Origin of the sequence: Streptomyces coacervatus (assembly GCF_029223485.1) — a bacterium.
Lineage (GTDB): Bacteria > Actinomycetota > Actinomycetes > Streptomycetales > Streptomycetaceae > Streptomyces > Streptomyces coacervatus.
This window is the reverse complement of record NZ_JARHTP010000026.1, coordinates 57,672-114,444: the sequence shown is the minus strand read 5'-3', so window position 1 is coordinate 114,444 and position 56,773 is coordinate 57,672. Positions and strand designations below refer to the sequence as shown.

The 56,773-nt window shown below is 67.8% G+C and carries 50 protein-coding genes, 5 tRNA genes, 1 other RNA gene and 1 pseudogene (1 of these 57 running past the window's edge); 31 read left to right on the top strand and 26 right to left on the bottom strand.

What is annotated here, in order from left to right; all coding sequences use genetic code 11:
- Window positions 1–1,175, top strand: the 3' portion of a protein-coding gene (locus P2Q00_RS44430; RefSeq protein WP_275780482.1) for a glycoside hydrolase family 36 protein. It extends 139 nt beyond the left edge of the window; 1,175 of the gene's 1,314 nt are visible here — the last part of the coding sequence; its start codon lies beyond the left edge, outside the window; the stop codon is at window positions 1,173–1,175.
- Window positions 1,172–3,181, top strand: a complete 2,010-nt coding sequence (locus P2Q00_RS44425) for a beta-galactosidase (protein WP_275780481.1) — start codon at window positions 1,172–1,174, stop codon at window positions 3,179–3,181. The genes P2Q00_RS44430 and P2Q00_RS44425 overlap by 4 nt, the downstream gene beginning before the upstream one ends.
- A 21-nt stretch (window positions 3,182–3,202) precedes the next feature.
- Here the strand turns inward: P2Q00_RS44425 and P2Q00_RS44420 are convergent, their stop codons facing one another.
- Window positions 3,203–3,628: a hypothetical protein gene (locus P2Q00_RS44420; RefSeq protein ID WP_275780480.1), complete on the bottom strand. Its 426-nt coding sequence runs from the start codon at window positions 3,626–3,628 to the stop codon at window positions 3,203–3,205.
- 425 nt (window positions 3,629–4,053) lie between these two features.
- Between P2Q00_RS44420 and P2Q00_RS44415 the strand changes: the two genes are divergently transcribed.
- The 9 genes from P2Q00_RS44415 (at window position 4,054) to P2Q00_RS44375 (ending at window position 14,659) form a co-directional block, all read left to right on the top strand.
- Entirely contained in the window at window positions 4,054–5,535 is a 1,482-nt protein-coding gene (locus P2Q00_RS44415; protein WP_275780478.1) for a xanthine dehydrogenase small subunit, read from the top strand.
- Window positions 5,532–7,994 (top strand): xanthine dehydrogenase molybdopterin binding subunit, encoded by a 2,463-nt coding sequence (gene xdhB / locus P2Q00_RS44410; RefSeq protein ID WP_275780477.1) that lies wholly within the window; start codon window positions 5,532–5,534, stop codon window positions 7,992–7,994. Before P2Q00_RS44415 ends, xdhB begins: the two co-directional genes overlap by 4 nt.
- A gap of 1 nt (window position 7,995) precedes the next feature.
- Window positions 7,996–8,805 (top strand): xanthine dehydrogenase accessory protein XdhC, encoded by an 810-nt coding sequence (xdhC, locus tag P2Q00_RS44405; RefSeq protein ID WP_275780476.1) that lies wholly within the window; start codon window positions 7,996–7,998, stop codon window positions 8,803–8,805.
- Between the two features lie 154 nt (window positions 8,806–8,959).
- The gene (locus P2Q00_RS44400) at window positions 8,960–9,463 is read left to right on the top strand and encodes a nucleoside deaminase (RefSeq protein WP_275780475.1); all 504 of its coding nucleotides are present in this window, start codon (window positions 8,960–8,962) and stop codon (window positions 9,461–9,463) included.
- A gap of 215 nt (window positions 9,464–9,678) precedes the next feature.
- Window positions 9,679–10,638, top strand: coding sequence for a cucumopine synthase-related protein (locus P2Q00_RS44395; protein WP_275780474.1), 960 nt, complete (start codon window positions 9,679–9,681; stop codon window positions 10,636–10,638).
- A gap of 11 nt (window positions 10,639–10,649) precedes the next feature.
- A complete protein-coding gene (locus P2Q00_RS44390; RefSeq protein WP_275780473.1) occupies window positions 10,650–11,702 on the top strand; it encodes an NAD(P)/FAD-dependent oxidoreductase in 1,053 nt (350 codons plus the stop codon).
- Between the two features lie 22 nt (window positions 11,703–11,724).
- Window positions 11,725–13,536 carry a carbamoyltransferase family protein gene (locus P2Q00_RS44385; protein WP_275780471.1) on the top strand — a complete coding sequence of 604 codons (1,812 nt, stop codon included), beginning with the start codon at window positions 11,725–11,727 and terminating at the stop codon, window positions 13,534–13,536.
- Window positions 13,537–13,553: 17 nt separating this feature from the next.
- On the top strand, window positions 13,554–14,036 hold the full coding sequence (locus P2Q00_RS44380; protein WP_275780470.1) for an SRPBCC family protein: 483 nt from the start codon (window positions 13,554–13,556) through the stop codon (window positions 14,034–14,036).
- Window positions 14,033–14,659 (top strand): histidine phosphatase family protein, encoded by a 627-nt coding sequence (locus P2Q00_RS44375; RefSeq protein ID WP_425579543.1) that lies wholly within the window; start codon window positions 14,033–14,035, stop codon window positions 14,657–14,659. Before P2Q00_RS44380 ends, P2Q00_RS44375 begins: the two co-directional genes overlap by 4 nt.
- Before the next feature lie 428 nt (window positions 14,660–15,087).
- Here P2Q00_RS44375 and P2Q00_RS44370 read toward each other — a convergent pair whose 3' ends face one another.
- The 3 genes from P2Q00_RS44370 to P2Q00_RS44360 form a co-directional block, all read right to left on the bottom strand.
- Window positions 15,088–16,077, bottom strand: coding sequence for a hypothetical protein (locus tag P2Q00_RS44370; protein WP_275780469.1), 990 nt, complete (start codon window positions 16,075–16,077; stop codon window positions 15,088–15,090).
- An 846-nt stretch (window positions 16,078–16,923) separates the two neighbouring features.
- A complete protein-coding gene (locus P2Q00_RS44365; protein ID WP_275780468.1) occupies window positions 16,924–17,295 on the bottom strand; it encodes a GntR family transcriptional regulator in 372 nt (123 codons plus the stop codon).
- Complete coding sequence (locus P2Q00_RS44360; RefSeq protein WP_275780467.1) at window positions 17,292–18,080, bottom strand: hypothetical protein; 789 nt, start codon at window positions 18,078–18,080, stop codon at window positions 17,292–17,294. Before P2Q00_RS44360 ends, P2Q00_RS44365 begins: the two co-directional genes overlap by 4 nt.
- Before the next feature lie 427 nt (window positions 18,081–18,507).
- Here P2Q00_RS44360 and P2Q00_RS44355 point away from each other — a divergent pair, with 427 nt between their 5' ends.
- The 4 genes from P2Q00_RS44355 (at window position 18,508) to P2Q00_RS44340 (ending at window position 21,207) form a co-directional block, all read left to right on the top strand.
- Window positions 18,508–18,765 (top strand): type II toxin-antitoxin system Phd/YefM family antitoxin, encoded by a 258-nt coding sequence (locus tag P2Q00_RS44355; RefSeq protein ID WP_275780535.1) that lies wholly within the window; start codon window positions 18,508–18,510, stop codon window positions 18,763–18,765.
- A 4-nt stretch (window positions 18,766–18,769) separates the two neighbouring features.
- Window positions 18,770–19,051 (top strand): type II toxin-antitoxin system RelE family toxin, encoded by a 282-nt coding sequence (locus P2Q00_RS44350; protein ID WP_275780466.1) that lies wholly within the window; start codon window positions 18,770–18,772, stop codon window positions 19,049–19,051.
- A 246-nt stretch (window positions 19,052–19,297) separates the two neighbouring features.
- Entirely contained in the window at window positions 19,298–19,897 is a 600-nt protein-coding gene (locus P2Q00_RS44345) for a zinc-binding dehydrogenase (protein WP_275780465.1), read from the top strand.
- A gap of 971 nt (window positions 19,898–20,868) precedes the next feature.
- Window positions 20,869–21,207, top strand: coding sequence for an Lsr2 dimerization domain-containing protein (locus tag P2Q00_RS44340; protein ID WP_275780464.1), 339 nt, complete (start codon window positions 20,869–20,871; stop codon window positions 21,205–21,207).
- A 54-nt stretch (window positions 21,208–21,261) separates the two neighbouring features.
- On the opposite strand, the gene P2Q00_RS44335 is transcribed toward P2Q00_RS44340, so the two are convergent.
- The 9 genes from P2Q00_RS44335 to P2Q00_RS44300 all read right to left on the bottom strand — a co-directional run bounded on the left by P2Q00_RS44335 (window position 21,262) and on the right by P2Q00_RS44300 (window position 28,597).
- Window positions 21,262–22,005 carry a helix-turn-helix domain-containing protein gene (locus P2Q00_RS44335; protein ID WP_338059414.1) on the bottom strand — a complete coding sequence of 248 codons (744 nt, stop codon included), beginning with the start codon at window positions 22,003–22,005 and terminating at the stop codon, window positions 21,262–21,264.
- Window positions 22,006–22,380: 375 nt separating this feature from the next.
- Window positions 22,381–23,058: a hypothetical protein gene (locus tag P2Q00_RS44330; RefSeq protein ID WP_275780463.1), complete on the bottom strand. Its 678-nt coding sequence runs from the start codon at window positions 23,056–23,058 to the stop codon at window positions 22,381–22,383.
- A 723-nt stretch (window positions 23,059–23,781) separates the two neighbouring features.
- The gene (locus P2Q00_RS44325) at window positions 23,782–24,843 is read right to left on the bottom strand and encodes an AAA family ATPase (protein WP_275780462.1); all 1,062 of its coding nucleotides are present in this window, start codon (window positions 24,841–24,843) and stop codon (window positions 23,782–23,784) included.
- A 203-nt stretch (window positions 24,844–25,046) separates the two neighbouring features.
- Window positions 25,047–25,193: a hypothetical protein gene (locus P2Q00_RS44320; RefSeq protein ID WP_275780461.1), complete on the bottom strand. Its 147-nt coding sequence runs from the start codon at window positions 25,191–25,193 to the stop codon at window positions 25,047–25,049.
- The gene (locus P2Q00_RS44315) at window positions 25,186–25,503 is read right to left on the bottom strand and encodes a hypothetical protein (RefSeq protein WP_275780460.1); all 318 of its coding nucleotides are present in this window, start codon (window positions 25,501–25,503) and stop codon (window positions 25,186–25,188) included. The genes P2Q00_RS44320 and P2Q00_RS44315 overlap by 8 nt, the downstream gene beginning before the upstream one ends.
- Before the next feature lie 18 nt (window positions 25,504–25,521).
- Entirely contained in the window at window positions 25,522–25,689 is a 168-nt protein-coding gene (locus P2Q00_RS51045) for a type II toxin-antitoxin system Phd/YefM family antitoxin (protein WP_369293698.1), read from the bottom strand.
- 59 nt (window positions 25,690–25,748) lie between these two features.
- The gene (locus tag P2Q00_RS44310; RefSeq protein WP_275780459.1) at window positions 25,749–26,327 is read right to left on the bottom strand and encodes a hypothetical protein; all 579 of its coding nucleotides are present in this window, start codon (window positions 26,325–26,327) and stop codon (window positions 25,749–25,751) included.
- Window positions 26,328–27,272: 945 nt separating this feature from the next.
- The gene (locus tag P2Q00_RS44305; protein ID WP_275780457.1) at window positions 27,273–28,373 is read right to left on the bottom strand and encodes a tyrosine-type recombinase/integrase; all 1,101 of its coding nucleotides are present in this window, start codon (window positions 28,371–28,373) and stop codon (window positions 27,273–27,275) included.
- Between the two features lie 136 nt (window positions 28,374–28,509).
- Window positions 28,510–28,597, bottom strand: a tRNA-Ser gene (locus P2Q00_RS44300).
- 73 nt (window positions 28,598–28,670) lie between these two features.
- On the opposite strand from P2Q00_RS44300, the gene ffs reads away from it, so the two are divergent.
- Both ffs and P2Q00_RS44290 read left to right on the top strand, forming a co-directional pair.
- Window positions 28,671–28,767, top strand: an RNA gene (ffs, locus tag P2Q00_RS44295) — signal recognition particle sRNA small type.
- Between the two features lie 80 nt (window positions 28,768–28,847).
- The gene (locus P2Q00_RS44290) at window positions 28,848–29,423 is read left to right on the top strand and encodes a hypothetical protein (RefSeq protein ID WP_275780455.1); all 576 of its coding nucleotides are present in this window, start codon (window positions 28,848–28,850) and stop codon (window positions 29,421–29,423) included.
- Between the two features lie 468 nt (window positions 29,424–29,891).
- On the opposite strand, the pseudogene P2Q00_RS51040 reads toward P2Q00_RS44290, so the two are convergent.
- Window positions 29,892–30,437 (bottom strand): annotated as a pseudogene (locus P2Q00_RS51040) (histidine phosphatase family protein); the annotation flags it as partial.
- Window positions 30,438–30,662: 225 nt separating this feature from the next.
- Between P2Q00_RS51040 and P2Q00_RS44285 the strand changes: the two are divergent.
- The 5 genes from P2Q00_RS44285 (at window position 30,663) to P2Q00_RS44265 (ending at window position 39,400) form a co-directional block, all read left to right on the top strand.
- Entirely contained in the window at window positions 30,663–32,963 is a 2,301-nt protein-coding gene (locus P2Q00_RS44285) for a DNA polymerase III subunit gamma and tau (RefSeq protein ID WP_275780454.1), read from the top strand.
- A 320-nt stretch (window positions 32,964–33,283) separates the two neighbouring features.
- Entirely contained in the window at window positions 33,284–34,537 is a 1,254-nt protein-coding gene (gene purD / locus P2Q00_RS44280) for a phosphoribosylamine--glycine ligase (RefSeq protein ID WP_275780453.1), read from the top strand.
- A gap of 384 nt (window positions 34,538–34,921) precedes the next feature.
- Window positions 34,922–36,730: a M48 family metalloprotease gene (locus tag P2Q00_RS44275; RefSeq protein WP_275780533.1), complete on the top strand. Its 1,809-nt coding sequence runs from the start codon at window positions 34,922–34,924 to the stop codon at window positions 36,728–36,730.
- 181 nt (window positions 36,731–36,911) lie between these two features.
- Window positions 36,912–38,414, top strand: a complete 1,503-nt coding sequence (locus P2Q00_RS44270; protein WP_275780452.1) for a N,N-dimethylformamidase beta subunit family domain-containing protein — start codon at window positions 36,912–36,914, stop codon at window positions 38,412–38,414.
- Between the two features lie 86 nt (window positions 38,415–38,500).
- A complete protein-coding gene (locus tag P2Q00_RS44265; RefSeq protein WP_275780451.1) occupies window positions 38,501–39,400 on the top strand; it encodes a phosphoribosylaminoimidazolesuccinocarboxamide synthase in 900 nt (299 codons plus the stop codon).
- Window positions 39,401–39,455: 55 nt separating this feature from the next.
- Here P2Q00_RS44265 and P2Q00_RS44260 read toward each other — a convergent pair.
- From P2Q00_RS44260 to P2Q00_RS44225, 8 genes are all read right to left on the bottom strand, one after another.
- Window positions 39,456–39,531 (bottom strand) — tRNA-Gly (locus P2Q00_RS44260).
- Between the two features lie 22 nt (window positions 39,532–39,553).
- Entirely contained in the window at window positions 39,554–40,168 is a 615-nt protein-coding gene (locus P2Q00_RS44255; RefSeq protein ID WP_275780450.1) for a response regulator transcription factor, read from the bottom strand.
- The gene (locus P2Q00_RS44250) at window positions 40,165–41,436 is read right to left on the bottom strand and encodes a sensor histidine kinase (protein WP_275780532.1); all 1,272 of its coding nucleotides are present in this window, start codon (window positions 41,434–41,436) and stop codon (window positions 40,165–40,167) included. Before P2Q00_RS44250 ends, P2Q00_RS44255 begins: the two co-directional genes overlap by 4 nt.
- Window positions 41,418–42,197, bottom strand: a complete 780-nt coding sequence (locus P2Q00_RS44245) for an ABC transporter permease (protein WP_275780449.1) — start codon at window positions 42,195–42,197, stop codon at window positions 41,418–41,420. The genes P2Q00_RS44250 and P2Q00_RS44245 overlap by 19 nt, the downstream gene beginning before the upstream one ends.
- Window positions 42,194–43,129 (bottom strand): ABC transporter ATP-binding protein, encoded by a 936-nt coding sequence (locus P2Q00_RS44240; RefSeq protein ID WP_275780448.1) that lies wholly within the window; start codon window positions 43,127–43,129, stop codon window positions 42,194–42,196. The genes P2Q00_RS44245 and P2Q00_RS44240 overlap by 4 nt, the downstream gene beginning before the upstream one ends.
- A gap of 130 nt (window positions 43,130–43,259) precedes the next feature.
- Window positions 43,260–43,332 (bottom strand) — tRNA-Gly (locus P2Q00_RS44235).
- Between the two features lie 81 nt (window positions 43,333–43,413).
- Window positions 43,414–43,485: transfer RNA gene (locus tag P2Q00_RS44230), tRNA-Gly, on the bottom strand.
- Window positions 43,486–43,609: 124 nt separating this feature from the next.
- Window positions 43,610–43,927, bottom strand: coding sequence for a histone-like nucleoid-structuring protein Lsr2 (locus tag P2Q00_RS44225; RefSeq protein ID WP_266682268.1), 318 nt, complete (start codon window positions 43,925–43,927; stop codon window positions 43,610–43,612).
- 385 nt (window positions 43,928–44,312) lie between these two features.
- Here P2Q00_RS44225 and purS point away from each other — a divergent pair, with 385 nt between their 5' ends.
- The 7 genes from purS to purM all read left to right on the top strand — a co-directional run bounded on the left by purS (window position 44,313) and on the right by purM (window position 51,958).
- Window positions 44,313–44,576, top strand: a complete 264-nt coding sequence (gene purS, locus P2Q00_RS44220; RefSeq protein ID WP_015659417.1) for a phosphoribosylformylglycinamidine synthase subunit PurS — start codon at window positions 44,313–44,315, stop codon at window positions 44,574–44,576.
- Window positions 44,573–45,253 (top strand): phosphoribosylformylglycinamidine synthase subunit PurQ, encoded by a 681-nt coding sequence (gene purQ / locus P2Q00_RS44215; protein WP_275780446.1) that lies wholly within the window; start codon window positions 44,573–44,575, stop codon window positions 45,251–45,253. The genes purS and purQ overlap by 4 nt, the downstream gene beginning before the upstream one ends.
- Window positions 45,250–47,508, top strand: a complete 2,259-nt coding sequence (gene purL, locus P2Q00_RS44210; protein ID WP_275780444.1) for a phosphoribosylformylglycinamidine synthase subunit PurL — start codon at window positions 45,250–45,252, stop codon at window positions 47,506–47,508. Before purQ ends, purL begins: the two co-directional genes overlap by 4 nt.
- A 72-nt stretch (window positions 47,509–47,580) precedes the next feature.
- Window positions 47,581–48,378 carry a maleylpyruvate isomerase family mycothiol-dependent enzyme gene (locus tag P2Q00_RS44205; protein WP_275780443.1) on the top strand — a complete coding sequence of 266 codons (798 nt, stop codon included), beginning with the start codon at window positions 47,581–47,583 and terminating at the stop codon, window positions 48,376–48,378.
- A 52-nt stretch (window positions 48,379–48,430) separates the two neighbouring features.
- The gene (locus tag P2Q00_RS44200) at window positions 48,431–49,240 is read left to right on the top strand and encodes an META domain-containing protein (protein ID WP_275780442.1); all 810 of its coding nucleotides are present in this window, start codon (window positions 48,431–48,433) and stop codon (window positions 49,238–49,240) included.
- A 61-nt stretch (window positions 49,241–49,301) separates the two neighbouring features.
- Window positions 49,302–50,831: an amidophosphoribosyltransferase gene (purF, locus tag P2Q00_RS44195; protein ID WP_275780441.1), complete on the top strand. Its 1,530-nt coding sequence runs from the start codon at window positions 49,302–49,304 to the stop codon at window positions 50,829–50,831.
- A gap of 59 nt (window positions 50,832–50,890) precedes the next feature.
- The gene (purM, locus tag P2Q00_RS44190; protein ID WP_275780440.1) at window positions 50,891–51,958 is read left to right on the top strand and encodes a phosphoribosylformylglycinamidine cyclo-ligase; all 1,068 of its coding nucleotides are present in this window, start codon (window positions 50,891–50,893) and stop codon (window positions 51,956–51,958) included.
- A gap of 76 nt (window positions 51,959–52,034) precedes the next feature.
- On the opposite strand, the gene P2Q00_RS44185 is transcribed toward purM, so the two are convergent.
- Both P2Q00_RS44185 and P2Q00_RS44180 read right to left on the bottom strand, forming a co-directional pair.
- On the bottom strand, window positions 52,035–52,295 hold the full coding sequence (locus P2Q00_RS44185; protein ID WP_266517140.1) for a DUF3073 domain-containing protein: 261 nt from the start codon (window positions 52,293–52,295) through the stop codon (window positions 52,035–52,037).
- 290 nt (window positions 52,296–52,585) lie between these two features.
- Complete coding sequence (locus P2Q00_RS44180; protein WP_275780438.1) at window positions 52,586–53,689, bottom strand: Leu/Phe/Val dehydrogenase; 1,104 nt, start codon at window positions 53,687–53,689, stop codon at window positions 52,586–52,588.
- Window positions 53,690–53,912: 223 nt separating this feature from the next.
- Between P2Q00_RS44180 and P2Q00_RS44175 the strand changes: the two genes are divergently transcribed.
- Both P2Q00_RS44175 and bldC read left to right on the top strand, forming a co-directional pair.
- Entirely contained in the window at window positions 53,913–54,755 is an 843-nt protein-coding gene (locus tag P2Q00_RS44175) for a DUF8083 family protein (RefSeq protein ID WP_275780437.1), read from the top strand.
- 565 nt (window positions 54,756–55,320) lie between these two features.
- On the top strand, window positions 55,321–55,527 hold the full coding sequence (gene bldC / locus P2Q00_RS44170) for a developmental transcriptional regulator BldC (RefSeq protein ID WP_003949541.1): 207 nt from the start codon (window positions 55,321–55,323) through the stop codon (window positions 55,525–55,527).
- A gap of 493 nt (window positions 55,528–56,020) precedes the next feature.
- Here the strand turns inward: bldC and P2Q00_RS44165 are convergent, their stop codons facing one another.
- Both P2Q00_RS44165 and P2Q00_RS44160 read right to left on the bottom strand, forming a co-directional pair.
- Window positions 56,021–56,212: a DUF6274 family protein gene (locus tag P2Q00_RS44165; protein ID WP_275780435.1), complete on the bottom strand. Its 192-nt coding sequence runs from the start codon at window positions 56,210–56,212 to the stop codon at window positions 56,021–56,023.
- A 441-nt stretch (window positions 56,213–56,653) separates the two neighbouring features.
- Window positions 56,654–56,728, bottom strand: a tRNA-Asp gene (locus tag P2Q00_RS44160).
- Window positions 56,729–56,773: the final 45 nt, after the last annotated feature.

Below are 56,773 nucleotides of genomic sequence, written 5' to 3'. Positions count from 1 at the left end.
ACTGGGCGACCGTCTGCTACCGCCCGGGCGTCACCGTCCCCGAAGGGACCTTCCAGGGGGAGGGTCTGCTGGCCCTCGACCCGGGCGACGGCTCACCGGTCCGGCTGTGGGCGGCAGCCGACCCGACCTGTGAGGTCCCGTCGATCCGTCTCACCGTGACGGACGACCGGGCGGAGATCGGCGCGAACGGCCCGGTGAAGGAGTGGACCGGCACGGACATCCAGTCGGTGCTGGCCGACTGGGCCTCCGGACTCGGCGTCGGGACCCCGCGCCCGGCCCCGACCGTCTGGTGCTCCTGGTACGAGTACTTCACCGCCGTCACCGAGGACGACATCCACGAGAACCTCCGTGCGATGGACACCCTCGACCTGCCCGTCGACGTCGTCCAGATCGACGACGGCTACCAGAAGGCCCTCGGCGACTGGCTCACCCTCTCGGGCCGCTTCCGCTCCCGCCAGGGCATCGCGGACGCCATCCGGGCCCGCGGCCGCAGGGCGGGCATCTGGACGGCCCCCTTCCTGGTCGACCCGGCGAGCGACCTGGCCACCGAGCACCCCGACTGGCTGGTCCGCGACACCGCCGGCGGCTTCACCCACGCGGGCCGCAACTGGGGCCACGACCTGCGCGTCCTGGACACGACCCACCCCGAGGCGGCGGCGTATCTGACCGACGTCTTCCGCACGCTCCGTAGCGAGGGCTACGACTACTTCAAGGTCGACTTCCTGTACGCGGGCGCGCTGGAAGGCGTACGGCACGAGCCGGTGGACGCGCTGACCGCGTACCGCTCGGGGATCGAGCTGATCCGCGAGGCCATCGGCCCGGACGCGTACCTCCTGGGCTGCGGCGCGCCCATCCTCCCCTCCATCGGCCTGTTCGACGCGATGCGGGTGAGCCCCGACACGGCCCCGCACCGCCGCCCCGAGGCCGACGACTACAGCCAACCCGGCCAGGACCCGGCCGAGTTCACCGGCGCCGGACGCCAGTGGCAGCACGGCCGCCTCTGGGTCAACGACCCCGACTGCCTCATGGCCCGCCCGGCCGTGGAGACGCGGGAGCGCTGGGCCGCACACGTGGAGGCGACCGGCGGCCTGATGGCGTCCAGCGACCGCCTTCTGTCCCTGGACGAATGGGGCGTGGCCACAACTCGCCGCCTGCTCTCGGGAGTCGACCGATGACCGCCCGCCCCCTGAACGTCCCGGGCATCGCCTACGGCGGCGACTACAACCCCGAGCAGTGGCCCGAGGAGGTCTGGGCCGAGGACATGCGTCTGATGGCCGAGGCCGGGGTCACCATGGTCAGCGTCAACATCTTCTCCTGGGCGCTCCTCGAACCGTCCGAGGGCGAGTACGACTTCTCACGCCTCGACCGCATCCTCGACATGCTCTACGCCCACGGAATCGCCGCCGACCTGGCGACCCCGACGGCGGCCCCGCCGGCCTGGTTCTTCGGCCGGCACCCGGAGGCGCTGCCGCTGGACAAGGACGGCCGGCGACTGTCGTACGGCAGTCGCCAGACGTTCTGCCCTTCGAGCCCCGCCTACCGCGAGGCGGCTCTGCGCATGGTCGGGGAGCTGGCCCGGCGCTACTCCGGCCACCCGGCGGTCGTGATGTGGCACGTCCACAACGAGTACGCCTGCCACAACGCGGAGTGCTACTGCGACACCAGCGCGGAGGCGTTCCGCACCTGGCTGCGCGACCGCTACGACAGCCTGGACGCGCTCAACCACGCCTGGGGCACCACCTTCTGGAGCCAGTGGTACTACGACTGGGACCAGATCCTGCCCCCGCGCGCGACCGGCGCGGTCCCCAACCCCACCCACCAGCTGGACTGGCGCCGCTTCTGCAGCGACGCGCTGCTGTCCCTGTACGAGGCGGAGCGGGCCGTCCTGGGGGCGGCAGCCCCCGAGACCCCCGCCACCACCAACTTCATGGTGATGTACAACTTCGACGCCCTCGACTACTGGCGCTGGGCCCCGCAGCTGGACATCGTCTCCAACGACCACTACCTCCAGTCCGCCGACCCGGAGTCGCAGATCGACATCGCCCTCAGCGGCGACCTGGTCCGCTCACTCGCGGGCGGGCCCTGGCTCCTGATGGAGCACTCGACGGGTGCGGTGAACTGGCAGCCGGTCAACAGGGCGAAGACGGCAGGGGAGTTGCGCCGCAACGCCCTCGGCCATGTCGCGCGCGGCGCCGACGGCATCGCGTACTTCCAGTGGCGGGCGGCGAAGGCGGGCGCCGAGCAGTGGCACTCGGCGATGCTGCCGCACGCGGGCACCGACAGTCAGATCTGGCGGGACGTGGTCCAACTGGGCGCGGATCTACGGGCGTTGGCCGAGGTGCGCGGCAGCACGACTCCCGCCGAAGTGGCGGTGGTCTGGGACTGGAACGCCCGCTGGGCGATGGAACTGCCTTCGCAGCCGAGCGGCGAACTGCACTTCCAGGACCTGGTCCGCGCCTGGTACGAGCCGTTGTGGCGCGCGGGCATCGCGGTGGACTTCGTACGCCCGGACGCGGACCTGTCGCCGTACCGCTTGGTCCTTGTCCCTTCTCTCTACCTGGTCGACGATGAGGGTGCCGCGAACCTGACCTCCTTCGCCGAGCAGGGCGGCACACTCGCCGTCGGCTTCCACAGCGGGATGGTGGACGCCAACTGCCATGTCCGGCTGGGCGGTTACCCGGGTGCGTTCCGGGATGCCCTGGGTGTGCGGACGGACGAACTGTTCCCGCTGCTCCCGGGGGAGACGGTGGGACTGAGCGGCGGCGGTACGGGCGTCCTGTGGTCGGAACGGGTACGGCTGGCGGGCGCGGAGGCGGTGACGTCGTACACGGACGGCCCGCTGACCGGAGTGCCGGCGGTGACGCGCAACTCCCATGGCACGGGCGCCGCTTGGTACGTGGCCACCCAGCCGGACCCCGACACCCTCGCCGGCCTCCTCGCCCGGATCTGCGCCGAGGCGGGCGTCGCGCCGGTGCGCACGGCTCCGGAGGGTGTGGAGGTCGCGGTGCGGCGGGGCACGCAGGCCGACTATCTCTTCCTGATCAACCACGGCGGAGCGGACGCGGAGATCCCCGTGCCGCCGTCCGGAGCCGTCGAACTCCTCACCGGAAAGCCGGTCGCCGGGTCGGTGACGGTTCCGGCGGGCGGGGTCGCCGTCGTACGGGAGCCGCGCGGGGAGTGAGTCGGGGCGGTGCTCCTGGCATCAGCTGGAGCAGAGGCCGTCCTGCGGACAGAACATGACCCACACGCTGTTGTAGCCGGACACCACGGTCAATGAAGCCGGGTCGGGGCCGATGTTGACGTAGGAACCCGGGTCGGCTGTGGCGGTGAAGGTGACCGTCGTTCCGACCGGGAAACTCGCGGAGCATGTGCCGGTCGGGTTCGGCTGCTCGCCGCCGGCGTACGGGTCCCCCGATATCGCCCCCTGGTGGCAGTTGATCCCGGCCGGCGAGCTGGTGAGGGTTCCGCCGCCCCATCCGTCGCTGACCCACGCGTACACCTGGCCCTGCTGGGTCTGGGCGGGCTCGGCGGCCTGGGCCGGGGCGGCGGTGGCGAGCGCGGCCGCGGTGCTGAGCAGGGCGGCGGCCACGACCGCACGCCAGGCACTGGGGTATGAGTTGTTGATCATCGGAGGCTCCGGTAATTGCTGGGTCCGATACCTCCATGCTGACCCGGTCCGGGGCACGGCGCATCTCGCCACAGGCCGGAACACCCCTTGACCTCGGTGGCCCCGGCCACTATTTTGCGGTAGACGTCGACCCATAACCACCGAAAGGAGGCGACCAGCGGATGAACACCAGCTCTGATCTCGGTCGCCTCGCCCAGCGCACTGTCTGGGTTCCGGGTCGGATCGCGCACGGCTGCTGAGAACGCCGTTCTGATGTGCCCTTTCGTGGCACATTCCGGGTTTCCCGTCACCACTTTTCCGGCACATCGCTGTTGCGTGCCGTTTTGCGCCCGTTCCTCTCACCCGGCGCGCCTGAACACAGAAAGCTGCCTGAAATTGGCGAACATCATGAATCGACCGATCACGCACCGGAACGAAGGCCTGTCATGACAGAGGCGCGGATCACGGTCAACGGGAAAGCAACTCCGATTTCACCGGCTGCGCCCCACACCACAGTGCTGGATTTTCTGCGCGAGCGTGGCCTCACCGGTACCAAGGAGGGCTGCGCCGAGGGTGAATGCGGCGCCTGTTCGGTCCTGGTGGCCCGTCCCGGGGTGAACAAGCCCACCGACTGGGTGGCGGTCAACGCCTGCCTGGTCCCGGCCGCGGCGCTCGACGGCCAGGAGATCATCACCTCCGAAGGCATCGCCACCGTCGGTGAACCCGGCCAGCCGCCCGCCCTGCACCCGGTGCAGGAGGAGATGGCGGTCCGCGGCGGCTCCCAGTGCGGTTACTGCACGCCGGGTTTCATCTGCAGCATGGCTGCCGAGTACTACCGGCCCGACCGCTGCGCGCACGCGGAATCGGACCCGGACTCGCACCAGGCCGACAGCACCGACCACGAGCACGGTCCGAACGGCTTCGACCTGCACGCGCTGAGCGGAAACCTGTGTCGCTGTACCGGCTATCGCCCGATCCGCGATGCCGCGTTCGCCGTCGGCGAGCCGGCCGAGGAGGACCCGCTGGCGCAGCGTCGCGAGCAGGCCCCGCCCGCACCGGTCGCCACCGAATACGCCCGGGACGACAGCACGTTCCTGCGGAAGAGCACCCTGGCCGAGACGCTGCAGTTGCTGCGTGAGCGGCCCGACGCGGTCGTGGTCGCCGGCTCCACCGACTACGGCGTCGAGGTCAACATCCGCTCCCGCCGGGAGGGTTGCGTGGTCGCCATCGACCGGCTGCCCGAACTCCGGGAGCTGCGCGTCGAGTCCGACCACATCGAGATCGGGGCGGCGCTGACGCTCACCGAGATCGAACGCCGCCTCGACGGCAGCGTCCCGCTCCTTGCGGAGCTGTTCCCGCAGTTCGCCTCCCGGCTCATCCGCAACAGCGGGACCCTGGGCGGCAACCTGGGTACCGGCTCGCCCATCGGTGACAGCCCGCCGGTGCTGCTCGCCCTGGAGGCGTCGCTGGTGCTCGCCGACGTCGACGGTGAGCGTGTGGTCCCGCTGGCGGAGTACTTCACCGGCTACCGGCAGAGCGTGCGCCGTCCCGGCGAGCTGATCCGCGCGGTGCGCATCCCGCTGCCGCTGTCGCCGGTCGCGGCCTTCCACAAGATCGCCAAGCGGCGCTTCGACGACATCTCCAGCGTGGCGGTCGCTTTCGCGCTCGACATCGAGGACGGGATCGTCCGCAAGGCGCGGATCGGCCTGGGCGGCGTGGCCGCCACCCCGATCCGCGCCCTCCCCACCGAGGCGGCCCTGGAGGGCAAGCCGTGGACGGCGGAGACTGTTGAAGCGGCGGCCGGGGTGCTGCGGGGTGCGGGCACGCCGATGAGCGATCATCGCGCCAGCTCCCTCTACCGCAGCGCGATGCTCGGCCAGAGCCTGTTGAAGCTGTACGCGCAGACCACCGAGGCGGCGAAGTCATGAGTCATCTGTCCGAGCGTCCCGAGAAGCCCGTCGTCGGTGTCTCGATGCCGCACGAGAGTGCCTTCCTGCACGTCACCGGCACCGCGCTGTACACCGACGACCTGGTGCAGCGCACCAAGGACGTGCTGCACGCCTACCCGGTCCAGGTCATGAAGGCCCACGGCCGGATCACCGCGCTGCGCACCGAGCCCGCGCTCGCCGTGCCCGGCGTGGTCCGCGTGCTGACCGGCGCCGACGTGCCCGGTGTCAACGACGCCGGCATGAAGCACGACGAGCCGCTCTTCCCCGACGAGGTCATGTTCCACGGCCACGCGGTCGCCTGGGTGCTCGGTGAGACCCTGGAGGCGGCCCGGCTCGGTGCGGCGGCCGTCGAGGTGGAGCTCGACGAGCAGCCCGCGCTGATCACGCTGCAGGACGCGATGGCAGCGGAGAGCTACCACGGCGCCAGGCCGCTGATGGAGACCGGCGACATCGACGCCGGCTTCGCCGACTCCGCGCATGTGTTCACCGGCGAGTTCCAGTTCGCCGGTCAGGAGCACTTCTACCTGGAGACCCACGCGGCCCTCGCCCAGGTCGACGAGAACGGGCAGATCTTCATCCAGAGCAGCACCCAGCACCCCTCGGAGACCCAGGAGATCGTCTCCCATGTGCTCGGTGTGCCCGCTCACGAGGTGACCGTGCAGTGCCTGCGGATGGGCGGCGGCTTCGGCGGCAAGGAGATGCAGCCGCACGGGTTCGCGGCCGTCGCCGCGCTCGGCGCCAAGCTGACCGGCCGCCCGGTCCGGTTCCGGCTCAACCGGACGCAGGACCTGACGATGTCCGGCAAGCGGCACGGGTTCCATGCCTCGTGGAAGATCGGCTTCGACGCCGACGGCCGTATCCAGGCCCTCGACGCCACGCTGACCGCGGACGGCGGCTGGAGCCTGGACCTGTCCGAGCCGGTCCTCGCCCGGGCGCTGTGCCACATCGACAACACGTACTGGATCCCCAACGCGCGGGTCGCCGGCCGTATCGCCAAGACCAACACGGTCTCCAACACCGCCTTCCGCGGCTTCGGCGGACCCCAGGGCATGCTGGTGATCGAGGACATCCTGGGCCGCGTCGCGCCGCAGCTCGGCCTCGACCCCATGGAACTGCGCGAGCGCAACTTCTACCAGCCGGGCCAGGGCCAGACGACGCCGTACGGACAGCCGGTCACACAGGCCGACCGGATCTCCGCCGTCTGGCAGCAGGTGCAGGACGAAGCCGGCATCGCCGATCGGGGGCGCGAGATCGCGGCCTTCAACGCCGCGCACCCGCACACCAAGCGGGCCCTCGCGATCACCGGCATCAAGTTCGGTATCTCGTTCAACCTCACCGCCTTCAACCAGGGCGGCGCGCTGGTGCTGATCTACAAGGACGGCTCCGTCCTGATCAACCACGGCGGCACCGAGATGGGCCAGGGCCTGCACACCAAGATGATGCAGGTGGCCGCGACCACCCTGGGCATCCCGCTGCACAAGGTCCGCCTCGCCCCGACGCGTACCGACAAGGTGCCCAACACCTCGGCGACCGCGGCCAGTTCGGGCGCGGACCTCAACGGCGGGGCCATCAAGAACGCCTGCGAGCAGCTGCGCGGGCGGCTGCTGCAGGTGGCCGCCTCCCAGCTGGGTGCGAACGCCTCCGACGTACGCATCGTCCAGGGCGTAGCGCGCGCCCTGGGCAGCGACAAGGAGCTGGCCTGGGACGACCTGGTGCACACCGCGTACTTCCAGCGGGTGCAGCTGTCGGCGGCCGGCTTCTACCGGACCGAGGGGCTGCACTGGGACGCGAAGAGTTTCCGCGGCACGCCGTTCAAGTACTTCGCCTACGGCGCCGCGGCGACCGAGGTGGAGGTCGACGGCTTCACCGGTGCGTACCGCATCCGGCGCGTGGACATCGTGCACGACGTCGGCGAGAGCCTCTCCCCGATGATCGACATCGGTCAGGTCGAGGGCGGCTTCGTGCAGGGCGCGGGCTGGCTGACGTTGGAGGACCTGCGCTGGGACACCGGCGACGGGCCGCACCGCGGACGGCTGCAGACCCAGGCGGCGAGCACGTACAAGCTGCCGAGCTTCTCCGAGATGCCTCAGGAGTTCAACGTCACGCTGCTGGAGAACGCCACTGAGGAGGGCGCGGTCTACGGCTCCAAGGCCGTGGGTGAGCCTCCGCTGATGCTCGCGTTCTCGGTGCGGGAAGCGCTGCGGCAGGCCGCGGCCGCGTTCGGGCCGAGTGGGGTGAGTGTCGATCTGGCCTCGCCCGCGACGCCGGAGGCGGTGTACTGGGCGATCCAGGAGGCCCGCCAGGGCGATGCCTCCCTGAACGGTCACGCCGGCAACGGTCACGCCCGCGACGGGGTTGCCGCCAACGGCCACGCCGGAAACGGGCACGCCGCAAGCGGCGGGGTCCGAACCGACGCAGAAGCACTGAGCGGTGCCTGACATGACGTGGGTCGCCGCGGTCGCACGGTTGCGAGCGCGCCGGGAGCCCGGTGTGCTGGTGACCGTCGCGACCGTGCGCGGCCATGCCCCGCGTGACGCCGGCGCGAAACTCGTCGTGGGGCGGACCGAGACGTGGGGCTCGATCGGTGGCGGCAATGTCGAGGCCGTCGCGATCGACCGGGCCCGGGAGATGATCGCCGCCTCCAAGCCGGAGCCCGAGCTGATGGATTTCGCGCTGAACGACAAGGTGACCAACCAGCACGGCGTGCAGTGCTGCGGCGGCACGGTCCAGGTGCTGCTCGAACCGCTGCCGGTCGTACGGGCGGTGGCGATCTTCGGCGTCGGGCACGTCGGTCTTGAACTGGCGCGCATCCTCGCACGTCAGGACCTCGATCTCCATCTGATCGACAGCCGCTCCGACATCCTCACCAAGGAGCGGCTCGACGTGCTGGCGGACGCGGTGGCGCAGGTGCACACGCATCACACGCCGCTGCTTCCCGAGGAGGTCCTTGAGGAGCTGCCGCGCGGCACCCACGTCCTGATCATGACCCATGACCACGCCGAGGACGCCGCTCTGTGCGACGCCGCCCTGCGCACCACCCATCTCGGCTCCATCGGGCTGATCGGGTCGGCGGCCAAGTGGGTACGGTTCCGCAAGCGCCTCGCCACCGAGGGCGGTCACGACGAAGCCACCATCGACCGGATCAAGACCCCGATCGGGCTGGCCGACATCACCGGCAAGGAACCCGCGACCATCGCCGTGAGCGTCGCTGCCGACCTGCTGCGCACCTTCGAAACCGAAGAGAACTGACTCTCGACCGGATTCATGCGAATGTCCAAGAGTGGCCGGCCGGCCAGCCAACTCCTTCATGGTTTCGGTGACTGACCCTCGACGGGGCCCGGCGGGTGTACTTGCGAACGACGCCGATACGGGGAATCCCCACCGTGTGCAAAAAGGAGTGACCGTGACCGCGTACACCCAAGAAACGAGCATCCAGGAGATCGAGCGCGCCTGGATGGACGAGGCCATCGGCCTTGCCACCAACAGCGTGCAGAACGGCGGCGGGCCGTTCGGCGCACTGATCGCCAAGGACGGCGAGATCGTAGCGATCGGGAACAACAAGGTCACTTCGCACCTGGACCCCACGGCGCACGGCGAGGTGAGCGCGATCCGTGCCGCCTGCCAGAAGCTGGGCACCTTCTCGCTCGAGGGCTGCGTCCTGGTCACCTCGTGTGAGCCGTGCCCGATGTGTCTTTCCTCCGCGCTGTGGGCGCGAGTCGACCGGATCATCTTCGCCGCTGACCGGGATGACGCCGCGGTGGCCGGTTTCGACGACCGCAAGTTCTACGACCTGTTCGAGAAGAGGCCCGCGGAGCTGTGGCCGATGGCGATCGAGCGCGTGGACATGCCGAACCGTACGGCGCCGTTCGACGCGTGGCTGGCCAAGTCCGACCGCATCGACTACTGAAAAACCCGGTTCACCGAGGCCCCTGGGCTGCTGAACTCAGCGGCCCGGGGGCCTAGTTGGTTTTCGGCACCAGCCGACCTGAGCTGCGGTTCCGTAGAAACATACGAACTGTGGATCTTGGGCCGCTCGGAGTTTCATACGTTCAACGTCTGTCTGGAACAAGCCAGTTGGCGATGAACTCCTTGGACAAGCCGAACCAACGAACGGGGAAAGCCTTGTCCGAGAAGCTGCCTGGCCGTCAGATCGAGATCTCCTGGCCCGACCTCGGCATCACGGTCACCGCCGACCTTGACGACCGCAACCCGGCACTCGCCGACGCCCTGTGGGAGTCCTTGCCCTACCGGAGCCTCCAGGGACACGCCCTCATCGCGGGCGAACACCTCTACCACGTGGCGCCGATACCCACGCTGCTGCACACCCCCCACGCCACCCGTATCCCCGACCGGCGCGAGGCCCCCGACGGCACCGTGTTCTGCTCCGGACTGCAGCACCTGGGCATCAAGTACGGCACCCTGACCGAGCCGATGCCCGCCACCCCCGTAGGCCGGATTCGTGAGGCGGACATGCCCGCCCTGCTGGAAGCCGGGGCCGCGATCTGGGACGCCGTCTACTCCACGAAGAAGCAGATCGTCGCCGAAGTCCGCCGCGCGGGCGAGCCGGGCGGCCACCGCATCCCGATGCTCCACGCCACCAACACGGCCGCCAGCCACCTGATCGCCGACATCGTCGCCGAGACCGAGAAGATCTGGCTCACGCCCCCGGCCGAGCTGGACGACCTCCACCAGGGCATCATCCCCTCCCAGGCAGGCAACTTCGGCACCGTCCTGCCCACCCTGCTGTTCGTCAACGGCGAGACCCGGCCCCTGGGTTACGCGGCCTACGGCGGACTCGTCCGCGCCGCCGTCCAGGACATGCCCATGGACGCCCTCGTCCACATGACCCGCCTGCTGGTCGGCGTCCCCGCCGAGTTCCTGGGCTACTGCGGCCTGGAGAAGCTGTGGGCGTTCACCCAGCGCTTCCTCGATGTCCTCGACCGCCTCGACCGTGCCGACTTCTACGCCGTCACCAGCCAGATGGCCCTCTACATCAACTGCCTCGGCGGCTGGAACCTCCAGCTGTACCCGTGGGAGACCGGAGACCACCTGCGCCAGCAGGTCGCCACGGTCGGCGCGTAGCCATGCCCGGAATGACCTTGAGCGCCCTGCCTGCCCGCGCCGACGCCGTCGTCATCGGCGGGGGAGTGATCGGCACCTCAGCCGCCTACCACCTCGCCGAAGCCGGCGTGAACACCGTGCTGCTGGAACGCGGAAGCCTCGGCGGCGGGGCGTCCGCGCACACCGCGGGCATGGTCCGCACCTACTTCCCCGGCAACCCGGGCACCGGGCAGATGGCCGTGCGCAGCCTGAACGCCTATCACGACTTCGCCCGCCACACCGGGTCCCCCCTCGGTCTGAAGCGGCTCGGGTTCATGGCGCTGTTCACCGACGAACAGCAGATCGCCGATTTCGAAGCCGGTCATCAGGCCCAGCAGGCCGCCGGCGTCCAGGTCGGCCTGATCAGTGCCCGCGAAGCGGCCCGACTCAACCCGCTGATCAACGAGCGCGCCGTCCTGGCCGCCGCCTGGTCGCCCGAGGCGTACCACGTGGACGGCCTCGACATCGTCCGCGGTTACGCCGCCGCGGCCCGCAATCACGGAGCCCGCCTGTTCACCCACACACCCGTCACACGGATCGACGACGACAACACCGTCCACACCCCGCAGGGCAGCATCAAGGCGGGCAGCATCGTGTGCACGGCCGGGCCCTGGTCCGGCGAGGTGGCATCCATGGCGTCGGTCGACCTGCCGATGAGACCCCACGCGATCGAGATGCTGTTCACGGACATCCCGCCCGCCCCGCACCGCGAGCTGCCCATGACGCTGCACGCCACATCCGGCCTGCGGATCCGCTCATGGAAGGACCGCATCCTCCTCGCCATGGGCGCACCCAAGGACGCCGAAACACGCGAAGCCTGGCTCGGCCGCATCGCCGGCCATCTCGGCACCCTGTTCCCCGCCCTGGACGGCATCGGCCTGCACCGCGCGTGGAGCGGTGATTTCGACGCCAGCCCCACCAACACCGCCTTCATCGGCGAACACCCCACCCGCCGCTTCCTGTACGCGGCCGGATTCACCGGCGCGGGCCTGTGCCAGGCACCCGCGGCCGGGGAGAAGCTCCGCGACCTGCTGATCGCCAAGTAGCCACATAACAGCTAGGAATGCCGTGATTGTTCTTGGATGTAATGGTTTCAGCCGGGTGTCGGAGTTCTTCTCCGAACGCCTCGGCGCGACCGGCATCAACAAGCATTACCTCTTGGGTCACGACGCCGCCGCCGCACTGCTGATCGACGGCCGCCTGGTCGCCGCGGTGGAGGAAGAACGCCTCAACAGGGAGAAAAAGACCACCGACTTCCCCGTGAACGCGATCGACTGGTGCCTGAAGGAAGCCGGGATCACGTACGACGACGTAGACCTGTTCGCCTTCCCCTGGAACTGGTCCGCCCAGGTCCTGGAGGAGACCCTGGACGCCATCCGCGCCTCGTCGGCACCGCAGGACACGAAGACCGGCCTCATGGCCGACATGTCCGACCTGTACGACCAGGTCGTCAGCCCCGAAGCGATCCTCGCGGACTTCGAAGCCCGCACCGGACACCGCCCCGACCCGGCCAAGGTCCGCTTCGTTCCGCACCACCTGGCCCACGCCACGACCGGCTACTACCTGGCCGGCATGAAGGACGCGGCCTTCCTCGTGAGCGACGGCCGCGCCGAACGCTTCTCGACCCTGACGGGCGAGATCCGCGACGGCCGGATCACGGTCTTCGAAGACACCGTCACCGGCGCCCACTACTCCATGGGCACCCTGTTCTCGTCCATCACCCGCTTCCTCGGCTTCGTCCCCAACAACGACGAGTACAAGGTGATGGGCCTGGCCGGATACGCCACCCCGCCGACGCCGAACCCGTTCCTGGACAACCTTCTACGGCTGCACGGCGACGGCCGCTACAGCTTCACCAAGCCCCTCCAGACCGACAACCTGCACAGCCACGACGCCCTGTTCGAGGAGTACTTCGGACCCTTCGAGGACACCCTCGAATACACGTCCCGTGTCGCAGCGGCGGCGCAGCAGATGCTGAACGTCGCCACCGCCCACCAGGTCGGCCACCTGGAGAAGAGGACGGACCTGAACCGGCTGCTGTTCGAAGGCGGCGTCGCCCTGAACTGCCTGAACAACACCCCGCTGTTCGAAGGCTCCCGCTTCGAGGACATGCAGGTCAGCTTCGGCGCCTCCGACACCGGCATCACCATCGGAGCCGCGGCCCACGCCTGGCTCAACCACCCCGACACCGCCCCTGCGGACATCCGCGCCGCCGCCTCCGAACCCGTCACCCCCTATCTGGGCCCGGCCTACGACGAGGCCGCGATCGAGGAGGCCCTCCAGGCCTTCACCGGCCGCGTCGTCGTCTCACGCCTGGACGACGACGAGCTCATCGAGCAAGTGGCGAAGCTGCTGACGAAGAAGGTCGTCATCGGCTGGTTCGAAGGCCGCATCGAGCACGGGCCACGCGCACTGGGGCATCGCAGCATCCTCGCCAACCCCGGCTTCACCGACATCAAGGACATCATCAACACCCGGGTCAAGCACCGAGAACCCTTCCGCCCGTTCGCCCCCCTCGTCCTCGAGGAGCAGGCACCGAAGATCTTCGACATGGGCCGCAAGACCAGCTCGCCCTACATGACGTTCGTCTTCCCGGTCCGCGACGAGTACAGGGACCGCATCCCCGGCGCCGTACACGTGGACGGCACCTCCCGCATCCAGACCCTGACCGACGAGGCAACCCCACGGCTCACGGCGCTGCTGCGGAGGTTCACCGAACTCACCGACACCCCGTGCCTGATCAACACCTCGTTCAACGTCGCCGGCGAACCCATCGTCTGCACGCCCACCGACGCCCTGAACTGCTTCATGAGCACCGAGATCGACTACCTGATCCTCGGCAACCACGTCATCGCCAAGACCGATCGCGTCACCGACTAGAAGAAGGAGCACCTGCCGTGCCGACGATCCAGCGCAAGCACACCATGTACCACTCCACCATCCTCGACGCCGACCCGGACACCGTGTGGACGACCGTCCGCGACGCCATGCAGATCCTGGACATAGTGTCCCCGGGCGACCTGGACATCCACCGGGACGTCAGCTGGGTGGAGGGCGGCTCGGTCGACACCGTCCCGGCCCGCTACGACTTCAGGCTCACGCTCAACGGCCGCCTCGTCCAACAGGAGATCGCCGCCCGCGACGAGATCAACAAGACCCAGTCCTACCGGGCCATCGCCCCCACCAGCGGTGTCGCCAAGTACGAGGCCACCATCCGCGTACTCCCCATCACCAACGACCCGGCCCGCAGCTTCTTCGACTGGTCGCGGACCCTGGAGATCGCAGAGGACGCCGACCTGAACGTGGTCGAGGCCATCATCGACGTCATGGAGAAGCAGACCGACGCCGTACGGGACCACTTCGCGCAGACCGCGGAGTGAGTGACGCAACGACGCTCGTACTCCTACGGCACGGCGAAACCCTGCTCACCCCGGAGCGGCGGCTCTCCGGCAGCGGAGGATCCAACCCGGGCCTCTCCCCGGCCGGACGCCGCCAAGCCCAGGCGGCAGCACACGCCCTCGCCGACCGCGGCGACATCGCGGCGATCGTCACGTCACCGATGCGGCGCTGCCAGGAGACCGCCCATTCCGCGGCCGCGCGCCTCGGTCTGGGCGTCCGGGTCGACCGGGACCTGCGGGAAGCGGACTTCGGCGCCTGGGAAGGCCTGACCTTCACCGAAGTCCGCGAACGCTACCCGGACGACCTGGACGCATGGTTCGCCTCGCCCGAGAGTCCCCCGTCGGGCGCGGGCGAGGCCATGCAACAGGTCACCCGCCGGGCCGCCGCCGTACGAGACGGCCTCCTCGCCCAGTACCCCGGCGCCACGGTTCTGGTCGTCTCCCACGTCGGACCACTCAGAACCCTGATCCGCCTAGCTCTCCAAGCCCCACCACACAGCTTGTTCCACATGGAACTCGCAGCGGCCTCCCTGTCGACGGTGACGTACGCCGAGAACGGCACAGCCACGGTGCAGACCCTCAACGACACCCACCACTTGAACTGAACCGCACGCCGAAGGGCCCCACCGCAAACGGTGGGGCCCTTCGACATCGTGCCCGGCGCTTTCCAAAGGTTCGTCTGGGGGTACGGGGATGTGCGGGAGCGTTCTGACCTGCGGCGCAGCCGACTCAGGTGGAGCTTCTGAATGATGTCGTAAGCCGGGGAACGCAACCAGAACTGCAACCACTGCTGACCTACTTGCCGTATGTCGGCCCGTACCACTGGAGGGCTTGCCCGGTTCAAGGATGGTGCAGTTCCATGATCCGCGGGTGCCGCACGAAGACAGATCCCGGAGCATGCGCAGCCGCGGCGCGCCGCGCCGCGCTGCGCCTCGCCCCGGGCCGTGCCCGACGCGGAGACCCGGCAGTAGAAGATCTGTGTCAGGCACTGCCCTGGCTTGTCCGTCGAGCAATGAAATTATTCGTCGATTTTCTATTCTCCGCCGACATGAGAAGCTCCGTTCTCCACATCGTCGGGATGCACGATGGAATCCTGGATGTCCAGGATGAGCATAAGTGACTTGACCGAGACGACCCGGCTATTGCCAATCCAGAGTACTCTGAAGGGGAGGGAGCCTTTCCTGGCCATCCTTGATGCTTGGGATTCTGATAGGCCAATAGTATTGGCCGCCTCGCTGAAGCCAATATACTGCGGCAGGATGTCGGAAATTCGATAGTAAAGATTCTTCCCGTCCACCCAGGATCGCCCCACCTGCGCGGGAGTGATGCAGGGGGCATCTGCCTCATCACGGCGACCGCTGCGGAGTTTATCATGGAGGATCTTGGCATGGTCCATGGCTCCCATTCGTTGCAGTAGGGCTCCTGTGCGCTCGCCGCGAATTCTCTCGTTGGCATCCGGATCCTGCACCGTGCCGACGTCAATGATTGACGATGCGAGCAGCGTAGAATCTTCCTTCTGCACGGCATCGGCAATCAAATACTCCGCACTTGCCGCACACGTTTCCGAACTTCCGGCTTCCACCAGGCCGCGAGCGCCGGTGAACGCGCGAGTCATCATGGTATCCAGGAGTTTCTTGGAAGGCGTGCCACCTGTCATGGAAAACCATGCCTCCAGAGTGCCCTCTACCATGGCAGACCTGATGTCAGAGACCTCGTAATGCCATTTTCGCGCCAACTCTTTCGACCATCCCCCGAAGTATGGAGTCAGTAGATCCAACAGGATCATCAACCATTTCTCCCGCTCCTGATGGTTGCTTTCTCTTGCAAGAGTGCAGACCGACTCCCAGAGGCGCAAGCTAGCTACGGATTTCGATCGGCCAAGTCGAACTTTATCGCGCAACACCTGATATGTGGGGTGGCTCTTGATTGCACACACTTGAACATCGCCGACATGCGCACAGATGGGCTCCCCGCCGCTGTCACGCAGAACTTGTTCCGTGATGAGAGTGAAGACATCGCGCATGGTTTTCCTCTCGCGTCGCCAGATTGCGCCTATGAAAAATCATGAGGCGCGGCAGGTGCACTTCGGGGATTTCGGCTGGGATCCAGCCCCATCGAGTGAACTATGTTTGGCGGCACGACAATATGCGGGCTATAAGTAGCGGCAGTCGACAGGTGGCGTTCGGCCTGCGGTGGCAAAGCTAGGTCGGTCCACCGGAACCGGCTGCGGCCCCTGCTACGGGCACACGTCTGGCTGCTTCCTGCGCTGCGGTGAACACGGCGACAAGTTCCACGGCCCGTACTGCCGTGGCGCGGCTTGTCTCTCGGGAGTTCGGCGTGTCCTTTGTCTGGTTCGGCTTCCCGCTCTTCCAGTGGGCACCGGTACTCGGTGTCGAGGCCGGCACGTAGCCGGCCTTCGACGCTGATGTCGCGCTTGCCGAGGCACTGCTCGTGCAGGAGCTTGTGGCTGCCGCGGTGCCCAGCGAGGGCAGGTGACGCAGAGCGCTGTTGATGCTGCCGAGTGCCGCGTCGTTGTCCTGGCGCATGGGCAGACCTGGAGCCAGGCCGGAGTGGAGCTGAAGGCAGGTGTTGGACGGTGCTGAACGGGGGTGAATGCAACCAGAACTGCAACCGGGGAACCGTTTGTCGAGCCGAACGTTTCTGCCGCGCCTTCACCCCGACTGTCGGCCCTGGCCCTTCCTCAAGTGGCCTGACTGGTCAGGATCCGCGGACTGACCGATCAAGTGGACGGCCAATCTCGCGGGGTGTTGGTGCGTGCTGGACCGAGCTCAATCATCGGTCGACGCATCGGCGACGCTGAGGAGTGGGGTTTCTCGGTCTTCGGGCCGTTCCTCTCGGGCGAGTCGGTTCAGTCCAGTGCGGCTCGTACTGCGGCGAGGACGGCTGTCTCGTCGGCACCGGTCGCGCGGGCGGCAGCGACGTATTCGCGAGCGAGCTGGGTGAGCCGAGCGGTGTCGGGATGAGCGGCCCTGGGTACGGCAGCGACCCGGGTGCCGGCTCCGCGTTTGGTGCGGATGAGGGCCGCGGCCTCCAGCTCCTTGTAGGCGCGGGCCACGGTACCGGTGGCCAGGCCGAGGTCGGCGGCGAGCTGGCGGACGGTGGGGAGCCGTTCGTCCTCCGGGAGGTGTCCGCCGCCGATGAGCGCGGCAAGTTGGGCCCGTATCTGCTCGTACGGAGGGACCGGGCTGGTCGTGTCCACACGTACGGTCGGGCGGGTCATGGCTGCCTCCGGGGGACGGAGAGCGGGGCGGCAAGGACGAACACAGACCACGCGGCCGTGCAGCCGGCCGTCGCCGCGACCGGCAGCAGGGCCCAGCCGACGGCGTGGGGCGCGGGTCCGAGGCAGGAGAGCGAGCGCAGTGCACCTGATGCGAAGAACGCTGCGCCGGCGAGCGGAGCGGAAACCAATAGTCCCCACGCGGCCGTCACCGCGAGCGCCCGGTCTCGGCGCTGTTCTTCGTCGGCGGCGAGCAGCGCCGAGTCCCCGTCGGGGGCCGGTCGCCTCGTGATGCGGTACAGGGCGTAGCCGCAGGCGGTGCTGCCGACCCCGAGGGCGCCAAAGATCGGGGCGCTGTAGAAGAGGCCGGGCCAGGGGCCGTGTGACTCGGTCAGCCCGCCGCAGGCCGCGCTGAGTGAGCGGCTCGCCCGGCCCATGTCGTCCGCGGACGCGGTGATCGCGGCGGCCGTGAGCAGGGTGATGAGCACAGCGGCCTGGGTGGCCAGAAGTGTGGCGAAGCGGATCGGGAGGAAGTCGCGGATACGGCGCGGAGTGAGGCCCGCCTGGCGTACTGGCCCCTGTCGCTTGGGGATCAGGGCGTCTGCGGCCAGGACGCCCGCCACGGTGCAGATACCGAAGACCGGGATGGCGTGGAGGATTCCGAGCCCCAGGCGGTCGCTCTGGGCGATCCCCCAGGCCAGCGCGGTGCCGAGCACGAGACCGCCCCATCGGGCGAACGAAGCGGGGCGAGCGCGTCGGTGCGGGCCGGGCAAGGCGGTGTCGAGCATGGTGGTCCCCCGTCGTGGCGCCCTTGTATCAAATGTCGAGTACAAGATGGCGGACACCGCATCTTGTGTCAAGTTGGCGATACAAGATGCTGGACAGGCAGAGGGGGCGTCGGGGGGCGGGGGTATTGGGATGGTTGGGCCGACATCGCTCAGCATGCTCACTACGCCCTCCTGGCAGCCCTCGCTGAGGCGGTACCGCGCGGGCGCGTCCCCGCCGACGTGGCCGAGATTGCCAAGGCTCCCGACCGCGAACGGTGGGGCCTTGTCGACACGCTTTCCGAATGTTCGTCCGGGGGTTCGGTGAGATCGCCCTCTCTTGAAAGGGGCAGGGGTCCGGGTGGCGCACGTCGCGTGGCTCGGGATTGCCTCCATCATCTTCATGTACATCTGCTACATTCATGACATGAGTGAACCGGTGGTCGAATCCATGGCCGATGTCCGCAGTCACCTCGCTGACGTCATCGATCGCGCACGTCGGGAGGAAACCCCGACGATCATCACTCGGCGTGGCAAGCAGGAAGCCGTAGTGATCGACATCCAGGAATATCAGCGCCTGCGTGAGATCGCGGAGAATGCCGAAGAGGCGTGGCTCAACCAGCTGGCCGACGAAGCTGAGTCTGAGGGTACGGAGGGGTCGGTCTCGCTCGAAGAGATGGCCGCCTTGCTGCGCTCTCATCAGGGCTGACCTCATGGGGTACGTCACGCGCTTCGCGCCGCACGCCCAGCGGGACATGCTCAAGATCCCGCGCCCGGACGCCCTGCGCATTCTGTACCGCCTCGCCGAACTCCAGAAGGCGATGGACGTGGGGGACTCCACGTCGTTCGACGTCAAGGCCCTCCAGGGGCACAGCGCCCGCTGGCGGCTCAGGGTTGGCGACTATCGCGTCGTCTACACCGTTGAGGACGGTCAGCTGATTGTGTGGGTCTTGGCCGTCGGCAACCGCCGCGACATCTACCGCCAAGTTCCGTAGGCCCTCCGCAGTGCAGGTTGGCGCAGACTGCTCGTCGGAAGTCGCGGGGGTATGCGCCGGCCGGTTGCAGAAGATATGAGATTCGAACTCGTGAGGGGTTGCCTCCAACACGCTTTCCAAGTCTTCGTCCCGACGTTCGGTGGGGGGGCGGGCGTGTTCTGACCTGGCGCGGAGTGGGTGGTGGGCGCGCTCTTGGGCGGCGCTGGACGGGGGTGAATGAGACTAGAGCCGAGGGCAGGGTGCCCCGTGTTCTCCCTGGGCAGGGGCTGCATCTGGGCTCATGCGACGGGCCGATCAGGAGTCGGTGTCGCCCGGCTGCGCACAGTCGCGTCCCGCGGTGGGGGCAACGTCTTCGTCGTCGGCGCGAGCGGTGGAGTGGGCGTATACGCCGTGCAGATCGCCGCCGCCCTGGGCGCCGACGTCACCGCGATCGGTGGCAGAAACTCTGCGCCGCGGCTGAAGGAACTCGGCGCGACGACCGTCCACTCCTACCGCGACACGTCCTTCGAGGACCTGACCGGCATCTACGACATCGTCTTCGACCTCTCCGGGCGGCTGCGCTTTGGCCAGGTGACGAAGAAGCTGTCCCGGACGGGGACCTTCGTCAACGTCAATCCGCACAAGGACCCCGCGGGCATGATCGCGTCCCTGTTCAGCAGGAGGAAGGCGCCGTTCGTCTACGTCCCCCACTCCTCGGCCATGGCGCAGACCCGCATCCTGGACATGGTCGTCAACGGAGCGATCACACCCGTGGTGGAAGAGGCCTACGACATCGGCCAGTTCCGCACGGCCTTCACCGACCTGACCCGGAACGAGCGGTTCGGCAAGATCGTCATCTCCTACTGAGACATCGCTCCACCGCGATCCGGTTCTCGGAGGTCCAATCCCCTCCGATCGCGCCAACTGAGATCACAACACGCCGAAGGGCCCCACCGCGAACGGTGGGGCCCTTCGACATCGTGCCCGGTGAGGCACTGGCGGAGGATACGAGATTCGAACTCGTGAGGGGTTGCCCCCAACACGCTTTCCAATCAGTTCACCTAGAAGCTGCGACACACCCACTGTGACCAGGGACAACGCCCTAGTCAAGCGGTTCTCGTGAAGTCAAGGCGTCTTGTCTAGCCAGGCTCACCCCCGCTCCCTGGTGTCGGCTGGCCACGGTGCCAGCCGTACGGATCACCACTGCTCAGGTATCGAAGCCCTGTATGCCTCTGTGAGCGCCGTTCATGAAGTCCCTGGGGTGATGGTCCAGAGAGGGGGTGCGAGGCCGGTAGAGAGCTACACAGGGCCGTCAAGCTAGGTCAAGGACTGAGCGGGGGATGAGTGGCAGGCAGGCATGGGGAATGGTCGATGAGTGCCCAGCGTCGGTAATGAATGCACAGGTCTCGCCCTAGGTAATACACATTCACTCGGCTGGCCTGATCTCTCGCTTTCCTGCTGCATTCCTCCCCGCATTCCTGGGTGGACTCGACCGGGCATTGCCAGGCGAAATCCATACCGGGGCAGATAGGGAATCCGGACCGGGGGTTATTTAATGGCCGCTGGGAGGGAGGGAGTGAGACCCCTCAGAAATGTGCCATAGAACTTGACGTACAGGGACTCCTAGATGGGACCCATGACACCCCTAGTGGTACTTGACCGGAACCCTTGACGGCATACATGTCATAGTCCCTTACTCTCCGTACCGGGAAATAACTCAGGGCAAGCAACGCTTAGGTTGTGCTGGCCTTTGTTTCTTCGTGCTTAGAGCCTCTTGCAGCCCACTCCGACACGATGCCTGCTACCCTCACGGCAATCTAAGTTTAGAGGAGCGAAGCATGGCACGTAAGACAGTCATCATCTCTGACCTCTCGGGTGAGGAAGGGGCTGAAGAAGTCTCCTTCTCATGGGATGGTCAGGCATACACAATCGACCTTCTTGAGACTGAGAAGGGTGAGTTGGCCAAGCTCCTGGCCCCGTACCTTAAGGAGGAGTTCAAGGTGAAGGCCGGGACCATCAAGGCCACACCGAAGAAGAAGGATGCTGGTCTGGACGCTGCAACGGTTCGGGCGTGGGTTCTGGAGAACGGCGTCAAGGACCCCGATGGCAAGCCGTTGTCTGATCGTGGAAGGGTTCCCGAGTACTTCCGGGAGCAGTACAGGAAGGCTCACGCGTAAGAGTCGTTCTGCTTCTCCCCGCTGGACCGAGAAGGGCCGGGAAGTCCCCGGCCCCTATCCATGGTTCTGCTGCTCTACAGGAACACCCCTGGACCACAGTTCCTCTGCGTGCTCAGAGAATCGGGAGAACATCCCACCCTCACCCATGGAGCGGAGGTGGAGTAGCGGGGAGTCGTGGCCAACCAGCCTAGCCAGGTGGGGTGTAACCAGGGCTTCGCTGTCGAAACGGAATACCGACAGGGATACGTGGTTCACTGCGTCTTGAGCGGAGGAGAAGCGAGACTCAATACCCTCCACTCCCTCTAGCTTCTTCAGGCTCTCCAGGGTCATTCGAATGCGGGTGGATACCGTAAGGGCTACGTCCTCGATGGCTTCCCTCTGCCTTGTGACTTCTCCGTTGGGATCACCAGTCAGGAACCTGATGCGGCAACCCTCGTGTGCTTTCCTACGTAGGAGGCCGGAGAAGTCGGGGATAGTGGTCCACAGGAAGTAGTTCGTGTATCCGGAGAAGAACAGTTCCTCGGTGGAGTTCTCCGTCAGTTCTGACCAAACCGTTGAAGGACAGGCAGAACGGTATGGGTAGCTCTGAACAATCTCCCTGTCCCCGCCCGTCTTAATCCTTTCCTTCACTGCCTTGGGCCAGATCATTTCCTCGTCCACTCCCAGTGCTTTGCAGGCATCCTCACGATTCCTTGGGTGGGGGACTAGCTCAGAGTCATTGATCCACCGCTCTACCGTCTTCCCCGACACCCCCACCTTCAGGGCCAGCTTCCTCGGTGACAGACCAGCTGACTCCATAGCTGATCGTAGGGCAGTGTTCAAGGTCTCCCCCATGGACATCTAGGACGTCTTCAGAGGGTAGCCCTGGACGTCCCAACTGTCTTGAGTCCTGGCCAGATCCGACCTGTATGGGTAGCCACGATGCGGGCATGGCGGATGAGGCAAGAGTGAGGGCCAAGGTTCCGGCGCGAGTACCCCGGCTGACTGACAAGGTGATGAACACCTACGGGGCCTTCGTGGATCACGCTGTGAAGTGTGAGGAGTGCAGAGAGACAGGTGGGAGATGCGGGGAGGCAGAGGTTCTATGGGGTCACTATCGGGAAGCAAGGAAAGAGACCAGAACCTCTTAGAAGAGATGGAGTGATGAGGGGCCGGGGATGACCCGGCCCTTTCTCATGCAGTGAGGTCGAGTTCATCCTTCATCTTCCTGTACTGGGTGTAGACGTACGAGGGGCTGACTCCAATCTCCTCTGCCAGTACCCCTGCCTTCTTCCCCGCCAGGAATCCATCCCTGATTGCCTGCTGGTTAGTGGTGAGTGGAGTGGAGTCCTTCGCTACAGTCTTCTTCTTCGAGACTGCTCTAGTGACTGTGAACTCCTGCACCTGATCACTCAAGGAGAGTTCAATCTCATGGAACTTCCTCCGGTACACAGGAGCAACCTCAGCAGCACAGATCAGCACTACCGGGGCTATCGAGTGCACTGCCACACCAACCCAGTCACCGGAGGAAAGTGAACTCCAACAGTTCAAGAACAGTGATGCGACTCCTGTGATCCACCTGAAAGCGGTAGGCCAGTGACCGGAGTGGACTCCATGTCTACTGAGGATGGAATCAGCGGAGAGTGAGAGAACTAGAGCAGCATCAACGAGGAGAGGAAGGATCCATCCAGTCCATGCCCAGTGCGAGTGAGCAGAGACTAGAGGTGATCCCGTCATAAGCGAGAAGAGTATTGCTCCTGCTGCGATAGTCCACATCATCGAGTCGACTAGCCTTCTCGTTCTGATGATGGACTTGAGTTCACTTGTGGTCTCAGTCTGAATGGTGAGTTTGGAAGTCTCGGTCATCTTCATTGGTTGGTCTCCTAAGTAGTAACAAGTACGGGCTGGCGTCGTAGCCAGCCCTGAATGAGTGGCGGGGAGAGGAGAGGCTGAGGGCCATTGCCCGAAGACTCTCGATGGTCAGTGACAAGTGATGGGGACTCCGGCAAGAGCCTGCGTCCCTGAGGCGGGGGAAAGAATGGGTGAGGGAGGCTGAGGCCCTTGCCGAAGACTCCCGTACAGCGGGGAGGAATGAGTGGGAGGGAATCCCAGAACAGCCACCCTGTTACGGACTCCGCTAGACGCTTCGTCCTGAAGTGGGGAGGAAGTGAGGCGCAGGGCCGTAGCCCGGAGACTCACGTACAGCGATGGAAGACTCTGGGTGGCAATGAATCTCACCCTGTGAGTAGTTACCCACAACTACAGGAGTACGGGGCTCCTCCTCCGGTTGCCCGTCGTCGCCCATACCATTTCTCCCCGCCAACTGGTAGGTGCGCAGGCCCATGCCGGAGCACCGTACTGACGAAGGGTTCCGCTTGACGCTCCACCCTTCTTCCCCCGCCGAGGTTGTACGGAAGGACTTCGCTTGACGCTACGCCCTTCCTTCCCCGCCCTCTTCATCTCCCCGCCATCTAGCGCAGCGCAGGGCCATTGCCCGGAGCGGAGCGTTCCCATCGTTATTAGTTATGTGGGGAGGGGGATATATAAGGGGGAGGGGATAATTAATAACATCCCTGGCATCCCCCTCCCTGCGGCTCAGTCCTGTTGCTTCAGGCTCGGCCTACCGCTGGCATCCCACACCAGCATCGAGCCGAAGCCTTGGGAGCCGGACAGTGCAACCTTGTGAGTGTTCACCTTGGTTCCCTCGAACTTATCGGCCAGGGCGTTGGCCGCAGCAGTCTTCGATGGAGTCTTGGCCTGGCTCTTGTAGAACTCGACCACGAACTGAGCCATCTCCTTGTTGCGGTCGAGGGTGGCGGCGTCTCGCTTCTGCTTCTCCTGCTGCTGCGCCTTGTTCTCTCGTGAGCCCTTAGCCCTGCGTGCCTCGTACTCGCTCTCGGTGTACCGGTCCTCGATGGTGTATCGGGCGCCGACCCCAGCCTTCAGGTGGATGTACTGGTGTTCCTCGCTGGCGTTGTTCTCGATGAACAGCTTCACCTTTCCGCGACTCTGTTTGGTCACCGTGATGTGGGAACGAACCTTCTGCTTGAACAGGCTGGAGCCGAGTGCACCAGTGCCGCCACGTCCCTTCTCGGATTCATGGGCAACGATGAAGACGGCGATGCCAGACTTAACCAACAGTTCCAGCCCGTTGAAGTATCGGGTCACTCGCTCGTTGTCGTTGAACTCTCCAACCGACTGGGTGTAGGAGTCGATAACCACCAGGTTGAATCCGTTGGCCACCAGGGTCTTGTGCAGGGACTTCCACTTCCACTCGGCATCCATAACCGGAAGGTCGAAGGTTCGGAGATTGGGGGTCATGCCGACCGGGATGGCTGTACGGATTCGCTTGCCGTACTCCTTGTGCGGCTTATTGTCGGTGCCGAGGATTGCGACCTTCCAGTCTCGGTCTGCCATCTCGATCTCACCGAACACCTTCTCTCCGGTCTGAGAGCAAGCGATGATGTGGGAGACCATCCAGCTCTTACCGATGACGCTCTTACCCACAAGGGCTGTGGTCTCGGCGGATGCAATGTCTCGGATGATGAAGTCCTCCTCAGTGTCGGCGGCCTGCATCATCTCTCCCCACCCCCAGCTGTCTCCGCTCCAGTCGGGAATGTCTTCGGCCTGGTACTCCTCGTATCCGTACTCGCTCATGCTGATATCTCCATTCGGTGTGGTGTGCACGTCGGTGGGTCGTGTGATCCATAGCCCTCAGCCAATCGGTGTCGGTGTTCTTGGGAGGCTTGGTTCTGAATGCCTGAGCATCCATGGCAGGGGGCCGGTAATATCCGGCCCCTCACCAAGAACAATCAGTTGCTCGTCATTCTGAAAGGGCCAGCCGGCTCGGGGTTCCCATTTCAGTAGCTCAGGAATCTCTGAAGCTCGGCTATGTCGTCTCCACTCAAGGAATCCCAAGCGTTGTCCACCAAGACCTTCAGTAGTGGCAGGGCTTCACCGCCCTGCCCCAGGTACTCATCCCACAGTTCCGTGATCTGCTCAGTCACTCTCGTTCTCCTTCAGCTTCTCCAGTAGATAGGTAGCGTTGCCCTGCCCCATGTGGTCTAGCTTCTGGATATCGGCGGGGGTGAAGGTGCCACGCTCCATAGCGGTCAGCAGTACGGCGAGGAAGAACAGGGCTGACTTCCTAGCCCCTATCTCTCTTCCCCGTTCGATGTTTGCTGCTATCTCCTCCCTCAGGTCGTCGTCCCCGTTATGGAAGACCTTCCTGTCTGGAGTCACCCACACCTTCGGAGCCATCGTTTCCAGCACTGTGACAATGCTTGGGGTAAGTGTCTGCCTCTTGCGGTATGCCATGCGTTTCCTCCTCGCGTCTCAGTTGTCTTCCATGAGGTTGCGTGTAAGTCGGTCGTATCGCTCTGCCGAGATCATCACCACTGCGTCTCGTCCGTACTTGGTGATGCGAATGGTCTCTCCTCTTTCGGCCCGCTGCATTAGCTGGGACAGGACTCCCTTAGCTTCCTTACTTCCGATGCTTGCCATCGGTTCTCCTTGTTGTCTCGAATGGATGGGCCGGGCATGCCCCCGGCCCTACTGCTTAGTCACTCCCAGAAGGACTCAGCTTCAGACTTCTGAAGCTCGGCTATCTGCTCCACCACATCCCCGAACATCTCAGGGACAGGTGCGTCTTTTCGGTTGTGTCGGTATGCCATCCAGTCTTCGTATCCGTCGATGTCTACTCCGTCATCAGTGCCTAGCTCCTCAGCCCAACGCAGTAGAGCGGGGTCAGGATGAAACTCCTCCATCTGTCCGGGAATCTTGAGGCTGAACCACTTCTCATGGAACAGGTACTCCAGGGATTCACCGCCCTTGACGATTGCCAGCATCTGAACGGGAACTCCACCATTCTTGTCTCGGCTCAGCCTCTGGAATCGCTCTAGGTCACTCTTCTTAGTGGTGCCAATCTTGACCATGCCATTTGCCATGCGGACGACGTAGGTCCAACCTTCCGTGTGATGCGTGATGGCGCCGATAGCGTCCAGTTCAGCTATCACCTTCCTCGCCCGCTCCTTGCTCTTAGTGGCAAGCTGATAGCGGTGGTACTGGCACATGATGAGATGCACTCCGCCAATCTCGTACGGCTGGCCTTCCTGGGTGCACTCGGTGTCTACGCACTGCATTGGTTGGTCTCCTTAATGGTGGTGTGGGGGCCGGGTCATTCCCGGCCCTAGAAAGCCTTCAGTGGCTCTGTGGGGCCCCGTTGTAATGCTGGTGATGATCTGCATCCGCTCGGTCTCGCGCTGCCTTAGAGAGGCGTATAGACCCCTTCTCGGGCTTATTGCTGGTCCACCTGTAGTGGCTCACATCAATGTCGAGAGGCAGACCCATTCCTATGGGATGCTTGCACTTACCCCTGAGGTTGTAGTGGCTGCCCAGCTCTTCTCGGGTGATGAACTCCTGTCGGCATGACACGCACTTGTATGAGTGGTCTGGCTGCATTACGTAGTGGCGCTTGGACATAGCTATCTCCTTCGCGGTCAGTGGTGGTACGGCAGGGCCTAGTGCCCTGCCTGATAGGTGGGGACCTTTGGATAGACGAATCCCTCGGCGGGAAAGGTGGGGACCCCTGGGCAAAAAAAGAGGGTGCCGTCAGGGCCGGAGTATGGGTGGTGCCACGGCATGGGTGGTCAGTCGCGAAAACGAGTACCCGAGACTCGGTGTGGAACAAGAAGCCGGACAGCGTCAGGGGGTGTCAGATGTTTCCTGGAGTCCGGTGAACTTCTTCAGTTCCACATTCTATGTGGAGCGACTGACATCGCGGCGTTCGGTCCCGGGTCTTGGGTGTTGGTCCAGGTGTGAGCCAAAGAAGAGGGGCCCGGCACCATAGGCACCGAGCCCTTCAACCACACACCGACGGAGACCAGCCGTCTTGAGGGGGTCCGAGCAACCCTCCACCTATGGAGTAGGGTGACGGAAGAGCACCTTGTCAGGCAGGGATCCGAAAATGGGGCGAAGATCATCCTCAGGTATGACGGAAACTCTCACCCACCTACTTCCCAGGTATGAGAAAGGGCCCTCTGGCATCGCTGCCAGGGGCCCTCTCAAGCGGGGGAAGTGCGGCTAGGTCAGTACCGGTCCCCCAATGCGTGCACAGCGTCTACAGCCCTCTTGCTGGCCATGTCTGCCCCATACCGTCGGAGCATCGCCGGACTCTTCCATCCCCGCACAGCCATGATGTGTTCGCCCGAGACTCCTGCCGCTTTCAGGTCATCTGCCCATGTGTGGCAGAACGAATGCGGGGAGACTGCGGCAGGGTCATAACCAGCTTCCTCCGCCCACTTCTTCGTGAGCCGGTGCAGTCCGGCGTAGAGGAGCTTGCTCCTGTTCCTTGTGCCCAGCCACAGCCAATCCGTCTTGTCGGCCAGCTTGTGTGTAGCCCTGACCCGAAGCCATCGAGACAGAGCCTTCACTGTCTTCGGCTGGATAGGGATCACTCGGCCGTCCAGAGAGTTGCGGTCCATCTTGATCGGGACCACTACGAGAGTTCCCCCGGCAAGGTCTAGATCCTGAACCCTGAGATTGAGCAACTCATCAGACCTCAGACCCTCGGTGAGAACACGGATGATCGCGTGATCCCTCACTGTCTGGAAGTCGCGAACCTTGGGTGAGCCGTTGCCGGTTGCCTTCAGCATGTCCGACACGAAGTCAGTGCTGAGTGTCTTGGGCTTACCCATGGGTGGAGTGGCGTACCTCTGGAGCTTGGGATCCCTGTACGGGTCTGCTGTGTCGTACTCCTCGGAGAGGTAGGAGAACAACGCCCTGAGATTCCGCTGAACCGTGTTGGTCCCGCCTGTGTAACCGCCCTTGCCGTCCTGGCTCTTGGGTACGTCGTGGGTCTGGTAGTACCAGCGGAAGAACTTGTTCAGGGTGGCTGTGTCGACGGAGGAGAAGTCCCCTGCCGTCTTCTGTGCGGTGAGCCAGTGATGGAGCTGAGTGGCGGCGTACTTGTAGGCGTTGATCGTGCGCCGCTGGAATGGCCTGCCCTGCCTGTTGGTGGTGGTCGACAGGTGAAGCTCAAGCTCACTGATCTGTGCCAGCCGAGCATCCTCGGCACCCTTCACAGCTCTTACTACTCGGGGTGCGGGGAGAGATGGGGTGGAGGCAGGGTCAACCCCTGCCGTCCGCTGCTGTGTCCGGAGAGGGCTCTTCCTGGCTGCTGTGGTCACGGTGACTGACTCCTGTGTCCGTCCCGCTAGACAAGTGCCTGTCACCCAAGCGTCTTGCGTAGCGGGGTCTGCATGGTCAGTCGCAGCACCAACGAGAGAGGGGCCTAACCTGCTAAGTCGCAGGTCAGACCCCTTCTGGCGGAGGATACGAGATTCGAACTCGTGAGGGGTTGCCCCCAACACGCTTTCCAAGCGTGCGCCCTAGGCCTCTAGGCGAATCCTCCGCCGGAAACATTACATGACGTTGGAGGGTGCTAGCGAACTCGTTCGGGCGCCCGGCGATCGGGTAAGCTGGGCCTCAGCCCCTCACGCGGCGCTATCTGACTGAACTCCCCCAGGGCCGGAAGGCAGCAAGGGTAGGTCGGCTCTGGCGGGTGCGTGGGGGGTCTTGTGTTCCCCGGATGTCTCCGATCCCGCCGATCCCGCCGATGCCTGCGGTGCCTGCGGTGCCGCCGTGGGGGACAGCTCGCGGCTATGTGCCCGGAGGAAGATCCGCTCGTCGACGTAGACGGCCAGGAAGAAGACGAGTGCGACGCCCAGGCCGATGACCGAGGGGTGGTGGCCGGTCGTGGGGGCGAGGACCGCGGTCATCGCGAGCCACAGGAAGACGTTGGGCGTGTTCTGCGTGATGAACATGTCGCGGCCGAGGCCGGTGTCGTGCGGGCGCAGGCGGAGGAAGAGAGCCGTCAGCCCTCGGAGGGCTGTCAGGGCTGCGGCGGTGATGGTCGTCGTCAGCAGCAGGTGAGCGGCGAGCGCTGCCGTCAGGCCCGTCGGTGGGGTCAGTGCGAACGTGGCGAGGCCCGCCAGCGGGATCAGGGCGAGGCCGCCCAGCCAGTTCCAGTTGGTGCTGAGGGCGCCCGCGCGGATCGGGTCGCGCCGGCGCAGGGCTTGGGCGCCCGCGCCGGGCAGCACGAGGGCGGCGAGCAGTACGGCCGCGTAGGTGAGCAGCGCCGGTTCGAGGGTGGTGAGGGTGTGGGCCTGTGCCACGCCGCCCGGCAGCATCACCGGGAGCGCCAGACCCGCCAGCAGCAGCACCGGGAGGGCCAGTGAGGCGGCGACTGTGTGTCGTACGGCGAAGAAGTAGTCGCCTCCCCAGAGGAGCGAGAGGGTCGGGACCACGAGGGCCGGGGGGAGCAGGAGGAAGAGGCCGGCGAGTTCCAGGGGGAGGGAGTGGCCCGCCCAGAGGAGGGTCAGGCCCAGGGCGAGGCGGGGGAGGAGCAGGGGCCAGGCCGTGTGGAGGCTTGCCAGTGGGCGGCGCAGGGTGTGCGGGTTGACGCGCAGCATGGCGAAGAAGGAGCCGACCGAGAGCAGGGCAGTCAGGGTCAGGGTGAACACCCAGGCGGGCACGTGCACGCCCAGGGCGAGTTGGGCGGCCGTCCCCGCCCCGGCCGCTGCGGCGATAAGCAGCGGGAGGCGGATCTCGACGATCTCGCCGAGGTCGTTCAGCAGGCCGGCCGCTGCCGGGGCCGCGACCGCGCGGCGCAGGTCGTCCTCGGAGAGCGGGCGGGCGTTGGGGATCTTGAAGTCGCGGTACGACTCGGGGCGGGCGCCCGCGACGACCAGCGCGAACATCTCCACGATGTATTTGTGGGCGACGACGAGGACGGTACGTCCCGCCTGGGAGGCCGGGAGGAGCACGTCGTCGTAGTACGCGGCCACGCGCGCGTACATCTCGGTCCAGGTCTCGCCACCCGGTGGCCGTCCGGTCGGGGAGTGGAACGCCTCGGTGTAGCCGGCGAAGCCGATGGTCTTCTTCACCAGGCTCTTGTTACGACCGCTGTAGATGCCGAAGTCGCGTTCTATGAGGGCCTCGTCGACCGTGACCCGGTCGGGCGGCTCGGGCAGCCGGTCGATGATCGTTCCGGCGGTCTCCTGGGCGCGGCGGAGGGTGGACGTGTGCACTTCGTCGATGCGTATGCCGTTCGCCGCGAGGGCGGCGACCCGGTCGGCCGTCTGCTCGGCCTGGCGGCGTCCGAGCGTGGTGAGCGGGGCGTCCAGCCGTCCGGCGAACCGGTTCTGCTCGTTCGCCTGGGACTCGCCATGGCGAATGAAGTAGAGGGGCATGAGTGTCCTTGCGGGATGTGGGGGGTGTGGGGGGGATGTGGGGGTGTGGAGAGAGGGGCTGCAGGGGCACTGTGCGTTTGCTGTTGTATTTGAGCTTTCAACTTAATCATGAGGGGTGCTCGGTTTCTGTGAAACGGCCGTCAAGAGACGCTTAGGTTTCGTCCGGCGCTCGTCTCGGCATCCGGGCGGCCCGCGATGTCAGTGGGCGCCTATAACCTCGTATGCGTGTCGTCTCTCGCGCTGTACCGCCGCTATCGCCCGGAGTCGTTCGCCGAGGTCATCGGGCAGGAGCATGTAACCGACCCGCTGCAGCAGGCGCTGCGGAACAACCGGGTCAATCACGCGTACCTGTTCAGCGGGCCGCGCGGGTGCGGCAAGACGACGAGCGCGCGCATCCTGGCCCGCTGCCTGAACTGCGAACAGGGCCCCACGCCGACGCCCTGCGGCGAGTGCCAGTCGTGCCAGGACCTGGCGCGCAACGGCCCGGGATCGATCGACGTCATCGAGATCGACGCCGCTTCGCACGGTGGTGTGGACGACGCGCGTGAGCTGCGCGAGAAGGCCTTCTTCGGGCCCGCTGCCAGCCGGTACAAGATCTACATCATCGACGAGGCCCACATGGTCACGTCGGCCGGCTTCAACGCGCTGCTGAAGGTCGTTGAGGAGCCCCCGGAGCACCTCAAGTTCATCTTTGCGACCACCGAGCCCGAGAAGGTCATCGGGACCATTCGGTCACGGACGCATCACTATCCCTTCCGGCTCGTGCCGCCGGGCACGCTGCGCGAATACCTCGGCGAGGTGTGCGGCAAGGAGAACATCCCCGTCGAGGACGGCGTGCTGCCGCTGGTCGTGCGCGCGGGCGCGGGCTCCGTGCGTGACTCCATGTCCGTCATGGACCAGCTGCTCGCGGGAGCGAAGGAGGAGGGTGTGACGTATGCCATGGCGACGTCCCTTCTCGGCTACACCGACGGTTCGCTCCTGGACTCCGTCGTCGAGGCCTTCGCCACCGGTGACGGGGCCGCCGCCTTCGAGGTCGTCGACCGCATCATCGAGGGGGGCAACGACCCGCGCCGCTTCGTCGCCGACCTGTTGGAGCGACTGCGCGACCTGGTGATCCTGGCCGCCGTGCCGGACGCCGCGGAGAAGGGGCTCATCGACGCCCCGGCCGACGTCATCGAGCGCATGCAGGCCCAGGCGGGCACGTTCGGCGCCGCCGAGCTCAGCCGCGCCGCCGACCTGGTCAACGAGGGCCTGACCGAAATGCGCGGCGCCAACTCGCCCCGCCTCCAGCTTGAGTTGATCTGCGCACGCGTGCTGCTGCCTGCCGCGTACGGGGACGAGCGTTCGGTGATGGCCCGCCTCGACCGGATCGAGCGGGGCGTGAACTTCTCCGCGGGCGGCGGTGCGCCGGCCATGGGGTACGTGCCCGGGCCCGACGTGCATGGCGGAGCGGTGCCCTCGGCGGCGGGCGGGGAACCGGTTCCGCCCGGCCGCGGCCCGGCCGCGGCCCGGGCGGCGGTACGTGCATCGGGTGCACCGGCGGCCGGAGGGACGCCGTCCGCCGGTGCGGGCGCATGGCCGGCGGCAGGGGGCGTCGCCCCCGCCGAGCAGGGCGCTCCCGCACCCACGCAACCCCCGGCTCAGACACCTGCCGCCCCGGCGGCAGCCCCGTCCGAACCTCCCGCTCCCCCGGCACCTGCCCCCGCGGCAGCCCAGCAGCCCCAGTCGCCCCCGTCCGCTCCGGCCCCCGGCGCCTGGCCCACCGCGGCCCCCGCGGGCGGCGGCCGACGCCCCGGCGGCTGGCCCACGGCCACCCCCGCGGGCGCCGGACAACCCACGCCCCCACCCAGCGCACCGGCCCCGGCCCCGGCAGCCGCACCCCAGCCCGCCGCGCCCGCCACCGCCTACGCCCCCCCGAGCGGCGGCCTGGACCCCCGCATGCTCTGGCCGAACATCCTGGAGGCGGTCAAGAACCGCCGTCGCTTCACCTGGATCCTGCTCAGCCAGAACGCCCAGGTGGCCGGCTTCGACGGCACCACCCTGCAGCTCGGTTTCGTCAACGCGGGCGCCCGCGACAACTTCGCGAGCAGCGGCAGCGAGGACGTACTGCGCCAGGCACTGGCCGAGCAGTTCAGCGTGCAGTGGAAGATCGAAGCCATCGTCGACCCGTCCGGAGGCTCCGCCCCGCCGTCACCCCCCGCCCCCGGCGGCTTCGGCGGAGGCGCTGCCCCCGGCGGCTACGGCAGCACCGGCGGCTACAGCGGCGGCACGACAACGCAGCGCCCCGCGTCCCCCCCACCCCCCACCTCTCCCCCCCCCACCTCACCGCCCCCGACGGCCTCGGCCACCCCCACAGCCGCTCCCGCCCCCCAGCCGACGGCCCCGGAACCCCCGCCGCCGGTCGCCCCCGAGGACGACATCCCCGAGGACGACGACCCCGACCTCAACGAATCGGCCCTCTCCGGCCACGACCTGATCGTGCGGGAGCTGGGGGCGACGGTGGTGGAGGAGTTCTCGAACGAATAGGGGCGTCATGAACGGCCAGGGGCGTGATGAACCGCGAGGGGCGTCATGAACGCCTAGGGGCGTCATAAATGGCGAGGGGTGCCATAAATGACGAGGGACGTCATAAACAGCGAGGGGGCGTCGTCCACGCCGGTCACGGCATTTCAGCCCGTCCGGCGTTTGAGGACGAGGCCCCTTCAGGGCCGAAGCGGGGGTCTGGGGGCGCAGCCCCCAGGACCGGTGCCCAGGACCGGCACCCAGACCACCCCGCACGGCTTGGAGGAACGCACAGCAAACCCACCCCCCAACCTTCAGCAGGACCGCCAGCTAGGCTGACCCCCGTGAAGGTCCTCGTCATCGGTACCGGCGCCCGCGAACACGCCCTGTGCCGTTCCCTGTCCCTCGACCCCGACGTCACCGCGCTGCACTGCGCCCCCGGCAACGCCGGTATCGCCGAGGTCGCCGAGCTGCACCAGGTCGACGCGCTGGACGGCAGTGCCGTATCCGCGCTGGCCGAACAGCTCGGCGCCGACCTCGTGGTCGTAGGCCCGGAGGCACCCCTTGTCGCCGGGGTCGCCGACGCCGTGCGCGCGGCGGGTATCCCGGTCTTCGGCCCCGCCAAGGAGGCCGCACAGCTCGAGGGCTCCAAGGCCTTCGCGAAGGACGTCATGGCGGGAGCGGGGGTCCCCACCGCACGCTCGTACGTCTGCACCAACCCGGACGAGGTCGACGAGGCCCTCGATGCCTTCGGCGCCCCGTACGTCGTCAAGGACGACGGCCTCGCCGCGGGCAAGGGCGTCGTCGTCACCAGCGACATCGAGGCGGCGAAGGCGCACGCCAACTCCTGCGAGCGCGTCGTCATCGAGGAGTTCCTCGACGGCCCCGAGGTCTCCCTCTTCGCCATCACCGACGGCGAGACGGTCGTCCCGCTCCAGCCCGCCCAGGACTTCAAGCGCGCGCTCGACGGCGACGAGGGCCCCAACACCGGCGGGATGGGCGCGTACTCCCCGCTCCCGTGGGCCGACCCGAAGCTGGTGGAGGAGGTCCTGCAGACCGTCCTCCAGCCGACCGTCGACGAGATGCACCGCCGCGGCACCCCCTTCTCCGGCCTCCTCTACGCCGGTCTCGCGATCACATCGCGCGGCGTCCGCGTCATCGAGTTCAACGCCCGCTTCGGCGACCCAGAGACCCAGGTGGTCCTCGCCCGCCTGAAGACCCCGCTGGCCGGCGTCCTGCTCGCCGCCGCGAACGGCACCCTCGCCGACCTGGAGCCCCTGCGCTGGAGCGACGACGCCGCGGTCACCGTGGTCGTCGCCTCGCACAACTACCCCGGCACCCCCCGCACCGGCGACCCGATCACCGGCCTCGACGAGGTGGCCGCCCAGGACACCCCGCACGCCTATGTCCTGCACGCCGGCACCAGGCACGACGGCGATGCGGTGGTCAGCGCCGGCGGTCGCGTCCTGTCCGTCACGGCGTCCGGCAAGGACCTCACCGAGGCCCGCGAGCGCGCGTACCGGGCCGTCTCCCGCATCCACCTCGACGGCTCCCAGCACCGCACGGACATCGCGGCGAAGGCGGCGCAGAACGCCTGACCCGTCGTGCACAGGTACCACGACGTCGTCCACAGGTACCGCAACACGGCACCGACCAACCCCGCAGGCCCCGAATCCGTCTAAGGATGCGGGGCCTGCGGGGTTCATGGATCCGGAGCCTGATGGGTTCGGCACCGGGGGCCTGATCCTCGCTGTCCGTCATCCACCTCTCCCCAAAGCCATTCCATCGAGTGACCGATGCCCCATCCGGCTGACGTGGGCCGAGGCCCCAACTAGGGTGCGGCGCAAGCGGTCCGGCACTTGGCCCACCGGCATTGCGATGTCAGTGGCGGGTGCCACAGTGGGGGAGTGAGCAACGCCAGGACAGCCGCGCAGCCAGGACAGCTGGGGAGGGGGTGAGGTCCGGTCGTGACCGGTACCGGTATGGGTGTGGAGGCGGGCGCGCAGGCAGCGCGCTCGAGGGCCCTCGCCGTGCTGCGCATCCGCAGCAGGGCGTTGGCCGTGGCCCTGCTGCCCGCGGCGGTCGCCGTGGTGCTGCTGGCCGGCGCGTCCACGGACCATCTCGTGGGGGCCTTCTGGCGCGCGGCCCGCTGGGCCGTGACTCCCGTCGCCGTCCTCGTGCTGCTCGCCGCGGGCGCCATCGCCCTGGTCGTCGCCCGCGCCCGCCCGGCCGTGAGCCCGACGGTCCCGATAGCCGAAGAGTCGGCCCCGGACCTGTACCGGATGGTGCGCGACCTCGCCGACCGTCTCGATGTCCCCGCTCCCTCCGCGATAGCCCTCACCCCGGACTGCGACAGCTGGCTGGAAGACCGCACCCATCCGGCCCACGGCCCGCCCCCCGCGGCGGACCGCGACGAGATAGCGGGTGTGCGGGGCGCCCACCGGCGTACGGCCGCCGCACCGGTCCTCGTCATCGGCTCCCCCTTCCTGTGGTGGATGCGCGTCGGCGAACTGCGCGCGGTCCTCGCCCCGGTCGTCGCGGGTACGGGACCTTCGGCGCACCCGGACATAGCCGCGGCCCGCCGCTTCGTGCGGGGCCTGGACGCCGCGGTGGCCGTCGCTGCGACTCCCGGCCGCTGCCCCCTGACCCGCGCGGTGTGCGCGGGCGTCGGCTGGGTGGCCCGCCTGCTGCTGCGCAGCTGCCGGGAGCACGCGGCACAGATGGAGCGAGGGGTGGCGGCCGCGGCCTCCGAGCGTGCACAGGCTGTGGACTACGGGCTCAGAATCGTCGCCCAGGAACAGGTGGGCCTGGCCTACGCCGGCTGGGACCGCCTCCTGACCCGCGTCGCGCTGCCCGCCTGGCGGATGGGCCGCTGGCCCTCCCGGCTGGACGCGGGCGTCGTAGCAGCGCTGACCGAACTCTCCCGCCGCGACCGACTGGCCGAGGGCTTCGCCTCCCGCCTGGGCGAGCGCCCCGCCTGCGACCTGCTGGAAGAGCCCGGGACAGTGGACGAGGCGGCCTCCCTCCTCGCCGCCCGCCTCTTCCACGGCGGCCCCGCCGAGTCCGGCCCCGACTGGTCCCCGGTCGACTGGGAGGAGTACCCGGAAGAGGTCGTGGACCGCAAATGGCGCACCGACGCGGCCCGCCTCCACCGAGTCCTGGACACCCTGGGCGTAAGCCCCACCCCGGACCCCGCCACTCGGCCCGCCGACGGCCCCACCCTCTCCAGAATCCTCGACCACCTGTCGACCCCACCGCCCGAGCCACACGAACCGGCAGCCGCCGACGGCGAGGAACCCCCACAGGGGCCACCCGCACCCGGCGATGAAAGCATCACGGGCGGTGCGGGTGGGAACAAAACGGCCGAAGGCGAAGCCGAGGCCGAAGAACCCGAAAACGAAAACGAACGCACCGCCACCCTCGCCGCAGGCCTCACCGCAGAGCTCGCCCGCGAGGAAGCCACAGCCACCCCCGCAGAGCGAACCGCCCCCGAAACGGCCCTCTGGGACGACGCCACGCTCCCCCTCTTCCCGCTCCAACCCCCGCGCACGGCACGGGAGTTGCTCGCGGACCACGTCACCGCGATGGTCTGCTGCGCCGCCATGGACACCGCAGGCGCAACCCCCGGCCTCGACTGGCTCGACGGCCCGTCCCTCGTCGTCAACGGCGAACGGGCCACAGACCTGACCCCCCGCGTCCTCAGCCTCGTGGAGGACGGCGACCCGGCCCCCCTCCGGGCCTGGCTGCTCGAATCCGGCATACGTCCGGAGAAGCCCGTCCGGCTTGTGTGACAGGTTGACGGGTTGACGGTTCCGGAACCCCGCATTCCACTTTCGGCCAATTCGCAACGAATAGTGACCGCATGGGTGCGCAATGTGATGTGCTGGGATCGATCGGGCACATGGCAAGGGCTTACGGCACAAGCCAGGCAGGCGAGACGCGACCACGGGGGGTCGAGGGAGGGGAGCGACCATGGGGCAGGAGCAGATCCGCCGCTGGGAATCCGGAGCGCTTGCGCATGCCGTGACCGACCCCTTCGGCCAGGGCCCCGTCCCCTGGCTCCGCGGCAGCGAGACGTACTTCGACGACACCGGCCAGGTGGTCCCCTGGTATGTGGACGCACCCCAGCAGTCGCCCGCGGGCGACCCCTCGAACACCCCTCGCGTCCCGGCCCCGCGAGCCGCCGGCGGCCCCCGCTCCGCGGACGACGTCCGCCGTCAGATCAAGGGCTTCATCTCCACCGGCGCGGTCTCCCCCGGCGAGGCCGTCGACTTCCACATCACGGTGGACCCGCCCCAGGAATTCAGCGTGGACATCTACCGCATCGGCCACTACGGCGGCGACGGCGCGGCCAAGATCACCACCAGCCCCCGTCTCTCCGGCATCGTCCAGCCCCCACCGCTCGCCGCGGACCGCACGGTCTCCTGCCACCACTGGTGGCTCTCCTGGCGCCTGCAGATCCCGAGCTACTGGAGCATCGGCGCCTATGTCGCCGTACTCACCACCGTCGACGGCTACCGCTCCCACATCCCCTTCACGGTCCGCGACAACCACCCCGCGGACCTGCTCCTGCTCCTGCCCGACGTCACCTGGCAGGCGTACAACCTCTACCCGGAGGACGGCCGGACGGGCGCGAGCCTCTACCACGCCTGGGACGAACAGGGCCGTCTGCTCGGCGAGTCCGACGCCGCGACCACGGTCTCCTTCGACCGACCGTACGCCGGCGCAGGCCTCCCCCTGCACGTCGGCCACGCCTACGACTTCATCCGCTGGGCCGAGCGATACGGCTACGACCTCGCCTACGCCGACGCCCGCGACCTGCACGCCGGCCGCGTGGACCCCACCCGCTACCGCGGTCTGGTCTTCCCGGGGCACGACGAGTACTGGTCGGCCAACATGCGCCGCACCGTCGAACTCGCCCGGGAACACGGCACGTCTCTCGTCTTCCTCTCCGCCAACACCATGTACTGGCAGGTGGAGTTGGGCCCGTCCCCGTCCGGCGTCCCCGACCGCCTCCTGACCTGCCGCAAGCGCAGGGGTCCCGGCCGCCCCGTCCTCTGGCGGGAGATCGACCGCCCCGAGCAGCAACTGGTCGGCATCCAGTACGCGGGCAGGGTCCCCGACCCCCACCCCCTGATCGTCCGCAACGCCGACCACTGGCTCTGGGAGGCGACCGGCGCCCACGAGGGCGACGAGATCGAGGGCCTGGTCGCAGGCGAGGCGGACCGCTACTTCCCGCGCACCCCGCTCCCCGAGCATGAGGAGCGCATCCTGCTCGCCCACTCCCCGTACACCGACTCCGAGGGCGCCCTCCGCCACCAGGAGACCTCCCTCTACCGCGCCCCCTCCGGCGCCCTGGTCTTCGCATCCGGGACGTTCGCCTGGTCCCCGTCCCTGGACCGTCCGGGCCACGTCGACACCCGAGTTCAGCGCGCCACAGCAAACCTCCTGGACCGCATCTGCAAACGTGACTGAGCTTGTTCAGCGCACCCCCGGTCCAAGACCGATTCCAGCCATACGGGAGAATCGACTCCACTTGGTCATAACCACGGGGAGGAACCGTGTCCGGATTCGTAGAAAAGCCCGAGCCGATTCAGGTTCCGGGCCTGGTTCACCTCCACACCGGCAAGGTGCGCGAGCTGTACCAGAACGAGGCCGGCGACCTCGTGATGGTCGCCAGCGACCGTATCTCCGCCTTCGACTGGGTGCTCCCGACCGAGATCCCCGACAAGGGCCGCGTCCTCACCCAGCTCTCCCTGTGGTGGTTCGAGCAGATCGCCGATCTGATCCCCAACCACGTCCTGAGCACCGACCTGCCCGCCGGCGCCCCCGCCGACTGGGCCGGCCGCACCCTCGTCTGCAAGTCGCTGCAGATGGTCCCGGTGGAGGCGGTGGCCCGCGGTTACCTCACCGGCTCGGGCCTGCTGGAGTACAACGAGTCCCGTACGGTCTGCGGCCTCGCCCTCCCCGAGGGCCTGGTCGACGGCAGTGAACTCCCGGCCCCGATCTTCACCCCGGCGACCAAGGCCGAGGTCGGCGAGCACGACGAGAACGTCTCCTACGAGGAGGTGGCCCGCCAGGTCGGCGCCGACACCGCCGCGCAGCTGCGCCAGGCCACCCTCGCCGTCTATGCGCGGGGCCGTGACATCGCCCGGGACCGCGGCATCATCCTCGCGGACACCAAGTTCGAGTTCGGCTTCGACGGCGAGACCCTGGTCCTCGCGGACGAGATCCTCACCCCGGACTCCTCCCGCTTCTGGCCGGCCGACCTCTGGGAGCCGGGCCACGCGCAGCCGTCGTACGACAAGCAGTTCGTGCGCGACTGGCTGACCTCGCCGGCCTCCGGCTGGGACAGGAAGAGCGAGCAGCCCCCGCCGCCGCTGCCGCAGGAGGTCGTGGACGCGACGCGGGCGAAGTACGTGGAGGCGTACGAGCGCCTGACGGGCACGAGCTGGTCGTAGGACTTGGGGAACAGGACACGAAGAAGCCCCCCGGCAGCAGCCGGGGGGCTTGATCTGGAGCGGACGACGAGGCTCGAACTCGCGACCTCAACCTTGGCAAGGTTGCGCTCTACCAACTGAGCTACGTCCGCATGCGCCGTGGCGCGGAGCCAACTATACCCAACCCCGCTCCCGCGCGAGCCGCACCGCCGCATGCCGGTTCTCCGCCCCGAGCTTGGAGACGGCCGACGACAGGTAGTTCCGTACGGTCCCCTGCGAGAGCGCGGCCCGGTCGGCGATCTCCGCGACGGGCGCCCCGTCGGCGGCGAGTTCCAGTACCTCGGCCTCCCGCGCGGTCAGCGGCGAGTCCCCGGAGGCGATCGCGTCGGCGGCCAATTCCGGGTCCACATACCGCTGTCCGGCATGGACGGTCCGGATGATCTCCGCGAGCCGCCGGGCACTCACCGTCTTCGGAACGAACCCGCGCACCCCCGCCGCAAGCGCCCGCTTCAGATGCCCGGGCCGCCCATGACTGGTGACGATCAGCACCTGGCAGCCGGGCAGTTCGGCCCGCAGGGATGTGGCGACCTTCACACCGTCGGCACCCGGCATCTGAAGATCGAGCACGGCCACATCCGGCTCGTGCGCCCGCGCCATGGCCAGCGCCTCGGGGCCGGACGCGGCCTCGGCCACGACGACGAGATCGTCCTCCAGAGCGAGCAGCGCGGCGAGCGCGCCCCGGATGAGGTGCTCGTCATCGGCGAGCAGCAGTCGTACGACGGCGGTCATGCCGTGACCTCGCTCACGCTCAGCGGCACTTCGGCCACCACCCGGAACACATCCCCGCCGACCGGCCCCGCCTCCAGCGTGCCGCCCACCACCGACAATCGCTCCCGCAGCCCGGCCAGTCCGGATCCGCCGACACTCACGGGATCCGGGGCCCCGTCGTTCTCCACCGTCAGCACCACACGCCCCTCGTCCACCGTCAGCACCACCCCGCACCGCCCGGCATCCCCGTGCCGCAGCACGTTCGTCGTCGCCTCGCGCACGACCCAGCCGAGCACCGACTGCACTTCGGGAGCCAGCCCGTCGGCCTCCCCGCTCACCTCGCAGTCGATCCCGGCCGCGCTCAACACGCCCTGCGCACCGGCGAGTTCGACCCCGAGGTCGGCTTCTCGATATCCCCGTACGACTTCCCGCACCTCCCGCTGCGACTCCTGCGCGATCCGCTGCACCTCGATCATCTGCTCCACGGCCTCGGGCCGCCCGCGCCGCGCCAGCTGTACGGCGAGCTCGCTCTTCAGCGCGATGACGGCGAGGTTCCGCCCCATGACGTCATGCAGATCCCGCCCGAACCGCAGCCGCTCCTCGGCGACGGCGAGCCGGGCCTCGGTCTCACGGGCCCGTTCCGCCTCCCAGAGCACGGACAGGGTCCAGGCGCCGCAGCGGCCGGCGAGCAGCGAGACGAGCGTTCCGAAGGTGGTCAGGGTCCCGACCATGAGAATCCCGGCAGGGTCGGGCTGGGCCCAGCCGAACGCGGCCATGAGCACCACGGCGAGTACGGCGGACCGGCGCAGGAACACCTGCACGGGGGTGACGAGCCCGTACAGCAGCCCGAAGGGCAGCAGCGCGGCACCGATGGCGAACCGGATCGTGATCGCGTCGGCCCCGCCCAGCACGGCGAGTGCCAGGGGCAGGGCCAGAGCGAGGGCCAGGAGCACGGCTGCGGGGCGCAGGGCGCCGGGCGGGAGTTCGGCGCGGCCCAGATAGTGGTCGAGCACGGACCGGGTATGCCGGTTCGCCTCCGCGCACTGCAGGGCGCCCACGAGCAGCAGCAGCCCCCCGACGACCACCGGCGCCGGCCGTCGGTCAAGGCCGCCGCCCACCAGCGGCAACGCCAGCCAGACCAGGGAGAAGAACCACGTGGTGACGTACCAGGTGACCACAGTCTGCAGCTCGACCCGCTCGGCCTTGCTCCGCTCCCGCCAGTGACGCCGCTGCCACCCCCGTATCAGCCCGAACACCGCTCCCCCGCCCCTCAGCGCCTCGGCTCCCAGCGGAACCACCGCCGTACAGCAAACACCGCAAGCACGATCCAGGCCAGTGAAGTCGCCACCGCGCCCAGCACCTCGTACGCGCTCAATTGCCCGCTCCACCCGCCGCTGACCAGCCGCACGGCGGGGGAGAGCGGGAGGAATTCGCAGACGGAGGCGAGCCGGTCGGGCAGGACTCCGGCGGGGATCGCGATGCCCGAACCCATCATCGACACGAACACCAGCGGCAGCGCCGTGACCTGGGCGCTCTCCACGGTCCGGGTGACGGAGGCGGTGAGCGCGGCGAGCGCGGCACACAGCACCAGCCCCGACAGCACACCCAGCACGGTCAGATACGGCGCCCGGGGCGCCCCCGCGTCGAGAAACAGCACGAAGCCGGCGGCGAGCACGACCGACTGGGCGAGGCCGACGCACACGGAGGCCAGCGCCGTACCCGTGAGGATCTCGACGTCACCGAGCTCCCCCGTACGCAGCCGTTTGAGAACCAGCTCCTCGCGGCGTGCGACGAAGGCGCTCACCAGGGCCGTGTACACGGAGAACAGGAACGAGAAGCCGATCGCGGCCGTCAGCATCACCGAGCCGACGCTCAGCCCCGCCCCCTTCAGATCCATCTGCTCGACCGCGGGCCGCACGCTGAACGGCACCGAGAGCGGCACCAGCAGCGCCGTGACCACCGTGCCCCGGTTGCGCCCGAGGAGGGTCAGCTCGGCCCGGGCCAGTGCCCGCAACCGCCGCCCGACCGGCGCGAAGGCGACCGTGCTCATGCCGCCACCTCCTGCTCCCGCGCGATCCCGAGGAACGCCTCCTCCAGCGAGGCCGACCGCACATCGAGCCCCCGCAGCTCCACCCGAGCCCGCTCGGCCCACACCAGCAGCCCGGTGGCCGCCCGCTGCAGCTCCCGCGTCCGCAGCCGTACGACACGCCCGTCCACCTCGTGCCCGCACACCCCCAGTTCACCGAGCGGCGGCAGGTCCCCGAGGAAGTAGCCGTCGGGCAGCCGGAAGGAGATCCGCGAGGGCTGCGCGGCGGTCACCTCGGACGGCGTCCCGGTGGCCGCGACGCGCCCCTCGTGCAGGATCGCGATCCGGTCGGCGAGGCTCTCCGCCTCCTCCAGGTAGTGCGTGGTGAGCAGCACGGTGGTGCCGCCCTCGCGCAGCGCCCGCACCAACTCCCAGGTGTCTCGCCGCCCTTCGGCGTCGAGCCCGGTCGTCGGCTCGTCCAGGAACAGCACCTCGGGCTCGCCGAGCAGCGCGAGCGCCAGGTCCAGCCGCCGCCGTTCACCCCCGGACAACTGCTTCACCCGTACGTCGGCCCGCTTCTGGAGCCCGACCAGCGCCAGTGCCTCGGCCTCCGGCCGCGCCCCGCTCACGCACCCCGCCCACATCCGCGCGGTCTCCGCGACGGTCAGCTCGGACGGAAACCCGCCCTCCTGCAGCATCACCCCGACCCGCGGCCGTACGGCGGCCCGCTCCTCGTACGGATCGTGCCCGAGCACCCGCACCCGTCCCGCGGCCGGCCGGGTCAGCCCCTCCAGCAGTTCCACCGTCGACGTCTTGCCCGCGCCGTTGGTGCCGAGCAGCGCGAAGATCTCGCCGCGGCCCACGGAGAAGCTGATTCCGCGCACCGCCTCGAACCCGCCCCCGTACACACGCCGCAGGTCAGTGACCTCAATCACGTGTTCGTGTTCGTTGTCCATGACTTCAGCGTCCCGTCGAAGGGAGGCCGGCAGCAGTGCGTGCTGTCATCACCCGGCATGACAAATGTCAGAGACCCACAGCCAGGACGTGAAAAAGCCCCCCGGCAGAAGCCGAGGGGCTTGATTCAAGAGCGGACGACGAGGCTCGAACTCGCGACCTCAACCTTGGCAAGGTTGCGCTCTACCAACTGAGCTACGTCCGCATTGCCTCCGACCGGCTCCCACCGATCGGCGCGAGCACCAGCCTACCTGATCCACAAGAGTGGTTCGGACCGGCGGTGCAGAGCGGGTGACAGGAATTGCACACTGCGCCTTCCCCCTGGAAGGGGGATGTTCTGCTACTGAACTACACCCGCATGTACTCCGTGAGCCGGGCCTTTCGGCCTCGCCCCTCGGCGTGCTCCAGACTCTAGCTGACCAGGAGGGGTGCAGCGCAAGTCGGTTCTCCCGAGGGGCGGGTGACCGGTCGTCGGCCGACGGCTACTGCGCCGCGCTGAAGGCCTCGTAGACCTTCTTGGGGATGCGGCCGCGGGCCGGGACGTCCATCTTGTTGGCCTGTGCCCAGGCCCGGACGGCCGCCGGGTCGGGGGCGACCTCCGTCTGCCGGTACGTCCTGCCCGACTTCGACCGCTTGCGGCCGGCCTCCACGTACGGCTCGAGCGCCTTACGCAGTTTCTTGGCATTGGCTTGATTCAGGTCGATCTCGTACGACTTGCCGTCGAGTCCGAAGGCGATCGTTTCCGCCGCTTCCGAGCCGTCGATGTCGTCAAAGAGAGTGACCACGACCTTCTGCGCCACGAATATCGGTCCCTTCGTGCGACACCTCTATCGACGAAGACGTGGATGACATGGATGACGTGCCACGCGTCGCGGAGATGTCGACTGTCCGCCAGTTAATGGGCAAAGTATCTGCTAATGACAATTCATTTGTACAGTGCCCGGCATTGCAATGTGAAGCCCGACTAAATCTCCCCGCGTGTCTCCCGCGCAATACCTATGGGGCATCGATCCGGGATCTTTCCCTGAACTTTTGGTGACGGCGCCCGTCCGATACCGGATCGTGACGGCCGTCACGTAGTTTCCTACAACTCTACCCGCGTAGAAATTTTGTGCAGGTAGTCTGAAGCCACCTGTTGGAGACACCTGCAGGAACCTGCTCAGCACCACACCACCGGGAGTGCCAGTGGCACGCGTCGTAGTCGACGTCATGCTCAAGCCGGAGATCCTCGACCCCCAGGGCCAGGCGGTGCAGCGCGCACTGCCGCGTCTGGGTTTCGAAGGCATCTCCGACGTACGTCAGGGAAAGCGATTCGAACTGGAAGTTGACGGGCCGGTCGACGAGGCCGCGCTCGCCCGCATCCACGATCTTGCGGAATCCTTCCTCGCCAACACCGTGATCGAGGACTTCACCGTCAAGGTGGAGGAAGTCGCGGAGGCCGCGAAGTGACCGCTCGTATTGGCGTCGTCACTTTCCCCGGCAGCCTCGACGACCGGGACACACAGCGTGCGATCCGCCTCGCGGGCGCCGAGCCGGTCGCCCTCTGGCACAAGGACAAGGACCTCCACCAGGTGGACGCGGTCGTCCTCCCCGGCGGTTTCTCCTACGGCGACTATCTGCGGGCGGGCGCCATCTCCCGCTTCTCGCCGGTGATGGAGACAGTCATCGAGCAGGCCAAGGCAGGGCTTCCGGTCCTCGGTATCTGCAACGGCTTCCAGGTCCTCACCGAGGCCCACCTTCTCCCGGGCGGGATGCTCGGCAACGACCATCTGCACTTCATCTGCCGCGATCAGAAGCTGCGGGTGGAGAACGCCACCACCTCCTGGACCAGCGACTACAGCGAGGGCCAGGAGATCCACATCCCGCTGAAGAACATGGACGGCCGTTACGTCGCCGACCAGTACACGCTGGACAAGCTGGAGGCCGAGGGACGGGTCGCATTCCGGTACGTGGACTTCAACCCGAACGGCTCGCTCAACGACATCGCCGGTATCACCAACGAGGCCGGGAACGTCGTAGGCCTCATGCCGCACCCGGAGCACGCCGTCGAGCCCCTGATCGGGTCCGGCCGCACCGACGGTCTCCCCTTCTTCACCTCGATCCTCAAGAAGCTGGTCAACGCATGAGCCGGACGCCTCTGGACACGGTCGAGCACGCGGCCGCGACCCCCGACGTCGAGCTGCCCTGGGCCGAACTCGGTCTGAAGAAGGACGAGTACGAGCGCGTCGTGGAGATCCTCGGCCGTCGGCCCACCGGTGCCGAGCTCGCCATGTACTCCGTCATGTGGTCCGAGCACTGCTCCTACAAGTCGTCGAAGGTGCACCTGCGCCAGTTCGGCGAGAAGGCCCCCCAGTCCGATGCGCTGCTCGTGGGCATCGGCGAGAACGCCGGTGTCGTCGACGTCGGCCAGGGCTACGCCGTGACCTTCAAGGTCGAGTCGCACAACCACCCGTCGTACGTGGAGCCCTACCAGGGCGCCGCGACCGGTGTCGGCGGCATCGTCCGCGACATCATCGCGATGGGTGCCCGGCCGGTCGCGGTCGTCGACCCGCTGCGGTTCGGCGCGGCCGACCACCCCGACACCAAGCGCGTCCTCCCGGGCGTCGTCGCCGGCATCGGCGGCTACGGCAACTGCCTGGGCCTGCCCAACATCGGCGGCGAGGTCGTCTTCGACGCCTGCTACCAGGGAAACCCGCTGGTCAACGCCGGTGCCATCGGCGTGATGCGGCACGAGGACATCCACCTCGCGAAGGCGTCCGGCGCGGGCAACAAGGTCATCCTGTACGGGGCTCGTACGGGCGGTGACGGCATCGGCGGCGCGTCGATCCTGGCGAGTGAGACCTTCGACGACGCCAAGCCGTCGAAGCGCCCCGCCGTCCAGGTCGGCGACCCCTTCCAGGAGAAGCTCCTCATCGAGTGCACCCTGGAGGCCTTCAAGGAGAAGCTGGTCGTCGGCATCCAGGACCTGGGCGCGGCCGGGCTGTCGTGTGCCACCTCCGAGCTCGCCTCGAACGGCTCCGGCGGCATGCGCGTGACCCTGGACGACGTACCGCTGCGCGACTCGACGCTCTCGCCCGAGGAAATCCTCATGAGCGAGTCGCAGGAACGCATGTGCGCGGTCGTCGAGCCGGAGAAGGTCGACCGGTTCCTGGAGATCTGCGACAAGTGGGATGTCATCGCCACGGTGATCGGTGAGGTCACCGACGGCGACCGGCTGGAGATCTACTGGCACGGCGGCAAGATCGTCGACGTCGACCCGCGGACGGTCGCGCACGACGGTCCGGTCTACGAGCGGCCCTACGCCCGTCCGTCCTGGCAGGACGAGCTCCAGGCGGACGACGCGGGCAAGCTTGCGCGGCCGGCGAGTTCGGCGGAGCTGAGGGACCAGGTCCTGAAGCTGGTGGCGTCTCCCAACCAGGCCTCCAAGAAGTGGATCACGTCGCAGTACGACCACTTCGTGCAGGGCAACACGGTGCTGGCCCAGCCCGAGGACTCGGGCATGATCCGCATCGACGAGGAGTCCGGCCTCGGCGTCGCCATCGCGACGGACGGCAACGGCCGTTACGCCAAGCTCGACCCGTACGCGGGCGCGCAGCTGGCGCTCTCGGAGGCGTACCGCAACGTCGCCACCACCGGTGCCAAGCCCCTCGCGGTCTCCGACTGCCTGAACTTCGGTTCGCCCGAGGACCCGGCCGTGATGTGGCAGTTCGCGGAGGCCATCCGCGGACTCGCCGACGCCTGCCAGCAGCTCGGCACCCCGGTGACCGGCGGCAACGTCTCGCTCTACAACCAGACGGGCGAGGCAGCCATCCACCCGACGCCGGTCGTGGCGGTCCTGGGCGTCATCGACGACGTCGCGCGCCGCACGCCGGTCGCCTTCCAGGAGGAGGGCCAGCTGCTCTACCTCCTCGGCGACACCCGCGAGGAGTTCGGCGGTTCGGCCTGGTCGCAGGTCGTGCACGACCACCTCGGCGGTCTGCCGCCCAAGGTCGACCTGGAGCGCGAGCGCCTGCTCGGCGAGATCCTGATCTCCGCCTCCCGCGACGGCATGATCGACTCGGCGCACGACCTGTCCGACGGCGGTCTGATCCAGGCGGTCGTGGAGTCGGCGCTGCTCGGCGGCAAGGGCGCGCGTCTGGTCGTACCGGACGGGCTCGACGCGTTCACCTTCCTGTTCTCGGAGTCGGCGGGGCGCGCGGTCGTCGCCGTACCGCGCTCCGAGGAGGTCCGCTTCAACGACATGTGCGGCGCGCGGGGCCTGCCCGTCACGCGCATCGGTGTCGTGGACGGGGAAAGCGTGGAGCTGCAGGGCGAGTTCGAGCTGTCCCTGGAGGAGCTGCGCACGGCGCACGAGGAGACCATCCCGGCGCTGCTCAAGTAAGCGGTCGTACGACGCCGAAGGCCCCGCCGGTCCACGACCGGCGGGGCCTTCGCACGCAATAGGCTCACCTGTATGTCTCCGGCCAAACAACGCGCCCGTACATACGACCCCGCCAAGATCCGCAAGGCCGTACTGGCCCAGTTCGGGAACGTACGGGAGGCCGTATGCACCCTGACCCCCGAGCAGCTGGCCGGGCCCACCCGGCTCGGCGAGTGGACCGTCCGCGACCTCGCCGCGCACCTGACCATGGCCGTGGAGACCGTCAGCCGCAACCTGGAGCGCGACGAGCCGGGCAAGGCGGAACTCACCCTCCTGGAGTGGCCGTTCGCCACCGCGTCCCGGGCCGCCGACATCGCCGACGGCACCCGGAGCCTCGCCGAGGCCAACCCCGACCTCGACGCCCTCTACACCCGCACCGGCGAGCGCCTCACCGAGGCCCTCGCCACCGCCCCCGACACCCGCATCCTGGCCGCCCGCACCGGTGCCATGACCCTCGCCGACTACGTCGTCACCCGCACCGTCGAACTCGTCGTCCACACCGACGACCTGAACGCCGCCGTCCCCGGCCTCGACATTCCCTACGACCGCCAGGCCCTGGCCGCCTGCACCCGGCTCCTCGCCGACGCCCTGGCCGCAAAGGCGCCCGGCGGCGCGACCGAGGTGCGGATCCCGCCGTACGCCGTGGTGCAGTGCATCGAGGGCCCCCGGCACACCCGGGGCACCCCGCCGAACGTCGTCGAGACCGGTCCGCTGACCTGGATCCGGCTCGCGACCGGGCGGGTGACCTGGGCGGACGCGCTTCAGGAGGCCCAGGTCAGCGCCAGTGGGGAACGGGCGGATCTGAGCGCGCTGCTGCCGCTCATGGGGTAGCTCGTATGGCCCAACCGGGGAACCGGTCTCCCGTCCCTCCCGTCCCATCGGCATGGACAAACAGCGACTCACCCTCGCCGTCCTGACCGTGCTTCCGCTCGTCATGGCGTGCGGCAGTGACACGGGCAGCGCCTCGGTGGCAACGGCAGTGTCCGGCGTCCACTGGAAGGTGGACAGCGTCACCGTGGACGGCGCCACCCGGCGCGCTCCCGCCGACGCCGAGATACTGATCCGCGAGGACGGAACCGCCGTGGGCAACTACGGCTGCAACGAGTTCGGCGCGAAGGCGGCCTTCGAGGACCACCGCGTCGAGCTGACGAACGCCCACCAGACCCTGATGGCCTGCGAGCCGCGCCGCATGACCTTCGAGCGGGCCCTCTCCCGCACCCTCACCGACCACTCGCTCACGGTCGAGGCCAAGGGCGACAGCCTGACGCTCACCGCCCACGACGGCGACCGCATCCGGCTGACCAAAGCGACCGATGAAGCGACCAAGGAGAAGGACGCCCCTCTGTACGGGACGAAGTGGACGATCACGGCACTCGGTGCCACCGACTCCACGGCGACCAGCCTGCCGCGGCAGCAGAGGGCGTCCACGTACCTAGTCTTCGACCAGAAATCCGGCACCGTCACCGGCCGCCTCGGCTGCAACCACGTCAATGCGAAAGCCACGGTGCGCGACGGACATATCACCCTGGGCGCCCCGTCCACCACGCGAATGATGTGCGACACCTCACTCATGCATACGGAGAGGAGCCTCCTGCGCCTCTTCGACGGCACTGCGACCTATCGGTTGGATCATCAAACCCTCACGCTGACCAGCGAAAACGGAGAAAGCGCCAAGGCGGTCGCCGAGCAGTGATCCATTAGCGGCAGGTATCCCCAATTCGGACCAGTGGTCGATCTCGCCTACACTCGGTGCCGTGCCACGTGGTGACGGTCGACTCAGTCATGATCTGCTCCCCGGCGAGAAAGGCCCCCAGGACGCTTGCGGCGTCTTCGGAGTCTGGGCTCCCGGTGAAGAGGTCGCCAAGCTCACTTACTTCGGGCTCTACGCCCTCCAGCATCGGGGCCAGGAATCCGCGGGTATCGCGGTCAGCAACGGCTCCCAGATCCTCGTCTTCAAGGACATGGGCCTCGTCTCCCAGGTCTTCGACGAGACCTCGCTCGGTTCGCTCCAGGGTCATATCGCGGTCGGTCACGCCCGCTACTCGACCACCGGCGCCTCCGTGTGGGAGAACGCCCAGCCGACGTTCCGCGCCACCGCGCACGGCTCCATCGCGCTCGGCCACAACGGCAACCTGGTCAACACGGCGCAGCTCGCCGAGATGGTCGCCGACCTGCCCAAGCAGGAGGGCGGCCGTACGCCGCGCGTGGCGGCCACCAATGACACCGACCTGCTCACCGCGCTGCTCGCGGCCCAGGTCGACAAGGACGGTAAGCCGCTGACCATCGAGGAGGCCGCCCACGCGGTCCTTCCGCAGGTCAAGGGCGCCTTCTCGCTCGTCTTCATGGACGAGCACACCCTGTACGCCGCCCGCGACCCGCAGGGCATCCGCCCGCTGGTCCTCGGCCGCCTCGAGCGTGGCTGGGTCATCGCCTCCGAGTCCGCCGCCCTTGACATCTGCGGTGCGAGCTACGTCCGCGAGATCGAGCCGGGCGAGTTCGTGGCCATCGACGAGAACGGCCTCCGCACCTCTCGATTCGCGGATGCGAAGCCCAAGGGCTGTGTCTTCGAGTACGTGTACCTGGCCCGCCCCGACACCGACATCGCCGGCCGGAACGTGTACCTCTCCCGCGTGGAGATGGGCCGCAAGCTCGCCAAGGAAGCCCCGGTCGAGGCCGACCTGGTCATAGCGACCCCGGAGTCCGGCACCCCGGCCGCCATCGGCTACGCGGAGGCCTCCGGCATCCCCTTCGGCGCGGGTCTCGTGAAGAACGCGTACGTCGGCCGGACCTTCATCCAGCCCTCGCAGACGATCCGCCAGCTCGGCATCCGTCTGAAGCTGAACCCGCTGAAGGAAGTCATCAAGGGCAAGCGCCTGGTCGTCGTCGACGACTCGATCGTGCGCGGCAACACCCAGCGCGCCCTGGTCCGCATGCTCCGCGAGGCGGGCGCCGCCGAGGTCCACATCCGGATCTCGTCCCCGCCCGTGAAGTGGCCCTGCTTCTTCGGCATCGACTTCGCCACCCGCGCCGAGCTCATCGCCAACGGCATGACCATCGACGAGATCGGCACCTCGCTGGGCGCCGACTCCCTGGCGTACATCTCCATCGACGGCATGATCGAGGCGACCACGATCGCCAAGCCGAACCTGTGCCGCGCCTGCTTCGACGGCGAGTACCCGATGGAGCTCCCGGACCCCGAGCTGCTCGGCAAGCAGCTCCTGGAGACCGAGCTGGCCGCGGGTCCCGCGGCCACGGCCGCGGCCGACGCGATCCGTCGCCCGTAAAGCCCGTGCTGTGCTTTTTTTGAATACGTCTGCAGTACGACACGAAAGTTCTCACCGTCATGTCTGAGACAACTGGTGCCAGCTACGCAGCCGCGGGCGTCGACATCGAAGCGGGCGACCGCGCCGTAGAGCTGATGAAGGAGTGGGTGAAGAAGACACAGCGCCCCGAGGTCCTCGGCGGCCTCGGCGGGTTCGCCGGTCTCTTCGACGCCTCCGCCCTCAAGCGCTTCGAGCGTCCCCTCCTCGCCTCCGCCACCGACGGCGTGGGCACCAAGGTCGACATCGCGCGCCAACTCGGCGTCTACGACACCATCGGCCACGACCTGGTCGCCATGGTCATGGACGACATCGTGGTCTGCGGCGCCGAGCCGCTGTTCATGACCGACTACATCTGCGTCGGCAAGGTCCACCCCGAGCGGGTCGCCGCGATCGTCAAGGGCATCGCGGAGGGATGCGTACTGGCCGGCTGCGCCCTGGTGGGCGGCGAGACGGCCGAACACCCGGGACTGCTCGGCCCGGACGACTTCGACGTCGCCGGCGCCGGTACGGGCGCGGTGGAGGCCGACCGGCTGCTGGGCCCGGATCGCATCCGTACGGGTGACACGGTGATCGCCATGGCGGCCTCCGGGCTTCACTCGAACGGGTACTCGCTGGTCCGGCACGTCCTGCTGAACCAGGCGGGCCTGTCCCTCGACGCGCGGATCGAGGAGCTCGGCCGCACCCTCGGCGAGGAACTCCTCGAACCGACCAAGATCTACTCGCTGGACTGCCTGGCCCTCACCCGCACCACCGAAGTGCACGCGTTCAGCCACGTCACGGGTGGCGGCCTCGCCGCGAACCTCGCCCGTGTCATCCCCGACGACCTGCACGCGATCGTGGACCGCTCCACCTGGACCCCGGCCCCGATCTTCGACCTCGTCGGCAGGACGGGCCAGGTCGAGCGCCTGGAGCTGGAGAAGACCCTCAACATGGGCGTCGGCATGATCGCCATCGTCCCCGAGGAGTCGACGGACGTGGCCCTGGCGACGCTGGCCGACCGCGGGGTCGAGGCATGGGTGGCCGGAGAGATCACCGACCGTGGGGACCACGCGACGGGCGCGGCCCTCGTCGGCGACTACAGCGCCTGACGAGCGCGACGGCAGCACAAAACCCGGTCCGGTGGTGTGGACCACTCCCGGACCGGGTCAAGCACTGCTGAGTGCGTCAAGCGCCGCGGCGATGTTGCGACGCGGGACCGGACTCGTCGTCCTCGTCCTCATCGTCGTCGTTGTAGAGATCCGCGTACTGGGCGTACGGGTCGTCTTCCTCGTCGTCGTCGTCCTCGAACGGCTCGCCATTCGGCGGCTGGCTCGAAGTCGATGCGCCCAGCTCATTGGCCAGACGCGACAGGTCAGTCCCGCCGCTGCTGTACTTCAGCTGGCGGGCGACCTTCGTCTGCTTGGCCTTTGCCCGGCCGCGCCCCATGGCTCGACCCCCTCGGATACGGGGCTCGGTGGCCCCAGAGTCTTGACACGCGTTCATGATCTGAAACGGGCTCTCCGTGGAGAGACCCGTCCGTAGGGCTTCCACGGTACCTGAGCCCGCGCCCATACGGTACGTCGCCCGCAGGACGGGCCCGGGTCCAGGACCCTCGGGGCGCCCCGTCCCCGCTGGTCAACCGCGATTTTAACCACTTCTCGGCAGGCGACCCGCCGACGAACGTGAGAGTTCTCTCTAAGTGTGCGCCGACGGGTACCGGCCAAACCTCCTGAAGGTCAGCGACCGCGCCCGGCGGCCGCCTCGTGCATCCGCTGCTCGGCGATCCGGTCGGCCGCGGCGGCCGGCGGAATCCCGTCCTCCTTCGCACGTGCGAATATGGCCAGCGTGGTGTCGAAGATCTTCGCCGCCTTCGCCTTGCACCGGTCGAAGTCGAAGCCGTGGAGCTCGTCGGCGACCTGGATGACACCGCCGGCGTTCACCACGTAGTCCGGCGCGTAGAGGATCCCGCGGTCGGCGAGGTCCTTCTCGACGCCCGGGTGGGCGAGCTGGTTGTTTGCGGCGCCGCAGACGATCCTCGCGGTCAGCGCGGGCACGGTGTCGTCGTTCAGGGCCCCGCCGAGCGCACAGGGGGCGTAGATGTCGAGGCCGTCGACACGGATCAGGGTGGCGGTGTCGGCGACGGCCGTCACGCCCTCCGGATGCGCCGCGAGGATCCGCCCCACGGCCTCCTCGCGCACATCGGTGATCACGACCTCGGCGCCCTCGTCCCGCAGATGCTTCACGAGGTGGTGGCCGACCTTCCCGACGCCCGCGATGCCGACCCTGCGGCCGCGCAGCGACGGGTCGCCCCACAGGTGCTGGGCGCTGGCGCGCATGCCCTGGTAGACGCCGAAGGCGGTCAGGACGGAGGAGTCGCCGGCGCCGCCGTTCTCGGGCGAGCGGCCGGTCGTCCAGCGGCACTCGCGGGCGACGACGTCCATGTCGGCGACATACGTACCGACGTCGCACGCGGTGACGTAGCGCCCGCCGAGGGAGGCGACGAACCGGCCGTAGGCGAGGAGCAGCTCCTCGGTCTTGATCTTCTCCGGGTCGCCGATGATCACGGCCTTGCCGCCGCCGTGGTCGAGGCCGGCCATGGCGTTCTTGTACGACATCCCGCGCGCGAGGTTGAGCGCGTCGGCGACGGCCTCCGCCTCGTTCGCGTACGGGTAGAAGCGCGTACCGCCGAGCGCGGGGCCCAGAGCGGTGTTGTGGATGGCGATGACGGCCTTGAGGCCACTGGCGCGGTCCTGGCAGAGCACGACTTGCTCATGTCCGCCCTGGTCCGAGTGGAACAGGGTGTGCAGTACATCAGCAGGTGCGCCGGTTACGTCGGTCACTGTGGTGACTCCTGAAGTAAGTAGCGGCGGTTGGAGACCAGCTCCCGTGCGGGTGGCGGGTGCTGTGAGCATGAGATTAGAGCCTGGGGCGCCCGGCCACCGCGCAGTGCTCAGGATCACCCACTCGCGGAGTACGTCCGTGCGACGATTTGCATAGATTTCCCGCCCGTTTGTGAGCGGGTTCCGCAGGTTTTCCCGGTGGTGGGCGGGGGAGGGAGCAGGCGTGCCCAAGGTGTCCTCGGTGATCGTCCCGTACGCGACGTATCTGCGCGTGTACGAGCCACTGGCCGCCTTCCCCGAGCCGGAGCGCAGCCACTGGGCGCGCTATGCCCGGCGCGCGGACCGCCCCACGTACCAGGACGAACTGCGCCGCTCCCTGGCCGACTTGGTGCCCACCCCGCCGATCCCGGTGCCGGTGCACGAGAGCAGCGACGCGTTCGTGCTGGAGGCCGACGGGGTGCTGTGCGTGTGTCCGTGGCGCACCCGGCTGCGCGGCTGGCAGGCGCTCCAGGAGCTGCCCGAGGAGCTGCCGAGGCCGGTTCTGGACGCGGTGCTGCCGGAGGTCGTACGACGGCAGGCGAGCCAGGACTACGAGCGCTGGCTGGTCCGCAACCCGGACGCCCGCCCCTGGATCCGCACGGCGACCTGGCAGGTGCCGCTGCACTGGTTCGTACTGGTGTCGGACCAGGAGCGGCGCTTCGACAAGGGCTCCGGCGAGATTCCCCCGATGCTGCGCTACCAGACGCCGATGGTGCAGGCGCGGCGGCGGGTGGCGCGGGCTCTGCGGGCCCTGAAGGACGGCATCGACGAGGGGCCGCTGATCGACGGCCTGGTGGACGTGGGGCGCTGGCTGGAGGAGTTCCACCCGCGCTCGACGGTGGAGCTGGACTACGGCGGTCTGGTCCACGCGCTGCCCGCCGGCGAGCTCGAGGACGATCACTCGGCGGCGGACGTCGCCGAGGGCATCGAGGCGCTCCGGCAGGGCGACGGGGCGGCCGCGGGGGCGGCGTACGCGCGGCTGGTGGAGCGCTGGCGGTCGGTCCGGGACCGGCGTTCGGCCAACTGAGAGCGCCTTCAGGTAACGAACTGACGTTTGACGAATCGCCCGTTTTGGGGTTTCGTCCTCGCACCGAAGTGTGCTCTGAGTTTCCTGAGGTTTCGTCAACATGGGACGTAGGTCCCGATCCGGGCGTTCATCTCAAGCCGTGCCAAGCGTGACGGACCGCACTTACGCGGCCCTTGCGTCCCTTGCCCCTCCTCGTGCCAAAATAGGACAAGGAGTCCGGGGAGGGCTCCGTCCGTCCCAGTGCGTACCACTGTGGGCGGAATCTCAGCATTGCACGCTTTGGGGGGTCTCGTGGCTCCTGATTGTCCTGTGACTGATCGTCACAGTGACGTGACTGTCCGCTATGGCATGGTCCATCGGCTTCCGTCGCTGATGAACACCTGGAGGGGCAATTCCATCGGTTTGGCCGACGCGGCTGGACAGATGGTGTAGTTGTAGTGCCGAGGACAAGCCGTTCGTCCTATAACCGACTCGACCCGCATCCGCCATTTCGGGCAACGCGGGTCAAGGTGCAGAATTTAGAGGAAAGAACCGAGAAGGTTCGGTTCTCCCGAGGAGGCCGCTCATGACCGCTCGCACCCCTGATGCCGAGCCGCTGTTGACCCCGGCTGAGGTCGCCACCATGTTCCGTGTCGACCCCAAGACGGTCACGCGGTGGGCGAAGGCCGGAAAGCTCACTTCGATTCGAACGCTCGGCGGGCACCGCCGCTACCGCGAGGCGGAGGTCCGTGCTCTGCTCGCGGGCATCCCGCAGCAGCGCAGCGAGGCCTGAACAACTGCATAACCGGGCAAACCGGCAGGTCCCCCAACTTGCCGCGGCGCCCGAACCCTAGCTCCAAGCGACGCGGGGTCTGCCCCAACAGGCTCCACGCCCACGCTCTTCAGAGCTTTCCCAGCAACACACAGGGTGCGTCGTCGATCGCGCTGGACTCCGCCGGGTCCAGCGCGATCTTTTTTGTGCGCATGGCGTGCCCTGTCGCAGGGCCTGTGAGTGGCCTTGTCGGAGTCTGGGGAGGGGTGTCGGATCTCCTGTGGGGCCCGCAAGGCGGCGCGCCGGGGGAGCCTCCCGGAGGGGTCCCCGGGTGGTGCAATTGCACATATAAAATTGACCACTTGTAGGCGGGGTGTAAGTACCGCGGTTTCAGAAACTCATGCGGTGACACCCGTCACATGCCACGGTCCTTGTTGCCGTCGGCATCCGTGCGCTAGAGGAGGCACGTGGTCCAGATTCCCATGGCGGGGCGGGTGTTGGGAGGGGCCGATGGTCATGCGCCGGCGGGACTTTCGTCCTCGGCGACCTCGTCCGGGACCTCGGCGGCCCTCGGCGAGGCGTCCAGAGCCAGCCGCAGCAGGTGGTGGCAGATGGGGCAGTGGCGGGTCAGATGGCCGTACGACTGAGCGGCCGACAGATGCGCACGGAGCAGGGCCCGTGTCTCGTGCCTGACCGACGCCGCCATAAGCCACCTCCAGCGGGCCGCACGGGGAGCAGGCCCTGTCTTCTGGGTACCGAGGGAAAGTGACGGCGTCAAGACGGCGTGGGGCTCCGCCGGGTGCGGGGTGACTGCCGTGCCGCGCCTCTGAGGGCACCCGGAGCTGCCCTGACCGTAGCCCGGGGGCTGCGCCCCCAGACCCCCGCTTCGGCCTGAACGGCCTCGCCCTCAAAACGCCGGACGGGCTGAAAATGCCGACCGGCGCTGCGGATACGAAGAAGGGCCCGCGTCCCTCGACGGGATGCGGGCCCTCTCGCTCACTGCGGTCCTGACGGGATTTGCTGTACCCGATTGCGGCTGCGCCGCGGGCGCGGCCTCCACCTTGACAGGGTGGCGGGTGGTGGGTGTGCGGGCGGGCATGAAGAAGGGCCCGCGTCCCTTGTGGGATGCGGGCCCTCTCACTCACTGCGGTCCTGACGGGATTTGAACCCGCGGCCTCCACCTTGACAGGGTGGCGAGCACTCCAAACTGCTCCACAGGACCAGGTTTCGCGGCGCCATTTGTGCGTTGCGCTGCGAGAAGAGACTG

What these genes read in the sequence shown, in the direction of transcription:
- P2Q00_RS44425 (WP_275780481.1), top strand. Translation starts at nt 1,172, where the DNA reads ATGACCGCCCGCCCCCTGAACGTCCCGGGCATCGCCTACGGCGGCGAC.
- xdhC (WP_275780476.1), top strand. Translation starts at nt 7,996, where the DNA reads ATGACGTGGGTCGCCGCGGTCGCACGGTTGCGAGCGCGCCGGGAGCCC.
- P2Q00_RS44185 (WP_266517140.1), bottom strand. Translation starts at nt 52,295, where the DNA reads ATGGGGCGCGGCCGGGCAAAGGCCAAGCAGACGAAGGTCGCCCGCCAG.
- P2Q00_RS44420 (WP_275780480.1), bottom strand. Translation starts at nt 3,628, where the DNA reads ATGATCAACAACTCATACCCCAGTGCCTGGCGTGCGGTCGTGGCCGCC.
- P2Q00_RS44275 (WP_275780533.1), top strand. Translation starts at nt 34,922, where the DNA reads ATGGGTGTGGAGGCGGGCGCGCAGGCAGCGCGCTCGAGGGCCCTCGCC.
- P2Q00_RS44290 (WP_275780455.1), top strand. Translation starts at nt 28,848, where the DNA reads ATGTGCCCGGAGGAAGATCCGCTCGTCGACGTAGACGGCCAGGAAGAA.
- bldC (WP_003949541.1), top strand. Translation starts at nt 55,321, where the DNA reads ATGACCGCTCGCACCCCTGATGCCGAGCCGCTGTTGACCCCGGCTGAG.
- P2Q00_RS44340 (WP_275780464.1), top strand. Translation starts at nt 20,869, where the DNA reads ATGGCACGTAAGACAGTCATCATCTCTGACCTCTCGGGTGAGGAAGGG.
- P2Q00_RS44360 (WP_275780467.1), bottom strand. Translation starts at nt 18,080, where the DNA reads ATGCTCGACACCGCCTTGCCCGGCCCGCACCGACGCGCTCGCCCCGCT.
- P2Q00_RS44245 (WP_275780449.1), bottom strand. Translation starts at nt 42,197, where the DNA reads ATGAGCACGGTCGCCTTCGCGCCGGTCGGGCGGCGGTTGCGGGCACTG.
- P2Q00_RS44325 (WP_275780462.1), bottom strand. Translation starts at nt 24,843, where the DNA reads ATGAGCGAGTACGGATACGAGGAGTACCAGGCCGAAGACATTCCCGAC.
- P2Q00_RS44165 (WP_275780435.1), bottom strand. Translation starts at nt 56,212, where the DNA reads ATGGCGGCGTCGGTCAGGCACGAGACACGGGCCCTGCTCCGTGCGCAT.
- P2Q00_RS44415 (WP_275780478.1), top strand. Translation starts at nt 4,054, where the DNA reads ATGACAGAGGCGCGGATCACGGTCAACGGGAAAGCAACTCCGATTTCA.
- P2Q00_RS44255 (WP_275780450.1), bottom strand. Translation starts at nt 40,168, where the DNA reads ATGACCGCCGTCGTACGACTGCTGCTCGCCGATGACGAGCACCTCATC.
- P2Q00_RS44315 (WP_275780460.1), bottom strand. Translation starts at nt 25,503, where the DNA reads ATGGCATACCGCAAGAGGCAGACACTTACCCCAAGCATTGTCACAGTG.
- P2Q00_RS44370 (WP_275780469.1), bottom strand. Translation starts at nt 16,077, where the DNA reads ATGCGCGATGTCTTCACTCTCATCACGGAACAAGTTCTGCGTGACAGC.
- P2Q00_RS44350 (WP_275780466.1), top strand. Translation starts at nt 18,770, where the DNA reads ATGGGGTACGTCACGCGCTTCGCGCCGCACGCCCAGCGGGACATGCTC.
- purL (WP_275780444.1), top strand. Translation starts at nt 45,250, where the DNA reads ATGAGCCGGACGCCTCTGGACACGGTCGAGCACGCGGCCGCGACCCCC.
- P2Q00_RS44200 (WP_275780442.1), top strand. Translation starts at nt 48,431, where the DNA reads ATGGACAAACAGCGACTCACCCTCGCCGTCCTGACCGTGCTTCCGCTC.
- P2Q00_RS44355 (WP_275780535.1), top strand. Translation starts at nt 18,508, where the DNA reads ATGGCCGATGTCCGCAGTCACCTCGCTGACGTCATCGATCGCGCACGT.
- P2Q00_RS44240 (WP_275780448.1), bottom strand. Translation starts at nt 43,129, where the DNA reads ATGGACAACGAACACGAACACGTGATTGAGGTCACTGACCTGCGGCGT.
- P2Q00_RS44270 (WP_275780452.1), top strand. Translation starts at nt 36,912, where the DNA reads ATGGGGCAGGAGCAGATCCGCCGCTGGGAATCCGGAGCGCTTGCGCAT.
- P2Q00_RS44330 (WP_275780463.1), bottom strand. Translation starts at nt 23,058, where the DNA reads ATGAAGATGACCGAGACTTCCAAACTCACCATTCAGACTGAGACCACA.
- xdhB (WP_275780477.1), top strand. Translation starts at nt 5,532, where the DNA reads ATGAGTCATCTGTCCGAGCGTCCCGAGAAGCCCGTCGTCGGTGTCTCG.
- P2Q00_RS44390 (WP_275780473.1), top strand. Translation starts at nt 10,650, where the DNA reads ATGACCTTGAGCGCCCTGCCTGCCCGCGCCGACGCCGTCGTCATCGGC.
- P2Q00_RS51045 (WP_369293698.1), bottom strand. Translation starts at nt 25,689, where the DNA reads ATGGCAAGCATCGGAAGTAAGGAAGCTAAGGGAGTCCTGTCCCAGCTA.
- P2Q00_RS44335 (WP_338059414.1), bottom strand. Translation starts at nt 22,005, where the DNA reads ATGGAGTCAGCTGGTCTGTCACCGAGGAAGCTGGCCCTGAAGGTGGGG.
- P2Q00_RS44205 (WP_275780443.1), top strand. Translation starts at nt 47,581, where the DNA reads ATGTCTCCGGCCAAACAACGCGCCCGTACATACGACCCCGCCAAGATC.
- purM (WP_275780440.1), top strand. Translation starts at nt 50,891, where the DNA reads ATGTCTGAGACAACTGGTGCCAGCTACGCAGCCGCGGGCGTCGACATC.
- P2Q00_RS44310 (WP_275780459.1), bottom strand. Translation starts at nt 26,327, where the DNA reads ATGCAGTGCGTAGACACCGAGTGCACCCAGGAAGGCCAGCCGTACGAG.
- P2Q00_RS44365 (WP_275780468.1), bottom strand. Translation starts at nt 17,295, where the DNA reads ATGACCCGCCCGACCGTACGTGTGGACACGACCAGCCCGGTCCCTCCG.